This is a genomic window from Roseobacter sp. HKCC-CH-9351 (assembly GCF_037830295.1).
Lineage (GTDB): Bacteria > Pseudomonadota > Alphaproteobacteria > Rhodobacterales > Rhodobacteraceae > M30B80.
In genome coordinates, this window is record NZ_JBBLYM010000003.1 from 1 (window position 1) to 55,697 (window position 55,697).

At 57.0% G+C, this 55,697-nt stretch carries 56 protein-coding genes, 4 tRNA genes and 1 pseudogene (1 of these 61 running past the window's edge); 28 read left to right on the forward strand and 33 right to left on the reverse strand.

The window, feature by feature from the left end; translation table 11 throughout:
• The first annotated feature begins 170 nt into the window (after positions 1 to 170).
• The 6 genes from AAC632_RS11210 (at position 171) to AAC632_RS11235 (ending at position 6,616) form a co-directional block, all read left to right on the forward strand.
• A complete protein-coding gene (locus AAC632_RS11210; protein ID WP_340298945.1) occupies positions 171 to 1,364 on the forward strand; it encodes an FAD-binding domain-containing protein in 1,194 nt (397 codons plus the stop codon).
• Between the two features lie 76 nt (positions 1,365 to 1,440).
• A complete protein-coding gene (locus AAC632_RS11215; protein ID WP_340298946.1) occupies positions 1,441 to 2,505 on the forward strand; it encodes an Ldh family oxidoreductase in 1,065 nt (354 codons plus the stop codon).
• A gap of 20 nt (positions 2,506 to 2,525) precedes the next feature.
• On the forward strand, positions 2,526 to 3,680 hold the full coding sequence (locus AAC632_RS11220) for an NAD(P)/FAD-dependent oxidoreductase (protein WP_340298947.1): 1,155 nt from the start codon (positions 2,526 to 2,528) through the stop codon (positions 3,678 to 3,680).
• 27 nt (positions 3,681 to 3,707) lie between these two features.
• Positions 3,708 to 4,154: an OsmC family protein gene (locus tag AAC632_RS11225; protein WP_340298948.1), complete on the forward strand. Its 447-nt coding sequence runs from the start codon at positions 3,708 to 3,710 to the stop codon at positions 4,152 to 4,154.
• A gap of 24 nt (positions 4,155 to 4,178) precedes the next feature.
• Entirely contained in the window at positions 4,179 to 4,988 is an 810-nt protein-coding gene (locus AAC632_RS11230) for an enoyl-CoA hydratase (RefSeq protein WP_340298949.1), read from the forward strand.
• Positions 4,985 to 6,616: an acyl-CoA synthetase gene (locus AAC632_RS11235; protein WP_340298950.1), complete on the forward strand. Its 1,632-nt coding sequence runs from the start codon at positions 4,985 to 4,987 to the stop codon at positions 6,614 to 6,616. Before AAC632_RS11230 ends, AAC632_RS11235 begins: the two co-directional genes overlap by 4 nt.
• 5 nt (positions 6,617 to 6,621) lie before the next feature.
• On the opposite strand, the gene AAC632_RS11240 is transcribed toward AAC632_RS11235, so the two are convergent.
• From AAC632_RS11240 to AAC632_RS11300, 13 genes are all read right to left on the reverse strand, one after another.
• Positions 6,622 to 7,554, reverse strand: coding sequence for a 3-hydroxyacyl-CoA dehydrogenase (locus AAC632_RS11240; protein ID WP_340298951.1), 933 nt, complete (start codon positions 7,552 to 7,554; stop codon positions 6,622 to 6,624).
• A 77-nt stretch (positions 7,555 to 7,631) separates the two neighbouring features.
• Positions 7,632 to 7,708: transfer RNA gene (locus tag AAC632_RS11245), tRNA-Arg, on the reverse strand.
• A 56-nt stretch (positions 7,709 to 7,764) separates the two neighbouring features.
• Positions 7,765 to 8,985, reverse strand: a complete 1,221-nt coding sequence (locus tag AAC632_RS11250; RefSeq protein ID WP_340298952.1) for a cysteine desulfurase — start codon at positions 8,983 to 8,985, stop codon at positions 7,765 to 7,767.
• Between the two features lie 9 nt (positions 8,986 to 8,994).
• Entirely contained in the window at positions 8,995 to 9,591 is a 597-nt protein-coding gene (locus AAC632_RS11255; RefSeq protein ID WP_340298953.1) for a Yip1 family protein, read from the reverse strand.
• Positions 9,592 to 9,595: 4 nt separating this feature from the next.
• Positions 9,596 to 10,102: a YIP1 family protein gene (locus AAC632_RS11260; protein WP_340298954.1), complete on the reverse strand. Its 507-nt coding sequence runs from the start codon at positions 10,100 to 10,102 to the stop codon at positions 9,596 to 9,598.
• A 15-nt stretch (positions 10,103 to 10,117) separates the two neighbouring features.
• Complete coding sequence (locus AAC632_RS11265) at positions 10,118 to 11,416, reverse strand: SufB/SufD family protein (protein ID WP_340298955.1); 1,299 nt, start codon at positions 11,414 to 11,416, stop codon at positions 10,118 to 10,120.
• Positions 11,416 to 12,171 (reverse strand): Fe-S cluster assembly ATPase SufC, encoded by a 756-nt coding sequence (gene sufC / locus AAC632_RS11270; RefSeq protein ID WP_340298956.1) that lies wholly within the window; start codon positions 12,169 to 12,171, stop codon positions 11,416 to 11,418. Before sufC ends, AAC632_RS11265 begins: the two co-directional genes overlap by 1 nt.
• Before the next feature lie 33 nt (positions 12,172 to 12,204).
• On the reverse strand, positions 12,205 to 12,516 hold the full coding sequence (locus AAC632_RS11275) for a heavy metal-binding domain-containing protein (RefSeq protein WP_340298957.1): 312 nt from the start codon (positions 12,514 to 12,516) through the stop codon (positions 12,205 to 12,207).
• A 5-nt stretch (positions 12,517 to 12,521) separates the two neighbouring features.
• Positions 12,522 to 12,716 carry a hypothetical protein gene (locus AAC632_RS11280; protein WP_340298958.1) on the reverse strand — a complete coding sequence of 65 codons (195 nt, stop codon included), beginning with the start codon at positions 12,714 to 12,716 and terminating at the stop codon, positions 12,522 to 12,524.
• A 4-nt stretch (positions 12,717 to 12,720) separates the two neighbouring features.
• The gene (locus tag AAC632_RS11285) at positions 12,721 to 12,915 is read right to left on the reverse strand and encodes a hypothetical protein (protein WP_340256135.1); all 195 of its coding nucleotides are present in this window, start codon (positions 12,913 to 12,915) and stop codon (positions 12,721 to 12,723) included.
• Positions 12,915 to 14,432 (reverse strand): Fe-S cluster assembly protein SufB, encoded by a 1,518-nt coding sequence (gene sufB / locus AAC632_RS11290; protein WP_340298959.1) that lies wholly within the window; start codon positions 14,430 to 14,432, stop codon positions 12,915 to 12,917. The genes AAC632_RS11285 and sufB overlap by 1 nt, the downstream gene beginning before the upstream one ends.
• Before the next feature lie 120 nt (positions 14,433 to 14,552).
• Positions 14,553 to 15,605: a cysteine desulfurase family protein gene (locus AAC632_RS11295; protein WP_340298960.1), complete on the reverse strand. Its 1,053-nt coding sequence runs from the start codon at positions 15,603 to 15,605 to the stop codon at positions 14,553 to 14,555.
• The gene (locus tag AAC632_RS11300; RefSeq protein ID WP_317655800.1) at positions 15,605 to 16,066 is read right to left on the reverse strand and encodes an Rrf2 family transcriptional regulator; all 462 of its coding nucleotides are present in this window, start codon (positions 16,064 to 16,066) and stop codon (positions 15,605 to 15,607) included. Before AAC632_RS11300 ends, AAC632_RS11295 begins: the two co-directional genes overlap by 1 nt.
• A 253-nt stretch (positions 16,067 to 16,319) precedes the next feature.
• Between AAC632_RS11300 and AAC632_RS11305 the strand changes: the two genes are divergently transcribed.
• Together AAC632_RS11305 and AAC632_RS11310 are read left to right on the forward strand one after the other, a co-directional pair.
• Positions 16,320 to 16,979 carry an alpha/beta hydrolase gene (locus tag AAC632_RS11305; RefSeq protein ID WP_340298961.1) on the forward strand — a complete coding sequence of 220 codons (660 nt, stop codon included), beginning with the start codon at positions 16,320 to 16,322 and terminating at the stop codon, positions 16,977 to 16,979.
• A gap of 6 nt (positions 16,980 to 16,985) precedes the next feature.
• The gene (locus tag AAC632_RS11310) at positions 16,986 to 17,126 is read left to right on the forward strand and encodes a hypothetical protein (RefSeq protein ID WP_340298962.1); all 141 of its coding nucleotides are present in this window, start codon (positions 16,986 to 16,988) and stop codon (positions 17,124 to 17,126) included.
• A 25-nt stretch (positions 17,127 to 17,151) separates the two neighbouring features.
• Here the strand turns inward: AAC632_RS11310 and AAC632_RS11315 are convergent, their stop codons facing one another.
• On the reverse strand, positions 17,152 to 18,375 hold the full coding sequence (locus AAC632_RS11315; RefSeq protein WP_445322678.1) for a Ppx/GppA phosphatase family protein: 1,224 nt from the start codon (positions 18,373 to 18,375) through the stop codon (positions 17,152 to 17,154).
• 259 nt (positions 18,376 to 18,634) lie between these two features.
• Between AAC632_RS11315 and AAC632_RS11320 the strand changes: the two genes are divergently transcribed.
• The 5 genes from AAC632_RS11320 (at position 18,635) to AAC632_RS11340 (ending at position 23,285) form a co-directional block, all read left to right on the forward strand.
• Positions 18,635 to 18,937, forward strand: coding sequence for a virulence factor (locus AAC632_RS11320; RefSeq protein ID WP_340298963.1), 303 nt, complete (start codon positions 18,635 to 18,637; stop codon positions 18,935 to 18,937).
• Positions 18,938 to 18,966: 29 nt separating this feature from the next.
• Entirely contained in the window at positions 18,967 to 19,896 is a 930-nt protein-coding gene (locus AAC632_RS11325; RefSeq protein WP_340298964.1) for a methylenetetrahydrofolate reductase, read from the forward strand.
• Positions 19,897 to 19,902: 6 nt separating this feature from the next.
• Positions 19,903 to 20,979: a dihydropteroate synthase gene (locus AAC632_RS11330; RefSeq protein ID WP_340298965.1), complete on the forward strand. Its 1,077-nt coding sequence runs from the start codon at positions 19,903 to 19,905 to the stop codon at positions 20,977 to 20,979.
• Positions 20,980 to 21,080: 101 nt separating this feature from the next.
• The gene (locus AAC632_RS11335; protein WP_340298966.1) at positions 21,081 to 23,144 is read left to right on the forward strand and encodes an ASKHA domain-containing protein; all 2,064 of its coding nucleotides are present in this window, start codon (positions 21,081 to 21,083) and stop codon (positions 23,142 to 23,144) included.
• A 67-nt stretch (positions 23,145 to 23,211) separates the two neighbouring features.
• Positions 23,212 to 23,285: transfer RNA gene (locus tag AAC632_RS11340), tRNA-Gly, on the forward strand.
• Between the two features lie 15 nt (positions 23,286 to 23,300).
• Here AAC632_RS11340 and bhcD read toward each other — a convergent pair.
• The 4 genes from bhcD to bhcA are packed head-to-tail and all read right to left on the reverse strand — an operon-like array spanning position 23,301 to position 27,615.
• Entirely contained in the window at positions 23,301 to 24,260 is a 960-nt protein-coding gene (gene bhcD, locus AAC632_RS11345; RefSeq protein WP_340298967.1) for an iminosuccinate reductase BhcD, read from the reverse strand.
• Between the two features lie 12 nt (positions 24,261 to 24,272).
• Entirely contained in the window at positions 24,273 to 25,436 is a 1,164-nt protein-coding gene (gene bhcC / locus AAC632_RS11350) for a 3-hydroxy-D-aspartate aldolase BhcC (protein ID WP_340298968.1), read from the reverse strand.
• Between the two features lie 4 nt (positions 25,437 to 25,440).
• Positions 25,441 to 26,412 (reverse strand): beta-hydroxyaspartate dehydratase BhcB, encoded by a 972-nt coding sequence (gene bhcB, locus AAC632_RS11355; protein ID WP_340298969.1) that lies wholly within the window; start codon positions 26,410 to 26,412, stop codon positions 25,441 to 25,443.
• A 12-nt stretch (positions 26,413 to 26,424) separates the two neighbouring features.
• On the reverse strand, positions 26,425 to 27,615 hold the full coding sequence (bhcA, locus tag AAC632_RS11360; protein ID WP_340298970.1) for an L-aspartate--glyoxylate aminotransferase BhcA: 1,191 nt from the start codon (positions 27,613 to 27,615) through the stop codon (positions 26,425 to 26,427).
• A gap of 168 nt (positions 27,616 to 27,783) precedes the next feature.
• On the opposite strand from bhcA, the gene bhcR reads away from it, so the two are divergent.
• Positions 27,784 to 28,599, forward strand: coding sequence for an HTH-type transcriptional regulator BhcR (gene bhcR / locus AAC632_RS11365; RefSeq protein ID WP_340298971.1), 816 nt, complete (start codon positions 27,784 to 27,786; stop codon positions 28,597 to 28,599).
• Positions 28,600 to 28,605: 6 nt separating this feature from the next.
• Here bhcR and AAC632_RS11370 read toward each other — a convergent pair whose 3' ends face one another.
• Positions 28,606 to 29,832 (reverse strand): urate hydroxylase PuuD, encoded by a 1,227-nt coding sequence (locus AAC632_RS11370; RefSeq protein WP_340298973.1) that lies wholly within the window; start codon positions 29,830 to 29,832, stop codon positions 28,606 to 28,608.
• 104 nt (positions 29,833 to 29,936) lie between these two features.
• On the opposite strand from AAC632_RS11370, the gene AAC632_RS11375 reads away from it, so the two are divergent.
• Positions 29,937 to 30,854 (forward strand): LysR family transcriptional regulator, encoded by a 918-nt coding sequence (locus AAC632_RS11375; RefSeq protein WP_340298975.1) that lies wholly within the window; start codon positions 29,937 to 29,939, stop codon positions 30,852 to 30,854.
• On the opposite strand, the gene uraH is transcribed toward AAC632_RS11375, so the two are convergent.
• Entirely contained in the window at positions 30,851 to 31,204 is a 354-nt protein-coding gene (uraH, locus tag AAC632_RS11380) for a hydroxyisourate hydrolase (protein WP_340298977.1), read from the reverse strand. The two genes, AAC632_RS11375 and uraH, sit on opposite strands and share 4 nt — an antisense overlap.
• Positions 31,205 to 31,378: 174 nt before the next feature.
• Here uraH and puuE point away from each other — a divergent pair, with 174 nt between their 5' ends.
• Together puuE and AAC632_RS11390 are read left to right on the forward strand one after the other, a co-directional pair.
• Positions 31,379 to 32,791 carry an allantoinase PuuE gene (gene puuE / locus AAC632_RS11385; protein WP_340298979.1) on the forward strand — a complete coding sequence of 471 codons (1,413 nt, stop codon included), beginning with the start codon at positions 31,379 to 31,381 and terminating at the stop codon, positions 32,789 to 32,791.
• Complete coding sequence (locus tag AAC632_RS11390) at positions 32,788 to 33,270, forward strand: ureidoglycolate lyase (protein WP_340256087.1); 483 nt, start codon at positions 32,788 to 32,790, stop codon at positions 33,268 to 33,270. Before puuE ends, AAC632_RS11390 begins: the two co-directional genes overlap by 4 nt.
• On the opposite strand, the gene AAC632_RS11395 is transcribed toward AAC632_RS11390, so the two are convergent.
• Complete coding sequence (locus AAC632_RS11395) at positions 33,265 to 34,080, reverse strand: bifunctional allantoicase/(S)-ureidoglycine aminohydrolase (protein ID WP_340298981.1); 816 nt, start codon at positions 34,078 to 34,080, stop codon at positions 33,265 to 33,267. The genes AAC632_RS11390 and AAC632_RS11395 overlap by 6 nt on opposite strands.
• Before the next feature lie 112 nt (positions 34,081 to 34,192).
• Positions 34,193 to 34,555: pseudogene (locus tag AAC632_RS11400) on the reverse strand (GTP-binding protein); the annotation flags it as partial.
• 180 nt (positions 34,556 to 34,735) lie between these two features.
• Between AAC632_RS11400 and AAC632_RS11405 the strand changes: the two are divergent.
• Together AAC632_RS11405 and AAC632_RS11410 are read left to right on the forward strand one after the other, a co-directional pair.
• Entirely contained in the window at positions 34,736 to 35,425 is a 690-nt protein-coding gene (locus AAC632_RS11405) for a fumarylacetoacetate hydrolase family protein (RefSeq protein ID WP_445322679.1), read from the forward strand.
• Between the two features lie 25 nt (positions 35,426 to 35,450).
• Positions 35,451 to 35,927, forward strand: coding sequence for a DUF2938 domain-containing protein (locus AAC632_RS11410; RefSeq protein ID WP_340298983.1), 477 nt, complete (start codon positions 35,451 to 35,453; stop codon positions 35,925 to 35,927).
• Here AAC632_RS11410 and pgi read toward each other — a convergent pair.
• Genes pgi through zwf form a run of 3 tightly spaced genes read right to left on the reverse strand, consistent with a single transcriptional unit; the run spans position 35,924 to position 39,662 of the window.
• Positions 35,924 to 37,531 (reverse strand): glucose-6-phosphate isomerase, encoded by a 1,608-nt coding sequence (pgi, locus tag AAC632_RS11415; RefSeq protein ID WP_340298985.1) that lies wholly within the window; start codon positions 37,529 to 37,531, stop codon positions 35,924 to 35,926. The genes AAC632_RS11410 and pgi overlap by 4 nt on opposite strands.
• 3 nt (positions 37,532 to 37,534) lie before the next feature.
• A complete protein-coding gene (gene pgl / locus AAC632_RS11420; protein WP_340299148.1) occupies positions 37,535 to 38,206 on the reverse strand; it encodes a 6-phosphogluconolactonase in 672 nt (223 codons plus the stop codon).
• A gap of 4 nt (positions 38,207 to 38,210) precedes the next feature.
• Complete coding sequence (zwf, locus tag AAC632_RS11425; RefSeq protein ID WP_340298986.1) at positions 38,211 to 39,662, reverse strand: glucose-6-phosphate dehydrogenase; 1,452 nt, start codon at positions 39,660 to 39,662, stop codon at positions 38,211 to 38,213.
• Between the two features lie 412 nt (positions 39,663 to 40,074).
• On the opposite strand from zwf, the gene AAC632_RS11430 reads away from it, so the two are divergent.
• Both AAC632_RS11430 and AAC632_RS11435 read left to right on the forward strand, forming a co-directional pair.
• Positions 40,075 to 40,656 carry a YqaA family protein gene (locus tag AAC632_RS11430; RefSeq protein ID WP_340260435.1) on the forward strand — a complete coding sequence of 194 codons (582 nt, stop codon included), beginning with the start codon at positions 40,075 to 40,077 and terminating at the stop codon, positions 40,654 to 40,656.
• Entirely contained in the window at positions 40,653 to 41,150 is a 498-nt protein-coding gene (locus AAC632_RS11435; protein ID WP_340298987.1) for a disulfide bond formation protein B, read from the forward strand. Before AAC632_RS11430 ends, AAC632_RS11435 begins: the two co-directional genes overlap by 4 nt.
• Before the next feature lie 20 nt (positions 41,151 to 41,170).
• Here the strand turns inward: AAC632_RS11435 and AAC632_RS11440 are convergent, their stop codons facing one another.
• Positions 41,171 to 41,461, reverse strand: a complete 291-nt coding sequence (locus AAC632_RS11440; protein ID WP_340298988.1) for an usg protein — start codon at positions 41,459 to 41,461, stop codon at positions 41,171 to 41,173.
• Between the two features lie 253 nt (positions 41,462 to 41,714).
• On the opposite strand from AAC632_RS11440, the gene gyrA reads away from it, so the two are divergent.
• The 4 genes from gyrA (at position 41,715) to gluQRS (ending at position 47,676) form a co-directional block, all read left to right on the forward strand.
• The gene (gene gyrA, locus AAC632_RS11445) at positions 41,715 to 44,489 is read left to right on the forward strand and encodes a DNA gyrase subunit A (protein WP_340298989.1); all 2,775 of its coding nucleotides are present in this window, start codon (positions 41,715 to 41,717) and stop codon (positions 44,487 to 44,489) included.
• 179 nt (positions 44,490 to 44,668) lie between these two features.
• Positions 44,669 to 45,421: a hypothetical protein gene (locus AAC632_RS11450; RefSeq protein WP_340298991.1), complete on the forward strand. Its 753-nt coding sequence runs from the start codon at positions 44,669 to 44,671 to the stop codon at positions 45,419 to 45,421.
• 55 nt (positions 45,422 to 45,476) lie between these two features.
• A complete protein-coding gene (gene trmFO, locus AAC632_RS11455) occupies positions 45,477 to 46,826 on the forward strand; it encodes a methylenetetrahydrofolate--tRNA-(uracil(54)-C(5))-methyltransferase (FADH(2)-oxidizing) TrmFO (RefSeq protein ID WP_340298993.1) in 1,350 nt (449 codons plus the stop codon).
• Positions 46,810 to 47,676 carry a tRNA glutamyl-Q(34) synthetase GluQRS gene (gene gluQRS, locus AAC632_RS11460; protein WP_340299149.1) on the forward strand — a complete coding sequence of 289 codons (867 nt, stop codon included), beginning with the start codon at positions 46,810 to 46,812 and terminating at the stop codon, positions 47,674 to 47,676. The genes trmFO and gluQRS overlap by 17 nt, the downstream gene beginning before the upstream one ends.
• Here gluQRS and hisI read toward each other — a convergent pair.
• Positions 47,673 to 48,074, reverse strand: a complete 402-nt coding sequence (hisI, locus tag AAC632_RS11465) for a phosphoribosyl-AMP cyclohydrolase (protein WP_340298995.1) — start codon at positions 48,072 to 48,074, stop codon at positions 47,673 to 47,675. The genes gluQRS and hisI overlap by 4 nt on opposite strands.
• 57 nt (positions 48,075 to 48,131) lie before the next feature.
• Here hisI and AAC632_RS11470 point away from each other — a divergent pair, with 57 nt between their 5' ends.
• The gene (locus AAC632_RS11470) at positions 48,132 to 48,578 is read left to right on the forward strand and encodes an iron-sulfur cluster assembly scaffold protein (protein ID WP_340299150.1); all 447 of its coding nucleotides are present in this window, start codon (positions 48,132 to 48,134) and stop codon (positions 48,576 to 48,578) included.
• Positions 48,579 to 48,751: 173 nt separating this feature from the next.
• Here AAC632_RS11470 and AAC632_RS11475 read toward each other — a convergent pair whose 3' ends face one another.
• The 3 genes from AAC632_RS11475 to ligA all read right to left on the reverse strand — a co-directional run bounded on the left by AAC632_RS11475 (position 48,752) and on the right by ligA (position 53,257).
• Positions 48,752 to 48,874, reverse strand: coding sequence for a hypothetical protein (locus AAC632_RS11475; protein ID WP_317654970.1), 123 nt, complete (start codon positions 48,872 to 48,874; stop codon positions 48,752 to 48,754).
• A gap of 90 nt (positions 48,875 to 48,964) precedes the next feature.
• Positions 48,965 to 51,064, reverse strand: a complete 2,100-nt coding sequence (recG, locus tag AAC632_RS11480) for an ATP-dependent DNA helicase RecG (protein ID WP_340298997.1) — start codon at positions 51,062 to 51,064, stop codon at positions 48,965 to 48,967.
• Between the two features lie 3 nt (positions 51,065 to 51,067).
• Entirely contained in the window at positions 51,068 to 53,257 is a 2,190-nt protein-coding gene (gene ligA / locus AAC632_RS11485) for an NAD-dependent DNA ligase LigA (protein WP_340298999.1), read from the reverse strand.
• A 216-nt stretch (positions 53,258 to 53,473) separates the two neighbouring features.
• Here ligA and mnmA point away from each other — a divergent pair, with 216 nt between their 5' ends.
• On the forward strand, positions 53,474 to 54,619 hold the full coding sequence (mnmA, locus tag AAC632_RS11490; protein WP_340299001.1) for a tRNA 2-thiouridine(34) synthase MnmA: 1,146 nt from the start codon (positions 53,474 to 53,476) through the stop codon (positions 54,617 to 54,619).
• 36 nt (positions 54,620 to 54,655) lie between these two features.
• On the opposite strand, the gene AAC632_RS11495 is transcribed toward mnmA, so the two are convergent.
• From AAC632_RS11495 to AAC632_RS11505, 3 genes are all read right to left on the reverse strand, one after another.
• A tRNA-Asp gene (locus AAC632_RS11495) sits at positions 54,656 to 54,732 on the reverse strand.
• Between the two features lie 34 nt (positions 54,733 to 54,766).
• Positions 54,767 to 54,843, reverse strand: a tRNA-Asp gene (locus tag AAC632_RS11500).
• A gap of 149 nt (positions 54,844 to 54,992) precedes the next feature.
• The gene (locus AAC632_RS11505; RefSeq protein ID WP_340299003.1) at positions 54,993 to 55,208 is read right to left on the reverse strand and encodes a superinfection immunity protein; all 216 of its coding nucleotides are present in this window, start codon (positions 55,206 to 55,208) and stop codon (positions 54,993 to 54,995) included.
• A 154-nt stretch (positions 55,209 to 55,362) separates the two neighbouring features.
• Between AAC632_RS11505 and AAC632_RS11510 the strand changes: the two genes are divergently transcribed.
• Positions 55,363 to 55,697 carry the 5' portion of a hypothetical protein gene (locus AAC632_RS11510; RefSeq protein WP_340299006.1) on the forward strand. Its footprint extends 130 nt past the window's final position, so 335 of the gene's 465 nt are visible here — the first part of the coding sequence; it begins with the start codon at positions 55,363 to 55,365; its stop codon lies off the right edge, out of view.

The window sequence follows — 55,697 nt, forward strand, 5'->3', positions numbered from 1 at the left end:
GGGCTTTTACAGCACGCTTGGTTTTATCCTTAACTCCTTCCCCCCACCGCTGGATGAGGCGGTCGCGCGCGAGCTGCGCGAAACGCCGTTTGAGGGCGCTTAGGCGCAGTTGACCTCGCCCCCTGCTGCCTTAGCTAGATGCGCAAAGCACATCTAAGCGAGGCAAAAACATGCAGGCCACACGGGCAGAGGCAGAGGCGCGTCTGATCGAATTCACCCCCAAAATGGGCAAGGCCTATGCCAATGGGCGCAATTACGATCTGGGACATGGTGCACATAAATCTGTGTCGCGCCTGTCGCCTTATATCCGCCGCCGCCTGATCCGCGAAGCAGAGGTTGTCAAAACCGCGCTTGGCACACATGGTGCGGTTTCCGCTGAAAAATTCATTCAAGAGGTGATTTGGCGCAGCTATTTCAAGGGCTGGCTTGAGATGCGCCCCGCCATATGGCGCAGTTACGTGTCAGGTCTTGAAGCCGATATGGCCGCGCTCGACCAAGATCGCCCTTTGTCCCGCGCCTATACCCGCGCCATCGAAGGGCGCACGGGGCTAGACTGCTTTGACCATTGGGCACGCGAATTGGTTGAAACGGGCTATCTGCACAATCACGCGCGGATGTGGTTTGCCTCGATCTGGATATTCACGCTGCGATTGCCATGGCGGCTTGGCGCGGATTTCTTCCATCGTCATCTCTTAGATGGGGATGCAGCGTCTAACACCTTGGGCTGGCGATGGGTTGCGGGCCTACATACGCGGGGCAAATTCTATTCGGCCGAGGCGTGGAATATTGCAAAATTCACGCAAAACCGATTTACCCCGCGCGATGTAGATTTGGTCGTGGTGACAGAAGGCCTTGAAGCAACCGAGCCTGATGGCCTGCCCCCGACCCTGCCACTGCGCCGCCCCGTTGCGCCACAGACGGGGGCGAAAACCCTTTTGCTGATCACCGATGAAGACTGCGGGATCACAGGCGCCGATATTGCGGGCTTTGATGTTGGTGCCGTGGTGGGGTTGACCCAATCGCATTTGCGCCATGCAAGCCCAGATGTCGCCGCCTTCGAGGCGGAGGCCATTCGCGATTGTGCAAATCGGCTTGGCCTGACCGCTGAAATGGTCGAGGCGCGCGATCCAAAACTCTTGGCGCAAATGGCCACGCGGCTTGGGGCCGTGCAAATCGCCACCCCCTATATCCCGCAAGGGCCGTTATTCGATTGGATCACCGAGGCGCGCATGCCCCTTGAGGCTGCAAATATCACCTTCGCCGAATGGTGCGACCCTTGGGATGAAAGGATATGGCCCCATGCCACGGCGGGTTTCTTCAAGGTAAAACAGAAAATCCCCCAGCTGATTGCCGCATTGGATTAAGAGATAAATTCTTAACTGGCATCGCCCGTGGCGCTGAGGCAACATGCGCGAAATTGTAAGCTGGCGGGAGTATAAAATGACAGCGCAAGGGCAGGATGATAATCAAATTTGGGTCAGTGCCGAGGCAATAACAAATTTCAGCCACGCCATATTGCGCGCTGCGGGCGCAGATGAGGCCACGGCCACCACCACTACAGATGCCATGATGCATGCCAGCCTGCATGGCGTAGACAGCCACGGCTTCCGCCTTTTGCCGCATTATCAGGCGGTGATGCGAGGCGGGCGTGTCAACCCGCACCCCAATCTCAAATTCACCAAAACCCGTGCAGGCACGGGCATGTTGGACGCGGATGATGCGCATGGTGCGCGCGCACTTTATGCTGCAGCGGATCATGCCGCCGATTTGGCCCGTGAGGCGGGCATTGGTGCGGTTGGGGTGATGAACAGCTCGCATTACGGCGCTGCGGGGGCCTATACCATGGCCTTGGCCAAGCGCGGGATGGGTGGGATGGTCTTTGGAAATTCAGACAGTCTTGTGCGCCTGCATGACGGGGCCGAACGGTTTCACGGCACCAATCCGATCTCCATCGCCTTTCCCACCGCAGGCAACCCTTGGCTTCTGGATATGGCGACCAGTTCCGTGCCCTATAACCGCGTGCAACTTTATGCCTCCCTTGGCGTGGCCTTGCCCGAAGATGTCGCATCTGACGCCGCAGGTGTGAACACAACCGACCCTAATAAAGCTGAAATGTTGGCCCCGCTCGGGGGCGAATTCGGGTTTAAGGGGGCCGCATTGGGGGGCGTTGCAGAAATCTTTTCGGCGGTTTTCACGGGCATGAAAATCTCGCCTGATCTCGATGCGATGGTGGGCGGTGACATGACCCGTCCGCGGGGCGTGGGGGGATTTGTGATTGCGATTGACCCTGAGGCCTTTTTGACAGGCCCGATGTTCATTGCGGGCATGGAGCATTACCTGACCAAGCTGCGCACCAGCACGCCCCGCACAGGCGCGCGCGTCATGGCGCCTGGGGATCGCGAATGGGATGTGGCAGCCTTACGCGCTCAAAAGGGCATCCCCCTTGACCCTGTTACCCAAGCAAGCTTTGCCGAACTGACCAAGACAACAGGATTGTCGCTCTGACGGGGCGCTTTGATATCGCGGTGGTCGGTCGTGGCCTGATGGGCACAGCCGCCGCGCGGTATCTGGCGCAAATGGGTCATCGCGTGGCCCTAATCGGCCCCTCCGAGCCGCAAAACCGTGCAACCCATGATGGCCCCTTTGGCAGCCACCATGACGCAGGCAGGATCACGCGCGGCCTTGCTGAAAAGGCGGATTGGTCCCGCCTCGCCTTGCGTTCAATGGCGCGATACCGTGAACTTGAGGCGGCATTAGGGCAAAGGTTTTACACCCCATGCGGGGTGATGATGGCAGGGCCAATCGCAGGGCCCGCTGCGGATTTTACGCGCGCCTTTCTGCAGGCTGCTGAGGCCTTGGCCATTCCCCATGAGCGGCTTGATGATGCAGGGCTTGCCGCGCGCTTTCCCTTTATGCGGTTTCCCGTAGGAACAGCCGCCGCATGGGAGGCCGCAGGCGGTTGGATCAACCCCCGCTTATTGCGCGCCGCAGAGGAACGCGCGATGGAACAGGCGGGGGGCATAGTGATTGACGCCACCGCCGTGGCGCAGGATCAGGGCACAGTCACCCTTACAAGGGGCGAAACAGTGGATGCGGGGCATGTCGTCATCGCCACGGGGGGCTATGCGCGCACCGACAGGCTTTTGCCCGCCTGCCCCGATATGAACGTGATGGCACGCACCGTGCTTTTGGCCGAAATCGCGCCTAATGACGTGGCGCGCTTGGCCGAGATGCCCACGCTGATTTCCATGCCCGAAGATGGGCGCATGGATGAAGACCTGTATCTGCTGCCCCCGATCCAATATCCCGATGGGAAATATTATCTGAAAATCGGGGGCGAACCTGCCTCGCCAAGCCTGACCACTCAGGCTGAGATGACCGCATGGTTCCGCACTCAGGGCAGCGCAGAGGCCGCTGCGCGTTTGCAAGGCTATTTGACCGCAATTTTACCTGATCTGCCAGTGCAATCCTATCACACCGATACATGCGTCATCAGTTTCACCGCCACAGGATACCCCTATATCGAGCGGCTTGATGATCACCTGACCATTCTGACAGGGGGCAATGGGGCCGCCGCGAAAAGCTGTGATGAAATCGGTCGCCTGGGGGCTTTGGCGGCCACTGGCCAACCCCTCGCCCCTGAGGGGTATGATACCGATTTCAAAACCAAATTTATCTGATTGTAACGAAAGAAAGGTTGCCGCGTTATGAGCCTATCCATCACCCTAAACTGGCAGCGCCAAGAGGCCACGCTGACCCCACAGAAATACAGCAACGCCCATCAGATCACCTATACTGATGACATCAAGGTCATGGGGGATGCCGCGCCCGATTGGGGCGGGAATGCCGCCTATACCAATCCAGAACAGGCCTTGGCCGCTGCGATGTCGAGTTGCCATATGATGACCTTTCTGGCCCTTGCCGCGAAAGCAGGTTGGCCTGTGGCAAGCTATAGCGACCATGCCGTGGCCCATTTGGGCAAAAGCCCACAAGGCCGCATTGCCGTGACCCGTATTGATCTGCACCCCAAAGTGACATTTGATACGGGCTTTTCGGTGGATCAGGAAACGCTTGACGAGATGCAGCACCGCGCCCATCTTTATTGCTTTGTTGCAAATTCCATCGCCGACTATGTTGAGGTGACGATCAGCTAAGCCCCTAATCTGGGAGAGGATGCCATGACCATAGCCAGCCAAACCAATATCCTAGACAGCGCGCTTGATGCGCGGGGGATTTTACGTCTGACCCTGAATGACGAAAAACGCCGCAATGCGCTGTCTGAGGCGATGCTGAACCGCCTTTTTGAGGCGATCCATGCGGCAGGCGATGATCCTGAGGTGCGGGTGGTCATTCTTGCCTCTCGTGGCCCCGCTTTTTGTGCGGGTCATGATCTAAAGGAATTGACCGCCGCCCGCGCTGAGGGCGATGGGGGGCGCGCCTATTTCACCAAGATCGTGGCGCTTTGCGCATCCGTAATGCAGGCGATTGTGGCCTGCCCCAAGCCCGTTATTGCCGAGGTGCGGGGCGTGGCCACGGCGGCGGGGTGCCAATTGGTTGCGACCTGTGATTTGGCGGTGGCCGAAGACGGCGCGCGCTTTGGCACACCAGGGGTGCATATTGGACTATTTTGCTCGACCCCCATGGTCGCTTTGTCGCGCAATGTCAGCCATAAACACGCGATGGAGATGCTGTTGACAGGCGATATGATCGCGGCCCCGCATGCGGTTGAGATGGGATTGGTGAACAAGACTGTCCCTGAGGCAGAACTCAGCGCCACAACCGAGGAGATGGCCGCCAAAATCGCCGCCAAATCCACAATGACCCTCGCCATTGGAAAATCGGCCTTCTATCGCCAAGCCGAAATGGGGCTGGCCGAAGCCTATAATTATGCCGCGCAGGTTATGGTGGATAATATGCTCACCCATGATGCCGAAGAAGGGATAGGGGCCTTTATCGAAAAACGTCATCCACAATGGCAGGACAAATGAGCCAGATTTATCACGATGACCCAAGCCTTGCGCGGCGCGCGGCCAATCATCAACCCCTCAGCCCGCTGAGTTTTCTTGAGCGCGCTGCAGGCACCTACCCTGATCATGTGGCGATCATTCATGGCCCCCTGCGCCGCAGTTACCGCGATTTCTATGCGCGCGCGCGGCAATTAGCGTCTCGCCTGACACAAGACGGGGTGCGCAAGGGATTTAATGTCTCTGTGATCCTTGCCAATACACCCGCCATGTTGGAATGCCATTACGGCGTGCCAATGTGCGGCGCTGTTCTGCATTCTATTAACACGCGGCTTGATGCGGCCATCATCGCCTTTCAGATCGACCATGCCGAAAGCAAAATCCTGATCGTAGATGCGGAATTCATGCCACTGGCCCAAGAGGCGCTGCAACTGGCGAAATCAAAGCCGCAGTTGGTGCAATATGATGACCCCGAATATGACGGCCCGCGCAGCGATGTAATAGCCGAAGATTACGAGGCCTATCTGGCCAAAGGCGATCCTGACTATCAATGGGCCCTGCCCGATGATGAATGGGATGCGATTGCGCTTAATTACACCTCCGGCACCACGGGCGATCCCAAAGGTGTGGTTTATCACCATCGTGGGGCTTATTTGCTGGCACAGGGCAATGCGCTGATCACTTCGATGCAGAAACACGCGGTCTATCTGTGGACCTTGCCGATGTTTCACTGCAACGGTTGGTGCTTTCCTTGGACAATTTCCGCCATTATCGGCACTCATGTCTGCCTGCGCCAAGTGCGCAGCGCGCCGATTTGGCGCGCCCTGACCGAGGATGGCGTAACCCATCTATGCGGCGCGCCAATTGTGATGTCGGTGATCTTGGATGCGCCCGAGCGAGAGCAACTGCCATCACAGGTGAATTTCTTTACCGCCGCAGCCCCGCCGCCTGAGCGGGTCTTGGCCGATATGCAACAGGCGGGGTTTGATGTGACCCATCTTTACGGCCTGACCGAAACCTATGGCCCCGCCGTGGTCAATGAATGGCATCAGGAATGGTCGGATTTGCCCCTGCCCGAACAAGCGCGGCTTAAATCGCGTCAGGGCGTGAAATACACGCCGCTGGAACAGTTGGATGTGCTTAATCCAGATACGTTGCAGCCCGTCCCGCGCGATGGGGAAACTTTGGGCGAGGTCATGTTCCGCGGCAATGTCGTGATGAAAGGATATTTCCGCAACCCAAGCGCCACCGAAAAAACCTTTGCGGGCGGTTGGTTCCATTCGGGCGATTTGGCGGTGATCCACCCAGATGGATATATTCAGCTGAAAGACCGCTCAAAGGATATCATCATCTCGGGCGGCGAGAATATTTCCTCCATCGAGGTGGAGGAAGTGCTTTATGCACACCCTGCCGTGGCTGTCGTGGCCGTGGTGGCCAAGCCAGACGAGAAATGGGGCGAGACGCCTTGTGCCTTTATCGAATTGAAATCAGGGGAAAGCGCAAGCACCGATGATCTGCGCGAATGGTGCCGCGACCGCCTTGCCCATTACAAATGCCCGCGTGATTTTATTTTCAAGGAGATCCCGCGCACAAGCACGGGTAAAATCCAGAAATTCCAACTGCGCGACATGGCAAAGGCAGGGGCAAGCTAACAGGCTTATCCCCTGCGCCCCCCCGCACGCCGCGCGCGCAAAAGATCCATAAGCTTTAGATCGCGCGCGCGGTGCGCCTCGGGCAGGCTGTCTTGAGGGTGCAGATCATCCAAATAGGACGTCAGTCCTTGGTCTAAGGCAGCCGACCAATCGCTGATCTTTGTGTCGCCCTCAAACATGGTCTGATACATGCCCGCAAAGCGCGTGACATAATCCGACACGCCCCCTGGTGCATTCAGGTGGATCGTTTCAAACGGCCCCATAAACGACCATCGCATCCCCAAACCATCGCAAATGGCGCGGTCAATATCCTCGGGCGCGGCCACATCATTTTGCAGCAGCTTAAACGCCTCAATCAGCAGCGCACCTTGCAATCGGTTAACCACAAACCCGTCAATCTCGCGCTTCAATGTAATGGGAATTTGCCCTGTCTGTGCAATCAAATCGCGCACTTTTTGGGTGACCTCAGCTGCGGTAAAAGGGGCAGGCACAATCTCAACGGCGGGTACCAGATGGGGGGGATTGATCGGATGCACGACCAAGCAGCGCGCGCGCCCAGCGACATCAGCCGCATAGGACGAGGCAGGAATGCCCGAGGTTGAACTACCAATCGGCACATCGGGCGGCAGAATTGCATCCATCTCCGCAGTCAGGGCCGCCTTTACATCGCGATCTTCTGGGCCACTTTCTTGGACATATATCACCCCCTCAAGCGCCATGGCCAAGCTCGCAGCCACGCTGACTTGACTGCGATACTCTTGTGCGGCAATCAGGCCGTGATCGGCCAAATCCTGCAACCGCGCCAAAACTTTTGGCGCCGCGCCATCGGCAACACCCACGATAGGATCATAAAGCACAACACTATGGCCCGCTGCCACAAACACAGCCCCCCATGCCTGACCAATCAGCCCTGCCCCCACAATCGCAATCTTGCCCATATCTCGCGCCCTCCACAATTATATCTGCCGATATGCTATAGGATCGGTGGGGCGGCATTCCAGATGAAAAAGAAAACTGGCGCACCCGAGAGGATTCGAACCTCTGGCCTCTGCCTTCGGAGGGCAGCGCTCTATCCAGCTGAGCTACGGGTGCCTGAGCCCGCTTTTAGCGGCGCGGGCGCGGTTTCGCAATCATCAATCCGTGCGAGCTTAGGCGAAAAGATCGTGGCACAGCTCCAAGGCTTCGACCAAGGCATCCACCTCGGAACGGGTGTTATACATTGCGAAGGACGCGCGGCAGGTGGCCGTCACACCCATATGTTCCATCAAAGGCTGTGCACAATGATGGCCCGCGCGCACGGCCACACCTTTTTTATCAAGGACAGTGGAAATATCATGGGCATGCGCAGCCCCATCTATCGTGAAGGAAAAGATCGCGCCTTTATGCGCAGAATTCCCCTGAACATTCAGCCAATTCAGCCCCGCAAGGCGGGTGCGTGCATATTGGGTTAGATCGGCCTCATGGGCGGCAATTGCCTCCATCCCCACGGCGCTCATGTAATCCAGTGCAACGCCAAGACCGATTTGCTGCACGATGCCCGGTGTGCCCGCCTCGAATTTCATCGGGGGGTCATTCCATGTGATCTCATCGCGATGCACTTCGCGGATCATGTCGCCCCCGCCCAAGAAAGGTTGCATCTCGGCCATGCGCGCCGATTTGATATAAATCGCACCTGATCCTGACGGGCCATAGAGTTTGTGTCCTGTGATTGCGTAAAAATCCGCGCCAAGCGCATCAAGGTTCAGCGGCATATGCACAGCCGCCTGCGACCCATCCACCAATACGGGAATATCGCGGGCATGAGCGGCATCAATCACCGTTTTGACGTCAAACACAGTGCCAAGCACATTTGACATATGCGACATCGCAATTAGCCGCGTGCGCGGGGTGATCGCATCAATCATCGCTTGCGGGTCCAAATCCCCGTTCATATCTGTCTCGACCCAGACCAATTTCACGCCAAGACGCTCTCGCAGAAAATGCCACGGCACGATATTGGCGTGATGTTCGGCAATGGTGAGGATGATCTCATCCCCCGCCTGCAGGCGCGGCGCGGCCCAACCATAGGAAACAAGATTGATCCCTTCCGTTGCCCCTGAGGTAAAGACAATCTCGCGCTCGTCCGCCACGCCGAGGAAGCGCGCAATCTTGCCGCGCACCCCCTCATAGGCCTCGGTCGCGACCATAGAGAGATGATGCAGACCACGGTGCACATTGGCGTATTCCGCCTCATAGGCATGGGTCATCGCATCAATCACCGCGCGCGGCTTTTGCGAACTCGCCCCATTGTCGAGATAGACCAATGGCTTTCCGTTCACCTCACGTGAGAGGATCGGAAAATCAGCGCGGATTTTATCTACATTAAACATGGAAACCCTTTACGGCATCATTGGGACAAGGCCGAAACTTGTCACGACTAGCGAAAGAAGAAAAGCAAAGGCGATGAGAAACATGATAATCGCCCAAAAGGTTTTCCAAACGGACGAAAACCCATGCAAAACAGTGACAAACTGCGCCATGAGCCAAAAGAATAGTGGGATAGAGGCAAGACTGACAATATCGGCAAGAACCGACAAACCGATGGCAATGGCTACGATTTGAAAGGCCTGCACGACCAGAAACACGGCCTGCAACCAGACCATCAACGCAAGCGCACCGTCAAAATCGCCCTTGCCCCCAAAGCGCCCACCAATCACCGCGATGCCAAAGGACACCAAGACAAGGAAAACCGCCTGAACAAGCCCCATCACGACAGGCATCGGCACGCCTGCGCCCGCCTCTGGCATCGGCACCATCAACAAGACCGCACTTGCCAACAGGGTTGATAGGGTAATGACCAAGGCCAAGGCCAACCACAAAACATTGCGCGGCAGATTGAGGGCCAGAACCGCCTGCGCCGCCTCTTGCGGGGCGCGGATCGTGTCACGCGTATGACGCCACAGACCGGATAGGGTGAGAATCTCTGACAGGTTCACGTGCCTAAACCCCCTCTGTTACGGCCTCTGGTGCGCGTTCTGCCTCAATCAGGCACGCCAGCCAAATCACCAAAAAGCCAAGCAATGTCGCCAAACCCGTGGCATCGGATGCAGGCCCCTGCCCGATGAACCCCGCCACAAGCCCGTTCAGCAAAAATAGCGGTGCCGTCACCACAAGCGACCAAAACAGCGCCAACCGCGCAGAATAAAACGTGCCCCGCCCGCGAAACAATTTCGCCACCAAATGCGAAATACCTGCTAAGACATAGAGCATCAAAGGCATTACCATCATCATTGAGAAAAATGTGATGGCAAGACGCGCCTGCAGTGGCACCGATGGATCCAGAAACGCCTCACGGCTAAGTTTGGGCCATTGCCCCACAAACATCAGGAAACACGCGATCATGACAAAGGCAATCGCCCGATCCTCGCGGCGGCCATGGTTCAGCATAGACCGCAGAACCTGTCGCGGGCGACGCCAAGAGGCGACAATATCGCGGCTGACTGACATTGCAGACCCTACTCTTTAGCCGCGCCGCCGTGCCAACCACAGCTCTAGTTGGGCCAATATATCTGCCCGCAGCGTATCATCTTCGATCTCGTCAATCGCCTCGGCCAAAAAGGCCAGAACCAAAAGATTGGTGGCTGTTGAGTGATCCACCCCGCGCGAGCGCAGATAGAACAACGCCTCCTCATCAATCGCGCCAGTGGTCGAGCCGTGGCTGCATTTAACATCATCGGCGTAAATCTCAAGCTCGGGCTTGGCCAAGAACGTGCTGTCATCATCCAAAAGCAAGGCTTGGCTGATTTGATAGCCATCGGTCTTTTGCGCACCAGACGTCACAAGGATTTTCCCCTGAAACACGCCAGAGGCCCCGTTGCGCAACACCTTTTTGAACACCTGACGGCTTTCGCAATCCTCACCCCGATGGGTCACAAAGACCGTGTCGTCATGATGGAATTCGGCCCTCTTGCCATCGCCAAGTGCTGCACCCGCCACATGGGCAACTGCATTATCCCCAACGATATCAATCACATGCTCGTTGCGGGTCAGAACGCCGTTGCAGGTGAGGGTAAAGCTTTTGTAATGCGCCGCCTCGGCCACGCGCACAAAGCTATGGGTCACCGCGCGGCGGGCGTGATCGCGCCCCTGTGCTCGGATGTGATGAAAGCGTGCGGTCGGGGCCAGATCAACCTCAGTACATTTATTGAACCGCGCCGCCGCAGGGCCCTGTTCAAGCAAGGTCATCTCTGCGCCTTCCTCAACGCGGATCACATGGTGCAGCACGGCATCGGAGGTTTCAGACTGATGCAGATAGATGAGGCTGACGGGCTTGGACACCCGCCCCGTGGCGCGGATCACAATGCCATCCGTGGCAAAGGCCGTGTTCAGCGCGGCCAAGGGGCGTGCAACGGGGTCTTGGCCATGGGTTTCGAGATGACCATAAAGCTCCATCGCCCAGTGGATGTCGGTTTTCAAGACATCCGTCAGGCGCGAGATTTCCAGCCCCTCTAGGCTGAGATCATCTGATTGAGCCGCATCAAAAATACCATCCACAAAGACAATCTTGAGGCGGTCAACGTCTTCAAAGACGCGGCGATCTTGGCCCGGATCAAACAGCGCCGCTGCCGGCGCATCGGCCACGGTCAACTCGGCGGGGTTCGTGTATTTCCAATATTCATCCCGCGCGGTCGGCAAACCCATGGCGCGCAGCCGTGTGAGGGCTGTGTGGCGCGCCTCAATGGCCCAATTGGCCCCGTGCGGCAACTCAAGCGCCGCAATCCGCGCCTCGGTCAAGTCAATGCGTGCCTGCGCCAAAGCCATCACGCAACCTCCGCCAACAGATCCGCGTAGCCGTTTTTCTCAACTTCCAAGGCCAATTCTGGCCCGCCCGTTTTGATGATACGGCCATCCGACATGATATGCACAACATCAGGTTTGATATGGTCAAGCAGGCGTTGATAGTGAGTGATCACAAGGAACCCGCGCCCCGCATCCCGCAGCGCGTTTACGCCATCCGAGACCAGTTTCATCGCATCCACATCAAGGCCACTATCGGTTTCGTCCAAGATGCACATCTTGGGCTCTAGCATCGCCATTTGCAGGATTTCATTGCGCTTCTTCTCACCGCCCGAGAAGCCCACATTGACGGGACGCTTGAGCATTTCTGCATCAATCTTGAGGGTCTTGGCCTTTTCGCGCACCAGTTTCAGAAACTCTGCCGCGCTCACCTCATCCTCGCCGCGCAGTTTACGCTGCGCATTCAGTGCTGTGCGCAGGAAGGTCATATTGCCAACACCGGGGATCTCAACAGGATATTGGAATGCCAAGAACAGGCCTGCAGCGGCGCGCTCTTCGGGTTCCATCTCAAGGATGTCTTCGCCCAGCAAAGTGGCAGAACCATCCGTGACGCTATACCCATCGCGCCCCGACAGCACATAGGACAAGGTCGATTTGCCCGAGCCATTTGGCCCCATGATCGCATGAACCTTGCCCGCCTCTACGGTCAGATCGACACCGTTGAGGATTTGCTTTCCTTCTTCCTCAAGTTCGACATGTAAGTTCTTGATCTCAAGCATTATTTTCTCCTTCAAGGGCGTAGACCCTTTCCCTTATTCCACCGTGACAGCCGTGCCTGAGGCACTGACCATCAGCATATTGTTGATAACTTCGTAATCCAGATCGACCCCGACCACCGCATTTGCACCCTGCTCGCGCGCGCGATCTTGCATTTCGGCCAGCGCGGTTTCGCGCGCACGGACCAATTCGCCCTCATAGGTCCCTGAGCGCCCGCCGATAATATCGGTGATGCTTGCGAAAATATCGCGAAACACATTTGCGCCCAAAATCGCCTCACCCACCACGATACCGCGATAGTCCGTGATTTTTCGGCCTTCGATAGATTGTGTTGTTGTAACGATCATCCGCCTCACCCCATAACGCCGCGAAGCACGGCCATTGCAACCCAAGCCGCCATGCCCACCAGAACCGAGGTCAAAAAGACCGATCCGCGCACCAATCCACCGCGCTTGCCTTGGCGCGCCCGCACGGACAGGCCGATCAGCGCCCCAAGAAAGGTGCCAACACCGATCCCCACGGTTTGATGCAACAGCTCTGGCAACATGGGCTTATTTCCGCATGATCATTTTTGCCGACACATGGCTGATAATGGTGGCCGCCACGGCGGCGAAGGCCGCCAGACCTGGCCCACCTGGATGCCAGATGGAATAGGTCAAGGCCATCATCACAACCACACCAATGGCAACCAACAGCGCATAACGCGGGCGTGGCTCCCCTGCTGAGAGCCAATATTTCCAGTTCATCAGCCGACACTCCCCTCTAGACTGATTGCAACCAATTGCTGCGCTTCCATGGCAAATTCCATTGGCAGCGCCTGCAACACCTCGCGGCAGAAGCCGTTGACGACCAAGGCCACCGCCTCTTCCTCATCCATCCCGCGGGAGCGGCAATAGAACAGCTGATCATCATCCACTTTCGAAGTGGTGGCCTCATGCTCAACCCGCGAAGAGTTATTCTTGACCTCAATATAAGGCACGGTATGCGCGCCGCATTTATCGCCAATCAGCAAACTGTCGCATTGGGTGTAATTGCGGCTATTTTTCGCCTTTGGATGCATCGACACTTGACCGCGATAGGTATTTTGCGCGCGCCCTGCGCTGATGCCTTTGGAGACAATCCGCGATTTGGTGTTCTTGCCCAAATGGATCATCTTGGTGCCTGTATCGGCCTGCTGTGCATTATTGGCGATGGCGATGGAGTAGAATTCCCCCTGACTGTCATCACCGCGCAGGATGCAAGACGGGTATTTCCATGTAATGGCCGACCCCGTTTCCACTTGGGTCCACATCACCTTAGAGCGATCCCCACGACAATCGGCACGCTTGGTCACGAAATTGTAGATCCCACCCTTGCCATTTTCATCGCCCGGATACCAGTTTTGCACTGTGGAATATTTAATCTCGGCATCATCATGGACGACCAATTCCACAACTGCGGCGTGCAATTGGTGGGTGTCGCGCATCGGCGCGGTGCAGCCCTCAAGGTAGGACACATAAGCGTCTTTATCCGCAATGATCAATGTGCGCTCAAATTGGCCCGTATTTTCCGCATTGATGCGGAAATAGGTGGACAATTCCATAGGGCAGCGCACGCCAGGTGGCACATAGACGAAGGAGCCATCCGAAAACACGGCAGAGTTCAAAGTGGCAAAGAAATTATCCGAAATCGGCACAACCGAGCCAAGATATTTCTTCACCAGATCCGGGTGCTTTTGAATCGCCTCGGAGATGGAGCAGAAGATGACACCTGCCTTTTCCAATTCATCCTTGAATGTCGTGCCGACCGAGACACTGTCAAACACCGCATCAACCGCCACTTTGCGCGGCGCGGCCTCGGCATCTGCGCCCTCTACCCCTGAGAGCAACATCTGCTCCTTCAGGGGGATACCCAGTTTCTCATAAGTCGCCAAAAGCTTTGGGTCGACCTCGTCCAAACTTTTGGGCTTTTCGGTCATGCTTTTGGGTTTGGCGTAGTAATATTGATCTTGGTAATCAATCGCCGTGTAATTCAGCATGGCCCAATCAGGTTCAGCCATATGCTTCCAGCGTTTGAAAGCCTGTAGGCGCCAATCAAGCATCCATTTGGGCTCGCTATTCTTTTCCGAGATGAGGCGCACAATATCCTCGTTCAGGCCTTTTGGGGCGAACTCCATCTCAATATCGGTTTCCCAACCGTATTTATACGCGCCACCCATCGCCTTGACGGTTTCAACGGTTTCGCGATCGACACCTTCGCGGATATCGCTGTCGAATGCGGTCATGGGATCAACTCCTGTTTCTTCCTGATGGGTGCGTATAGGCCACCCACCCCCTGGTGCATCTATTCGATCGCAAGGGGTGCGGCGCGGTGGCCCTGCCACATCATTTAATGATGCGGCCCCCTAGCGGTTTAACCCTGCCCGCGCCTTGCGCCTGTCATAGGCATCGGCCCAAGCCTCTGAGAAGGCCATTACATCGGCCTCCTGCGTTTGTGGCCCAAGAGAGACACGGATCGCGCATCCTGCCATCTCTGGCGTCAGCCCCATCGCCTGCAAAACGGCGCTGGATTTGACCTTGCCACTGGAACAAGCAGAGCCTGCGGAAATCGCAAATCCTGCTAGATCCATTGCCATCACTTGGCTTTCCCCTTTCCACCCCTCCGTGACCATCAGGCTGGTATTGGGAAGCCGCGCGACATCTTTCCCAACAAAAATAGTATCTTTGGCGCGATGTTCCAGTGTCTTTTCTAGAATATTTCTAAGTTTTTCCAGCTTTTTCGACAGGCTATTTTCAATATCTTGTATTGCGGCCTGCGCTGCACCACCAAATCCTGCAATGCCGATTAAATTCTCGGTTCCAGATCGGCGCCCCATTTCTTGACCGCCACCACGAATTTGCGCCGCCACATCAAGGCCACGCCGCAAGATCAGCGCGCCGATTCCCTTTGGCCCGCCAATTTTATGCGCCGAGATAAACGCCATATCGACCCCCGACCAATCAAAGGCAAGCGGCAGCTTGCCAAAGCCTTGCGTCCAATCAGATACGGCCAAACCTTCGGGCAGGGATTGGATGATCCCCGTTTCGGAATTCGCAAGTTGGAGGGTCGCTTCTGCAGGATCTGTGACATGCACCTGACCTTGCGCATCGACCTTTAATTCCTCACGGATCCACGCGCGCACAGCGTCATGTTCAATTGCGGCCCCTTTAAGATTGCGCCCAGACAGGGCCAATGCGGCGGCCTCGGTCGCGCCAGACACGAACACGATATCGGCAGCCTCTGCGCCGATGGCACTGGCAATTTGACCGCGCGCGCGCTCCATCAACGCCTTGGCCGCGCGCCCCTCTTGATGAACGGAGGACGGGTTACCCACCACATCCATTGCAGCGATCATTGCCGCGCGCGCCTCGGGCCGAAGCGGCATTGTGGCGTTGTGATCCAGATAGACGCGTGCCATCAGGCCCCATCCACCACTGTAAAGAGGGTTGGAACGGCCGGGCATGGCGTCAGATCATTGCGGATCACATCCGAAAGCCGTGTTTGATGCAGGTAGACATAGACATGGGCGCTGAGACTTTCCCAAAGGCGATTGGTCATGCTTTGAGCGCGACTGCCCGACATGCCGCCAGAGGCGCCCGCCCCCTTATGCATCGCTGAAACCGTTTCCTCGACCGCCGAGAAAATATCGACCACGCGAATTTCTGCGGGCGCTTTGGCCAGTTTATACCCCCCGCCAGGACCGCGCACAGACACCACCAAACCCTCGCGGCGCAGTTTCACAAACAGCTGCTCAAGATAGGGCAGCGAAATATCCTGCCGCTTGGCAATATCAGCAAGCGAGGTCAACGCGCCATCCGCTTGCAAGGCAAGATCGGCCATAGCCACCATCGCGTATCGGCCTTTTGTGCTGAGCTTCATCTTGCCCCCCGAATTGTGCCATTTTGGCAGCCCTGCTTCGCAGAAACTTTGCCGCGCGCCCTTATTCACACCAAGCCCGTGATTGACCTTTTGATCCGTCACGCTTAACTGCAATGCGTGGTGCAAACCGCACGCATACGCGCTCCGCGTTTAGGGGCAAAACCGCAGCATTGCGGTGACACAGGTTCTAGGTAGGGCGATTGCGCAGGTCAAGCATGACGCGCATGCGCCAGAAAGCGACAAGGGGAACGACATGCCCGAGGTGATATTCCAAGGCCCAGAAGGGCGGCTTGAGGGCCGTTATCATCCACAAAAGGCAAAGGATGCCCCGATTGCCATCGTTCTGCATCCGCATCCGCAATTTGGCGGCACGATGAACAACCGTGTGGTCTATAATTTGCATTACGCCTTCTACAACATGGGCTTCACCGTTCTGCGCTTTAATTTCCGCGGTGTCGGGCGCAGTCAGGGCGAATATGACCAAGGCCAGGGCGAATTGTCTGATGCGGCATCGGCCTTGGATTATCTGCAAACGATGAACCCCAACTCGAAACATTGTTGGGTTGCGGGGTTTTCTTTTGGTGCATGGATCGGGATGCAACTTCTGATGCGGCGCCCTGAGATCACGGGCTTTATCTCGGTCGCACCGCCCGCGAATATGTATGATTTCAGCTTCCTTGCGCCCTGCCCCGCGTCAGGTTTGGTCGTGAACGGCACCGCCGACCGCGTGGCCAAACCCCAAGACACCCGTATTTTGGTCGATAAGCTGCACGAGCAAAAAGGCATCACCATCACCCATGAGGAGATGGAGGGGGCGGGTCACTTCTTTGAAGATGAAGAGACACAGATGAACCCCATGATCGACATGGTTAAGGCCTATGTGAAGCGGCGCCTGACGGAAAACACGCGGTAATCCACGATGAGCACCCGTCTTGCCGAAGAAATCGCAGATGCCTTGGCCCAAGAGGCCCTGCGTGTCGCGCAAGAAACGGGGGATGAACGCCTGACCGATGAGCTGTGCCAAACCGTTGTTCGGCTTGAACTGCAAAAGGCCGCGTAACGGCCGTTTTCAATACGGGCGGTTGTTACAGCAGCCCGTCTTCCATCACCCCATCGCGGCACATCTGCGCATAGAGCAAGCCCTCGCGCAGGCCACGATCTGCCACAGATAACCGATCCGTTGGCCATGCGCGCAACAACGCCTGCAAAATCGCAGAGCCCGACATAATCAGACTGTGCCGATCCCGCCCGATCCGCGGGTCATTGCGCCGCCCCTCTGGCCCCAAGACAAGATAGGTTTGGATCACAGTGTCAATCTGATCCGATGTCATCCGCAGACCATCGACCTTGTTGCGGTCATAGCGCTTGAGGCCCAAATGACTGGCCGCAACGGTTGTGACAGTGCCAGAAGTGCCGATGATCTGGAACCCTTCGCGCGCTTGATCTGCCGCATCGACATAGGGTGAGAATTTGGCAAGCTGTTCTTCGAAATACCATGACATCAGCGCGAACCGCGCCCCGTCATCTTCGACATCGTGATAAAGGTCTTTCAGCGTTGCCACGCCCAAAGGCACAGAAATCCAATCCACGACTTTCGCGCGGGGAAAAATGGTTTCCTGATGCCCAAACCCTTGATGCAGGCGCATGATCGCGCGGGCGCGTTCCGAGGGCGCAACCCGAGACAGGTCGATCCAAACCAATTCGGTTGATCCCCCCCCGATATCGACCACCAAAAGCTGTTCGGTTTTCGCTGACACCAATGGCGCGCAGGAGATCACCGCCAGTTGCGCCTCTTCTTCGGGCTTGATGATTTCCATCTGCAAGCCCGTTTCGCGCTTCACAAGGTTGAGGAACTCGCCCCCGTTGGTGGCACGGCGGCAGGCCTCGGTGGCTACGATACGCATATGGCGCACTTGGTGTTGGGCCAGTTTGCGCTGACAGATTTTCAACGCCCCAACCGCCCGCGCCATCGAGGCGCGCGACAAGCGCCCCGAGGCCTCTAGCCCCTGCCCCAGTTGCACCGATTTCGAGAAACTATCAACGATATGCAGATGCGTGCCTTTCGGCTGTGCAATCAACATTCGGCAGGAATTCGTGCCCAAATCAAGGGCGGCGTAAAGATCGGCCGGGTCTGCTTTTTCGATCTGTGCGGGGGCGGCACGTTTGGGTTTGCTATAGAATCTGCGCTGCCCCTGCCCCATATTCGGATCAAGGCCGCTTGGATCAGAGATATGCGCCACAGGCGCAGGGTTCACCCCGCCCTCTTTTGCGTCTTTCGGTCGGTTTGGGTTGCGCCGTTTGCGGGCCATTTCTGCCCCTCCTTCGTGGGCATGGTAGCGCCCCCATGAAAAAGCGACAACTGCTTTCGCGTGGCATTCGGAGGCAGTTGGGCGCTTTGGCACATGATCATCATGAAAATTTTGGGATGTTCGGCCACTCGCAATGTGCGTACGCGCGGGCTATGTGCCTCATACAAGGTCGGTTGCGCCGATTTTAGTGTCGAAATTAGTCCCATTGCGCGGGGGTTGCGCCCATATGGTGCGCCTTACGAGAAAGGAATCGCATCCAATGCCATCTGTGACCATCGTTTACTGGCGCGACATCCCTGCCCAAGTGATTGTGGGCAAAGGCCGCGCTGCAGCCAAATTGCCTCTGCCCGAACGGTTCGAGCAGGCAATCGACCGCTGCGCGATGAAGGTTGGGGCACAAGATGACGAAGCCTATCTCGCCGAGTGGCGCCGCGTGGTAGAGGCTGAGGTCGAAGGTGACCCATCCGACATCGCGCGCGTCTATGCAGATCGTTTGGATGCCGACTATGACACCGACCGCCTCAAGCGTTTGATCGCGGGCGATGGGGTTGAGGCAGCCTGATGAGGCTTGAGCGCGTGAGGGATCAGATTATGGCCTTGTTAAACTTTAAAAAACCAAGCGCGCCAGTCGCGCCCCATTCCCCTCAGGTTGAGGCCTTTCTTCAAGGCTATTCGATTGAGGTGATGCCGCGCACCGCCGAAAAGGTGGAAGATTTCCGCGCCCTTGTGCCCGCGGGCACCCGCGTCTATATCGCCCATATTCATGGCACCGAGATTGATGACATGGTCGCGACCGCAGCGCGCCTTGCCCGTGACGGGTTCGAGGTGATGCCGCATTTCCCCGCCCGCTCGATCAAAGACAAGGCCAGGCTTGGCGATTGGATCGCGCGCTATCAAGGCGAGGCAGGTGTCACCTCTGGCCTCATCTTGGCGGGCGGCATCCCACAGGCCCATGGTGAATTTGAAAGCTCGATGCAGCTGTTGGAAACGGGGCTGTTTGATCAGGCAGGTTTCAAACGCTTGCATGTGGCAGGCCACCCCGAAGGCAACCGCGACATCGACCCAGATGGCAGCGATGCCAATGTGATGGAGGCGTTGCGTTGGAAACAGGCCTTTAGCGCGCGCACAGATGCAAAAATGGCTCTTGCCACGCAGTTCTGCTTTGAAGCCAAGCCCGTGATTGCATGGGTGAATGCCTTGCAGGCCGCGGGGATTGATCTGCCCGTCCATATCGGTATCGCAGGCCCCGCCAAGCTGCAAACCTTGATCAAATTCGCCATTGCCTGCGGCGTTGGACCATCTCTGTCGGTTTTGCAAAAACGCGCCAAGGATGTCTCGAAACTTCTTTTGCCGTTTGAGCCTGACGAGATCATCGCAGAACTCGCCGCGCATAAGGCCGCAAATCCTGATTTCGGAATTGAATCCGTCCATTTCTTCCCGCTTGGCGGGATCAAGACAAATGCCCAATGGGCCATCGACCATGGCGGCGCATCCACGCGTCCAGCCGTTGAAGGAGTATAAGCCAGCATGACCCGCACCATCATTGAATCCCAAACCAAAACCACCGTGATCGGTTTTGACGAACCGTTTTGCGTGATTGGCGAACGGATCAACCCCACAGGGCGCAAAATCTTGAACGAGGAGCTAGAACGCGGTGACTTCTCACGCGTGCAAGCGGATGCCATTGCACAGGCGGCGGCGGGTGCGACCGTGTTGGACATCAACTCTGGCGCGGTGTTCTCGAACAAAATGGCCGAAGACCCCCGCTATGCCGACAATAACTTTGTTGAGCCTGCCTTGATGAAGGCCTTGGTCGAATGCGTGCAGGAAGTGACCGATTGCCCCTTGTGCATCGACAGCTCGGTTCCGGGTGCGTTGGAAAATGGTTTGGCCGCTGCTAAGGGTCGCCCACTTTTGAACTCGGTCACAGGCGAAGAAGAACGCCTTGAGATGGTTTTGCCCTTGGTCAAGAAATACAATGTGCCCGTTGTTGCGATTTCTAACGATGACACAGGTATTTCTGAAGACCCCGAAGTGCGCTTTGCCGTTGCCAAGAAGATTGTAGAACGCGCGGCTGATTATGGCATTCCCGCCCATGATATCGTGGTTGATCCATTGGTCATGCCCATTGGCGCAATGGCCACAGCGGGCCATCAGGTCTTTACCCTTGTGCGCCGCTTGCGCGAGGAATTGGGCGTGAACACCACCTGCGGCGCATCCAATATCAGCTTTGGCTTGCCCAACCGCCACGGCGTGAATAACGCGTTTTTGCCCATGGCCTATGCAGCAGGCATGACCAGTGCGATCATGAACCCAGTCGCCCTGCCCGTTGGCCCCAAAGCGATTGCCGAAAAGAAAGCCGCGATTGAAGCTGCAGGAATTATCCTGCCCGCAGATCTGGACGATGAAACCTTCGTCAAATTGTTCGGCATGGGCTCGACCAAGCCGCGCGCGGGCAAGGAGATGGAGGCGATCCGCGCCGCCAACCTGCTGCTTAACCAAGATGACGGCGGGGCTGCTTGGATCAATTTCAACAAAGATCCAGATGCCGCCGTGCAAGGGGGCCGCGCCAACCGCCGCGCAGGGGGTCGCCGCCGCGGCTAAGGCACCATTTTTTGAAAATCGCAGGCCAGAGCATATTTAACCTTATGCTCTGGCTTTTACGCCAATAAAAGCAATGAAAGACCAAAACAGGATCCTTCCCGATGGGCAGCGCAAGCACAGATGACAAAGACCCTTTGGTGATTTTTACCCCTTCTGGCAAACGCGGTCGCTTTGCCAAAGGCACGCCCGTGCTGCAGGCGGCGCGCGCGCTTGGGGTGGATTTGGATAGTGTCTGTGGCGGGCGCGGCATTTGTTCAAAATGCCAGATCACCCCCAGTTTTGGTGAATTTGCCAAACATGGCGTCACAGTGCGCGAAGATGCCCTTTCCGAATGGAACGAGGTTGAAGCCCGCTATGACCGCGTGAAAGGTCTAATTTCAGGCCGCCGTTTGGGCTGTCAGGCCAAGGTATTGGGCGATGTTGTGATTGATGTGCCTGAAACCAGTCAGGTGCATCGTCAGGTCGTGCGCAAAGAGGCCTCAACCAAGCCTATTACCATGGACCCTGCCACGCGGATTGTCATGGTCGAGGTGGCCGAGCCTGATATGCATGAACCCTCGGGCGATTTTGAACGCTTGAAGGATGCCCTCGCACAACAATGGGATGTGCATCAGGTCAGCGCCGCCCTGCCCGTTTTGGCCAAGCTTCAAACCGTTTTGCGGAAGGGCAAATGGCAAATTTCAGTCGCTCTCTTTCAACCCGATGAGGGCGGCGTGGCGCAAATTCTTGAGATTTGGCCAAATCTTCATGAGGGCGGAATTTACGGCCTTGCGATTGATCTTGGCTCGACCACAATCGCGGCGCATTTGTGCGATTTGACCACGGGTGCAGTGATAGGCTCTGCGGGGATCATGAATCCACAAATCCGTTTTGGTGAGGATCTGATGAGCCGCGTCTCCTATGCCATGATGCAAGAAGGCGGTGCCACTGAGATGACCCGCGCGGTGCGCGAGGCCATGAACACATTAGCGGGGCAAATTGCCGAGGATGCGGGCATTGACCCCAAGCTGATCTTGGAAACCGTAGCCGTCTGCAACCCTGTGATGCACCATTTGCTCTTGGGGATTGATCCTGTGGAATTGGGCCAAGCGCCCTTTGCGCTGGCAACTTCGGATGCCTTGCGTCTCAGTGCGCCTGACTTGGGCCTGTTTACATTGAACCCACAAGCGCAGATTTATCTGCTGCCCTGTATCGCGGGCCATGTTGGGGCCGATGCCGCCGCCGTGGCCCTATCTGAGGCCCCAGAACAATCTGAGGATTTGGTGCTGATCGTGGATGTCGGAACCAATGCTGAAATCCTGCTTGGGAATAAGACTAAGGTTCTCGCCTGCTCCTCGCCCACGGGGCCTGCCTTTGAGGGAGCGCAAATCTCGTCAGGGCAACGGGCCGCGCCTGGTGCGATTGAGCATATCGAAATCGACCCCGCCACCAAAGAACCGCGGTTCCGCGTCATTGGCTGTGATCTGTGGTCTGACGAGGCAGGGTTTGCCGAGGCCACCGCGCAGACAGGCATTACGGGCATTTGCGGCTCTGGCATCATCGAGGCTGTGGCGGAAATGCGCGCCGCGGGCCTATTGGACGGGTCAGGTCTGATTGGCAGTGCCGAGCAGACAGGAACCCCGCGGTCTATCCCCACAGGGCGCACCCATGAATATCTGATCTTTGACGGCACCGCCACGGGTGGGCCACGCGTCACGGTCACTCAAGGCGATATTCGCGCCATTCAATTGGCGAAATCCGCGCTTTATGCAGGCGCGCGTTTGTTGATGGATCAGATGGATGTAGACGCGGTCGACCGCGTGGTTTTGGCGGGGGCCTTCGGCGCACATATCAGCCCAAAACACGCTATGATTTTGGGAATGATCCCCGATGCCCCGCTTGAGAAAGTCACAAGCGCAGGCAATGCCGCAGGCCATGGCGCGCGCATTGCGCTGTGCAACCGTGCAGCGCGCAAGCGCATTGAGGGGGGCGTGCGCGTTATCCAAAAGGTTGAAACCGCGATTGAGCCAAGGTTTCAGGAACATTTCGTGGCCGCAAACGCGATCCCGCATAAAACCGCCTCCATGCCCAATCTGGCCACTGTGGTCAGCCTGCCCGATGTGAATTTCGGCGCCTCTGGCGGTGGGGGCAATGATGACGGGCGGCGGCGCAGACGGCGGGGCTGACGGAGCGAAAGGCAGAGGTTGACGAAACCCCTGCCTTATCGTATCGACTGGCGCATCAAGGCCATGCGCGGGTATGGTGAAATGGTATCACACGAGCTTCCCAAGCTCTTGGCGCGGGTTCGATTCCCGCTACCCGCTCCAGCCTTATGTCTTTCCCTAAAACATTACCTCTGCCTCAAGACCCTGCGCGCGGGCACGGCTGAGGGCAGTTTGGGCTACGGCCAAATCCTGAAGCCCGACACCCGTGCCATCGAAAATTGTGATCTGATCGGGCGAGACACGGCCCTCGGCCGCCCCTCTGACCACCGCCCCCAAGGGGGTGATATCCTCGCGCCCAATCAAGCCTTGCGCCACGGCGTGTTGCGCCTCGCCGATGGTGACAGATTGTGCCACCTCATCGGTAAAGACCGCAGCGCGCGCAAAGAGTGCAGGATCAATCTCCTGCTTGCCGATTGTATCGGTTCCCATCGCAGAGATATGGCAGCCTGCACTAACATGATCCGCAAGCAGGCTTGCGGCATTGGATGAGGTGATGGTGATGATCACATCGGCCTCCTGCATCGCGGCCAAATCAACGGGGGTGAACTCAACCCCCGCTTCGGCACAGACCTCCGCCAAGCGGGACAGGCGGTCAGGATTGCGGTTCCATCCCAAAACGCGGGTGAATTTGCGCACCCGCAAGGCCGCGCGCAATTGAAACGCCGACTGATGCCCCGCGCCCACCATGCCCAAGACTTGGGCATCGGGACGCGCCAATTGATCAATCGACAGGGCCGATGCGGCGGCGGTGCGCAGGGCCGTCAACAGGTTCCCCCCCACCATCGCGGTGGGGCGGCCTGTTTCAGGATCAAATAACAGCACGCAGGATTGATGATTGATCAAACCGCGCGCGGCATTTCCGGGGAAATACCCGCCCGATTTCACACCCATCACCGCGCCCGCACGATCAAAGCCCGACTTGAACCCGTATTGACGCCCCTCGCCCAAGGCCTCGCGGATCACGGGGAAATTATAGGCATCCCCATCGGCCATCGCGGCGAAACACCCGCGCATCGCATCAAACGCATCTTCGGCACTGACAAGATCGGCAATTAAACGTTCTGGAATGATATACATCGTCCCGCCGCCTCAATAGGCCTTGCCACGGGCCGAGATGGGCCAAACCACCTCAACCTTGCCGCCCCGCACGCCGACATACCAATCATGGACATTGCAGGTCGGGTCACAGTGACCTGGCACAAGGCGCAGCTTTTCATTGATGGCCAAAACACCTTTAGGGTCGGCCACCACGCCATGTTCATCGCTGCATTTGACATATTCGACATCATCGCGCCCATAAATCACGGGCAGGCCACTATCGACTGATTGCGCCTTGAGCCCTGCATCGACAATCGCCTTATCGGCCTTGGCATGGCTCATCACTGAGGTCAGGATGAACAGGGCATTTTCCCATTCGCCGCGGTCAATGCGGTTGCCGCTTTCATCTAGAATGCGGCCATAATCCGCATCCATAAAGGCGTAAGAGCCACATTGAAGCTCGTTATAGACGCCTGATGTGCTTTCGAAATAATAGCTGCCTGTGCCGCCACCGCCCACGATATCGCAGGTGATCCCTTCTGCGGCCAATGTATCGACCGCGTCCTTGACCATGGCCACGGCAACTGCAATTTTCGCTTTGCGGTCTTCATATTGATCAAGATGCTGCATTGCGCCCTGATAGGCCTGAATGCCCGCAAATTTCAGCCCCTCGGCCGCATCAATGGCGCGGGCTAAAGCCACAACTTCGGGGGTGGTGGTGACACCACAGCGCCCTGCCCCGCAGTCAATCTCAACCAGACATTCGATGACCGTGCCATGACGCATGGCAGCCGCAGAAAGATCGGCGATGTTGCTCAGATCATCGACACAGCAAGTCGCGCGCGCGCTCAAAAGCGGGATACGGGCCAAGCGATCAATTTTTTGCGGGTCGCGCACCTGATTGCTGACCAAGACATCCCGAATACCGCCGCGGGCAAAGACCTCGGCCTCGCTCACCTTTTGGCAACAGACACCACAGGCCCCGCCCAGGCTTTCTTGCAACTTCGCCACATCGACCGATTTATGCATCTTGCCATGCACGCGGTGACGCATGCCATGGGCGGCAGCATAGTCGCCCATTTTCTTGATGTTGCGCTCAAGCGCATCGAGATCAAGGATCAAGCACGGGGTCTGGATATCCGCCTCCACCATGCCAGGCAGCGCGGGAATGTCATAGCCAACTTCCAGATTTTCAAAACTTGTATGGGTGTTCATGCTCTTAGCCTTTCATCGATGGCAAGCGGTCTAAATCGACATTGCCGCCTGTAATAATCACCCCAGTACGCTTGCCCGCAAAGAGATGTTTGTTCTTCAAAATCACCGCCAAAGGCACAGCACAGCTTGGCTCGATCACAATTTTCATTCGGGCCCAAGTCAGTTTCATCGCATCCACGATTTCATCTTCGCTTGCGGTAAGAATATCGGTGACATAGGATTTGACAAAATGCCAAGTCAGGTCTTTCAGCGGCACTTTCAAACCATCCGCGATGGTCTGGGGCGCGTCATCCGCGATGATATGGCCTGCCCGAAAACTGCGCGCGGCATCATCCGCTTGGTCTGGTTCGGCGGCATATATTTTGATCTCAGGGGCGATATTTGACAGCGTCAAACAGGTGCCAGAGATCATACCACCCCCGCCAATTGGGGCCACCACAGCGTCAAGATTGGGCACATCTTCGATCAATTCGCGCGAACAGGTGGCTTGGCCTGCAATCACGCGCGGATCATTATAGGGATGCACAAAATTGCCGCCCGTTTTGGCCTGCACCTCGGCAAAGACCGCCTCGCGCGAGGTTGTCGAAGGTTCGCATTCCGTGATGATCCCTCCATAGCCCCGCACTGCATCTTTTTTAGCCTGCGGCGCGCTATGCGGCATCACCACATGGCACGGGATGCCCCGCCGCCCTGCAGCGTAGGACAAAGACAAGGCGTGATTGCCGCTCGAATGGGTGCAAACACCGCGCGCGGCCTCGGCATCGGACAGGCCAAACACCGCATTACACGCACCGCGCACCTTGAAGGCGCCTGCCTTCTGAAAGTTCTCACATTTAAAGAACATCTCACCCCCGACCAACTCGTTCAAGAAGCGCGAGGTCAGAATGGGCGTGCGGTGGATATGGGGCCTGATCCGTGCGTAGGCATCAAGGCTTTCTTGATAACTTGGCACGGAAATTGGGCCAAGGTCGTTCATATTTTTACCCTTTCATTCAGCAGCTTGGCGAAGGGCGGTCTGATCCGCGCGGAAATAATCCTGCGCAGAGGCAACCCCCGACCCAAGCGGAATGTCCCATCCCAGATCGGCCATGCACATTTCGGCAGTGGCCAGACCAGAAAGAACCATAACATCGGTCAGCATCCCCAAATGGCCTATGCGAAACACCTTGCCTGCGACCTCGCCCAGACCCACACCAAAGGCCACACCGTATTTGGTGGCGGCAAGCTGCGCGAGTTCGGTGCCACATTTCCCCGCAGGCACCATCACCGCCGTCACTGTGTCAGAGGCCGAGGCAGGATCGGTTGCACAAATCTGCAACCCCCATGCCGCAACAGCCCGGCGCACCCCTTCGGCCAGTCGATGATGGCGGGCATAAACAGCCTCTAACCCCTCGCCCTCAAGAAGTGCGATAGAGTGAGACAGGCCCGCGATCAGACCAACAGAAGGGGTATAGGGGTATCCCCCCGCCGCGTAGGATTTCAGCATATCGCGGAAATCAAAAAAGCAACGCGGCAAGGTGGCACTGTCCATTGCCGCCAAGGCCTTGGGGCTGACACCCAAAATCGCAAGACCTGCAGGCAGCATGAAGCCTTTCTGGCTACCTGCCACGGCTATATCGACCCCCCATGCGTCAAACTCAAACGGCATAGACGCAATGGACGACACGCCATCGACAAACAGCATCGCATCATGACCTGCGGCATCAAGGGCCGCGCGTATCCCCGCAATATCGGAGCGCACCCCTGTCGCGGTTTCGTTATGGGTGGCAAGAACGACTTTGATCTTACCCTGAACATCCGCACGCAATGCCGCCTCAATCTGCGCAATCGGGGCCGCCTGCCCCCATGGCACATCAATGATCTGGACGTTCAGACCGTGGCGTTGGCACATATCAATCCAGCGATGGCTGAACATGCCAAACCGCGCGGCAAGGACAGTGTCACCCGCACTCAATGTATTGGTGATGGCCGCCTCCCACCCGCCTGTGCCTGTCGAGGGCAGTAAGATCACTTCGCCCTCGGTCATCTTCAACACGCCGCGCACCCCCGCCACGGCAGGCTTGAACATCGCGCCGAAGGCGGGACTGCGGTGATCAAGCGTGGGCATATCACAGGCTTTGCGAACGCTCTCTGGGATATTGGTTGGCCCAGGAATGAAAACTGGATTTTGAAACGACATTTTGTTCGGCCCTCCCTTCAAAGGTTGGATGCAGATTAGCAGGGGGGCTTTACAGCTCGCAATTTTTTCGAAATAATTTTTTAATAGGTGAAAAAATACTTTTTCATCATAAAATTCAGATTGTTGCAGTTTTTCAATTCTCTCTTTGCAGATGAAAGGGCCGCAAATATGACACCAACCACGCGTCAAAGGGGCCGTCCGAAGGCCTTTCATGATAAGACCGAACAAAACACGGTGCAGGCTCTAGATCGCGCGCTGGCGGTGATGGAGGTGGTGGCACAAAAACCTGGTTTGCGGCTTTCTGAACTGGCCGAGGAAACAGGTCAGGCCACCGCAACGCTCTATCGTGCGCTGACCACATTGCAGACGCGCGGGATGGTCGAATGCGATGAGATGCAGCAGGTCTGGCATATCGGCGCAGGCGCCTTTCAAATCGGGTCTGCTTTTTTGCGCCGCACCAATGTTGTGGAACGATCCCGCGCAGGCATGACGCGGCTGATGCGCGAAACGGGCGAAACTGCAAATTTGGGTGTCGAAATGCAGGATGAGGTTTTATTCCTGACCCAAGTCGAAACCCACGAGGCGATCCGCGCCTTTTTTCCACCTGGAACCCGCGCGCCAATGCATGTCTCTGGAATTGGCAAGGCGCTATTGGCATGGCTTCCGCCCGCCCATGTGCAGTCAATCATCCTCAAACGGGGCTTGTCGGCCTTTACCCCGAATAGCCTAACAGATGAGGCAGCCTTGCGCGCCGATCTTGATCAGGCCCGCGCGCGCGGATTTGCCATTGATGACCAAGAGCGCGCCGAGGGAATGCGCTGCATTGCAGCCCCGATCTTCAATGTGCATGGCGAACCTGTGGCGGGCATCTCAATCTCTGGCCCCGCATTTCGACTGTCCCTGACCCGTTCAATGGATTTTGGCAGCCTGGTGCGCGAAGCCGCCGATCAGGTCACCGCCGCCATTGGGGGGCGCTGCCCCTAAAGCGCCCTAGCGCGCGGCTTGCACCCATGCCACGATGGCGCGGCGCGCCTCCTCATCCATTGCAAAGGCATTTGGGGGCGGCATCGCATGGGAAACGCCCGCCTGCGTATAAATCTGGCTGGCATGACGGGCCACATCCGCCTCGGTTTCGAGATAGACATTTTTTGGTGCCCAACGGATACCATCCCATGCGGGTTGGCGGGCATGGCACATCGAGCAATTGCCAATCACGGCATAATAGGCCTCTTCAAACCCGTCTGCCGCAACCATCTCGGCCTCATAGGGCGTTAAGGCGCGGCTTGCGGCGGCCTCGTAGGTTTCCGCCATGCGCGGGATTGATAGCCAAGCGATGATAATCATCAGCAAGACCGTAACCGCCCATGTCCAATGCGGCCCCTTGCCCGTGGCGTGCATCGTGTTGAAATAATGGCGAATGGTCACACCCGTCAGGAAGATCAAGCTTGCAATGATCCACGAATATTCGGTCGCAAAGGCGAGCGGATAATGATTGGACAGCATCAGAAAAATAACGGGCAGCGTGAGGTAATTGTTATGGGTCGAGCGCAGCTTGGCGATCTTGCCATATTTCGCATCAGGCGTGCGCCCCGCCTTGAGATCTGCCACCACAATGCGTTGGTTTGGCATGATCTGGAAAAACACGTTCCCCGTCATAATGGTCGCGGTAAAGGCCCCCACATGCAGCAGCGCCGCCCGCCCCGTAAAGACCTGATGATACCCCCAAGACATCACCACAAGGATTACAAACAGGATCAACATCAAGGTCGTGGGGTTCTCACCCAAAAGCGATTTGCACAATTGGTCATATAGAAACCACCCCAAGGCCAGCGAGCCGCCCGAGATCAAAATCCCCTGCCACAGCGCCAGATTGGCCTTTGTCGGGTCAAGCAAGAACAACTCGCCCCCGACCCAATAGACAATCATCAACAAAGCTGCACCTGAGACCCAAGTCATATAGCTTTGCCATTTGTGCCAGATCAGATGCTCGGGCATGTTTTCAGGGGCGACCAGATATTTCTGAATGTGGTAAAAGCCGCCGCCATGCACCTGCCATTCTTCGCCATAGGCCCCTTTGGGCATATTTGGCACAGGCCGCAGCCCCAAATCCATGGCAATGAAAAACAAGGATGCGCCAATCCACGCCATCGCCGTGATGACATGCAGCCACCTGACGGAAAACGCGATCCAATCCCAAATGATGGCCAGATCATACATACCGGCATCTCCCTGTTGTTACTTGTATTTCCTGCATACTAGGCGGCTGAGGTTTATTCTGCTATTACGAGCAAACGCCAAGCAGTATCAAAAAAAGCAAAACAATGTCCTATTTTAATAATATCCGAACCTTTGTCCGTGTCTACGAGCTTGGGTCGATGTCGGCGGCAGGGCGCGATTTGCGCATCTCACCTGCCGTGACATCTTCGCGGATTTCACAGCTTGAGGAACATTTGGGCGTGCGTCTGTTTCAGCGCACAACCCGCAACCTCACCCCCACCGAGCAGGGCCAAGCCTTTTATCGCGGGGCAACGCGGATTTTGGAGTCGGTCGAGGACGCCGAAGCGCAGATCGTCAACATCACAGAGAACCTCAAAGGCAGTCTCTACGTGGCCGCACCTTTGGGGGTGGGTCGGCGCTTGATCGCGCCCCATGTGCCAGATTTCATTGCGCAATACCCTGAAATTCATGTGCGTCTGCGCCTGTCAGATCGCAAGATTGATCTGACCACCGAAGGGCTTGATCTGGCGTTTTTCCTTGGGGAACCTGAGGATAGCAATCTGCGCATCCGCAAGATTGCGGATGTCGCGCGGGTGCTGTGTGCAGCGCCTGCCTATATCGCCGCGCGGGGCATGCCCAAATCAGGGGCTGATCTCGTGACCGAGCGGCATGAATGCCTCAACCTGCGCTTTCCAGGGGCCAAGGAATTTCAATGGCGGTTGCAAACCAAAGCAGGGTTTGAGCGGTTCCGCGTGGCAGGGCGTTACGAATCCGATGATGGCGATGTCCTGACAGACTGGGCTTTGGCGGGGCATGGGGTTGTGATGAAACCCATCTTTGAGGTGGCCGAGCATCTCAGCTCAGGCGCGCTTGTGCCTGTGGCCAGCGAAACCCCGCCCGCCCCTATTCAAATGGCCTGTCTGTTCACCCATCGGCGCAGACAAGACCCCAAAACGCGGCTTTTCATGGAATTCATGATTGACCGCGTGGGGGATGTGATCCGCAGCAGCGCGCGCGATTAACTGCCGCGATAGGTGGAATAGCCAAAAGGCGACAGCAAAAGCGGCACGTGGTAATGGGTGTCTTCTGACATGCCAAAGCGGATCGGGATCATATCCAAGAAACGGGGGCTTTCTTTTGGCACGCCTTGCGCGTCAAGATAGGCGCCTGCGTGAAAGCAGAGCTCATAAACCCCGCGCGCAAATTCCGCGCTTGGCAAAATCTGCGCATCGGTGCGCCCGTCTGCGTTGGTTTCAACAGTTTTGATCAACTCCGCCCCTGCATCGCTGATGCAATAAAGATCAATTGTCATGCCTGCCGCAGGGTGGCCTGTTGCCGTATCCAAAACATGGGTGGTCAAATATCCCGCCATAGCGCGCGTCCTTTTGCCTGTAAATGAACCCTAGAAAATCTCAAAACTTGCGCCCATGATAGGCGAGATTATGCGCCTGATACAGTGCAGAGCAATCAAAAGAGTGCTTATAGATTTTTTTTAAAATCATCTGTGATTATCTGCATTATGCCATAGAAAAAAAACGAGGCTGATATGACACTCTACCCCCGAGATTTACGCGGCCACGGGCCAGACGCGCCCCATGCCGCTTGGCCAAATGGCGCGAAAATCGCTGTGCAGATTGTGCTGAATTACGAGGAAGGTGGCGAGAACAATATCCTGCACGGCGATGCCGCATCCGAGGCCTTTTTATCCGAGATCACAGGCGCGCAACCATGGGTTGGGATGCGTCATTGGAATATGGAGTCGATCTACGAATATGGCGCGCGTGCAGGGTTTTGGCGGCTTTATTCCATGATGTCCGACCTGCCCGTGACAGTTTATGGTGTGGCCACAGCCCTTGCCCGCAGCCCCGAACAGGTGGCGGCAATGAAACAGGCGGGTTGGGAAATTGCCAGCCATGGCCTGAAATGGGTGGAACACAAAGATATGCCCCCCGAAGAGGAGCGCGCGCAAATCCGCGAGGCCATCCGCCTGCATACCGAGGTGACCGGAACCCCGCCACGCGGGTGGTATACGGGGCGCTGTTCCATGAACACTGTGGATCTTGCCGCGCAAGAGGGGGATCTGGCCTATATCGCAGACAGCTATGCCGATGACCTGCCCTATTGGGTCAAGGCGGGCGGCAAGGATCAGTTGATCGTGCCCTATACGATGGATTGCAACGATATGCGCTTTGCAATCCAAGCAGGTTTCACCGAAGGCGCGCAATTCGAGCGCAGCTTGATCGACACCTTTGATCAGCTTTACGCCGAAGGGGCGGCAGGCGCGCCCAAGATGATGTCGATCGGTCTGCATTGCCGCCTTGCAGGGCGCCCTGCCCGTGCGCTGGCGCTGAAACGCGCGCTTGCGCATTTCCAAGCACATGAGGGCGTTTGGTTCGCCACCCGCGCGGAGATTGCCGATCATTGGGCCGCGACCCACCCCGTGATCGCGCGCATGACCCCCTCGCAAATGACACGGGAGGAATTTGTCGCCGAATTTGGGGGCATGTTCGAGCATAGCCCGTGGATTGCTGAACGTGCCTTTGAGATGGAGCTTGGTGCCGCACATGATTGCGCGGCGGGGGTTCATTCGGTTCTTGCGCGCGCCTTTCGCAGCGCCAGCGTGGCGGAACAGCTTGAGGTGTTGCAAGCCCACCCTGATCTAGCGGGAAAACTGGCCGCGGCCAAGCGTCTGACGGCAGACTCCACCGACGAGCAGGCCTCAGTCGGGCTTGATAGCCTGACAGATGCAGAACGCGCCGAATTCACCGCTTTGAATGACCGCTACACCGAGGCCTTCGGATTTCCCTTTATTATCGCCGTGCGCGACAACACCAAGGCCAGTATCTTGGAGGCCTTCAAGCGCCGTGTGACGCAATCGCGCGATGTGGAATTCACCGAAGCCTGCCGTCAGGTCGAGCGTATCGCAGAACTGCGTCTGATAGATCGGTTCGCACAATGAAAATCATCATCGAACCCATGACCGCCGATGCCTTCGCCCCGTTTGGCGATCTGCTTGAGGCGAAGGGCACGCCAGATAAGATCATAAATCAAGGCCTATGTGGCCGTTTCCACGACCGCGCGCGGATGGATTTTTCGGATGGGCGTGCAGGGATCAGTATCTTTCACGCAGAAAAGCGCGATTTGCCCTTAAAGCTTGATCTGGTCGAGCGGCACCCTGACGGATCTCAGGCCTTTGTTCCGATGAGCCACCAGCCGTTTTTGGTGGTCGTGGCAGAAGATCAAAACGGCACACCGCAGAACATCCGCGCCTTCCTGACCGAGGCAGGGCAAGCGATCAACATTCATCGCGGCGTCTGGCACGGGGTGCTGACGCCGCTTTATGACCCTGGTCTTTTCGCGGTCATCGACCGCATCGGCGAAGGCCCCAATTTAGAAGAATATTGGCTGCCTTATGAGGTGATTATCGCCACCTCATAAGGGCATGTGGCGGTTCACATCTTTGTAAAGCAGATAACGGAACTTGCCCGGCCCCCCTGCATAGCAGGCTTGCGGGCAAAAGGCGCGCAGCCACATATAATCGCCCGCCTCAACCTCGACCCAATCCGTGTTGAGGCGATAGACGGCCTTGCCCTCTAGCACATAAAGACCATGCTCCATCACATGGGTTTCCAGAAACGGGATCACCGCGCCAGGCTCAAATGTCACAATGGTCACATGCATATCATGGCGCATGTCAGCCGGGTCAACAAAGCGCGTGGTGGCCCATTTCCCTTCTGTGCCCGCCATTGGCGTGGGCGCGATATCGCGCTCGTTCAAGATTAGAACATCAGGGTGATCAAGACCTTCAACCTCTTGATAGGCCTTTCTGATCCAATGAAACCGCAAAGGCGACTGCCCGCGATTATATAATTCCCATGCACGGGCAGGCGGCAGATAGGCGTAACCGCCTTCCTCCAACAGATGGGTTTGACCATCCACTGTCAGGCTTGCTTCGCCCTCCACCACAAAAAAAACCGCTTCGGCCTCCTCATCGGTTTCAGGGCGCGCGCTGCCACCTTCGGGCGCGACTTCCATGATGTAATGCGAAAAGGTTTCAGCGAAGCCCGACAGGGGCCGCGCAATCACCCAAAGGCGGGTTTTCTCCCAAAAGGGCAGGAAACTGGTGGTAATATCGCGCATCGTGCCGCGTGGGATCACGGCATAGGCCTCGGTAAAGACCGCGCGATCTGTCAAAAGCTGTTCCTGCGGGGGATGGCCGCCTGTGGGGGCGAAATATTTGGGGCTCATAAAGGCAACTCACATTGAAAACTGAGGGTATGATAGGCGCTTGTTGCGGCGCTGTCGCACCCAAAAAGCACGAAGGCAGTTTTCGGGTTTCTTTGATAATCACAGCACTCTATTAGGCAATTTTTGCAGAGTGCACCTTAGGCAAGCCGCCCATCTCAAGGATCAGATCAACGATCTTCTCCACGCCCTGCTCATTGCGCAATTGCGCCATCACGAAGGGCCGCCCTGCGCGTGCGCGGGTGGCGTCAGCCTCCATCACCTCAAGCCGCGCCCCGACATAAGGCGCGAGATCAGTTTTGTTGATCACCAAGATATCCGAGCGTGTCAGTGCAGGCCCGCCTTTGCGCGGAATATCCTCGCCCGATGCCGTATCAATCACATAAATCGTCAAATCCGCCAATTCAGGGCTGAAGGTCGCCGATAGGTTATCGCCGCCGCTTTCGATCAACACGATTTCAAGGTCAGGGTGGCGCGCCATGACGAAGGCCTGTTAAAGATTAGGCAGTTCCAGAAATTTTGCCTAGAAAAAAAGCAAACCGCGAAGCTGATAGATGAAGAATTTGTAAAATTCCCTTAAATTTTTATCCAATTGCCAAGCGAACCCCAAGCCCCTAGCGTGGCAGTCGCGTGAGAACTGAAAAAGAAAATAGCCCAAATGAACCAAGATAATTTTGTGATCCCTGCCCCCCCGCACCCAATGATTCCCGTGGAGGGGGGCGGCGTATTTCCTGTTCGCCGCGTGTATTGCATCGGGCGCAATTATGCCGCCCATGCGATTGAAATGGGTCATGATCCCGACCGCGAGCCGCCGTTCTTCTTTCAGAAAAATCCAGATAGTTTGGATGCGTCAGGCGAGATGCCCTACCCTGTTGGCACGTCTGACTTGCATCATGAGATCGAAATGATGGTGGCGCTGAAATCAGGCGGGCGCGATATCGCACTTGAAGACGCGCTGTCCCATGTGTGGGGCTATGGCGTGGCGCTTGATATGACACGGCGCGATTTGCAGGGCGAGGCCAAGAAATTAGGCCGCCCTTGGGAGATCGGTAAATCCTTTGAGCACTCCGCCCCGATAAGCCCGCTTTTGCCAGTGGCCCAAGTGGGCCATCCCAGCACAGGAGAGATCACGCTGCTTGTGAATGGGGCGCTGCGCCAAGAGGGGGATTTGGCGCAAATGATTTGGAAAACGCCCGAAATCATTCGCTATCTGTCGCAATATTTTGCATTGGCAGCAGGGGATGTGATCCTGACGGGCACGCCTGCGGGGGTTGGCCCCGTGGCGCGCGGCGATGTGATGGAAGGAAAGGTTGCAGGTCTGGGCACATTGAGCGTCCGCGTGACCTGAACCTGCAAGCAGGGGAGAAGATAAAATGAGCGTCATCACACTGGGACTCATCATGGGCATCTGTGGCACTGTTGCGATGGATATCTGGGCGGTGATCCTGACACGGATTGCGGGCATCCCTACGCCCAATTGGGGCAATGTGGGCCGTTGGGTTGCCCATTTGGGGCGCGGGACAGTGTTTCACGCTGATATCAATACCAGCGCCCCTGTGACCCGCGAACGAATGATTGGTTGGGTTTTCCACTATGCGGTCGGTGCGGTCTATGGCGCTCTGTTTTTGGGGATCATGGGCCAAGCGTGGTTAAGCGCGCCCAATTTCCTACCGCTTTGGATTTTCGCGATCCTGACCATCGGGGCGGGATGGTTTTTGTTGCACCCGGGCCTCGGGCTTGGATGGGCGCTTGCGAAAACCGCCGCCCCATGGAAGGGGCGGGTTTTGGGCCTTATGGCCCACACTGTCTTTGGCCTTGGAATGTGGGTGGGCGCGGTGGCGCTTGGTTAACGATGCGCGTGGATATAGCGCAACAGGCTTGCGGTAGAGGGGTCTAACCCCTCTGCCCCCGCCGCGCCCTCAACGGCGGGTTGCAGGGCCAAAGCCAGTTCTTTGCCCAATTCCACACCCCATTGGTCATAGGAATTGATCCCCAAGATCACCCCTTCCACAAAAACCCGATGCTCATAAAGGGCGATGATCTGCCCCAATGTGAACGGGGTCAGGCGCGGATAGATCAGCGTGGTTGACGGACGATTGCCCGTGAAAACGCGATGCCGCGCTTGGCGTTCCAATTCCGCACCAGACAGGCCTTTTGCAGCCATCATGCCGCGCGCCACCTCAAGGCTACGGCCCTGCATCAAGGCCTGAGATTGCGCCAAGCAATTCGACAAGAGCAGGGTATGGTGATGCGCCAATTCAGGCTCATGCCCTGCGGCAGCCACCATAAATTCGCACGGAACGACACGCGTGCCCTGATGGATCAGCTGATAAAACGCGTGTTGCCCATTCGTGCCCGGCTCCCCCCAAACAATCGGGCCTGAATGATAGGGCAAATCCTGCCCGTCCATATACACGCCCTTGCCGTTCGATTCCATTTCCAATTGCTGCAAATAGGCGGGCAGACGCGACAGGCGTTGGTCATAGGGCAACACCGCGCGGGTCGCATGACCGCAAACCTGATTGTGCCACAGCCCGATCAAGGCCAATAATACCGGCATATTCTCGGGAAGATCAGCCTCGCGGAAATGGGCATCCATGGCCGCCGCACCCGCTAGGAATGCCTCAAACTGTTTTGGCCCAATGGCCAGCATCACCCCAAGGCCAATTGGCCCCCAGAGGGAATAGCGCCCACCGACCCAATCCTCGAACCCAAACACGCGGGACGGATCAATACCATAGGCCGCTGTTTTATCCGTTGCAGAGGACAAGGCCACGAATTGCGCGGCAGGCTCACTGACCGCATAGGCCATCCAATCGCGCGCTGTTTGCGCATTGGTCATGGTTTCAATCGTGGTAAAGGTTTTCGAGGCAACAATGACCAAAGTTGTTGTTGGATCAAGCCCTTGCAGCGTGTCGTTGATATGTGCCCCATCCACGTTTGACACATAATGCACCCGCGGCCCATCGTGATAAGGTGCCAGCGCAAGCGTGGCCATCGCGGGGCCCAGATCAGACCCGCCAATCCCGATATTGATCACATCCGTGATCTTGCCGCCCTGCCCCTGATAGCGGCCTGCGCGCAGATCATCGGCGAACAGTGCCATACGGGCGCGGGTTTCTTGAACGGCAGGCAGAACATCCACCCCATCCACCATGATCGGGCCAGAGGGCGCACGCAAGGCGGTATGCAGCACCGCGCGACCTTCGGTTTCATTGATCTTTTCGCCCGCGAACATCGCCGTGCGTTTTTCTTCGACATTCGCCTTGCGGGCCAATTCCACCAAGAGTGACAGCACCTCATTGGTGATATGTGTCTTAGAAAAATCAAACATCATATCGCCCGTCTTGGCCGAAAACCGCGTAGCGCGGGCAGGATCATTATCAAAAAGCTGCGACATAGGGGTGCTGCGCAGGTGATCCCACGCGGTGGAAAGCTCTGTCCAGATGGTCATGATTTACTCAGCCCAATGAATGGTGGCGGTCTTTAAAACAGTGGCAATTGGTGCTTGATCTTCAGGCAAGTCTGCGGCCCGCTCAAGTGCCGCGCGCTTTTCACGCCCTGTGATCAAGATATGGCAATGCAGCGCGGCTTTCAGCACAGGGGCGGTCAAGGTGATCCGCGGCTCGCCCGCGTTTGCGGCCCGCATCGCCATCAGGGGCGGCGCATCTGCGCTGAGGGCTGCGTTGAGATTATCCCCATCGGGAAAAAGGCTTGCGGTATGCATATCTGCGCCCATCCCCAACAGCAAAACCGTGATCGGCAAATGCGGCAACAGCCCGTCTGTCAGATCGGGGATGCCCTCCTCTGGCGTGTTGGCGCCGTTAAATAGGGGTATTAACTTTGCCTCCGATGCCTTTGATTGTAATAGTTTTTCTTTCAAAATCCTTGTGTTAGAGCGCGGGCTATCCTCGCCAAGCCAGCGTTCATCATTGAGAAAGACTGCAATATCACGCCATGCCAAATCCACTTCGGCCAAGGTTTTGAACACAGGGCCCGGTGTCGTGCCGCCCGGAACGCAGAGCGAGGCGCGCCCCGCCACGCGCAAGGCCTGCCCTAATTCCGAGGCGGTACGATCCGCCAAGGACATCATCAATAAATCGCGGTCGGGATAGGTGATCAATTCCATGGGATCAGCCCACCTCACGCCAACGGCGCCCATCGCGATGCAACAACATCAGCGCATCTTCTGGCCCTGTGCTAAAGGCCTGATAGGGCACGGGGCGTTCATTGCGCGATTGCCACCCTTGGATGATTGGATCCGTCCAACGCCAAGCTGCCTCAACCTCATCGCCGCGCATGAACAGCGTTTGATTACCACGGATCACATCCATGATCAGCCGCTCATAGGCATCGGGTGCATCGGCCGCATCCGCCCCAAGCGCCTCGGCAAAGGTCATATCAAGCGGCACATCGACCAAACGCATCCCCCCTGGGCCTGGCTCTTTGATCGTGACGCTGAGATCAATGCCCTCATCAGGTTGCAGGCGAATAGACAAAACATTGGGCTTCGTCCCTGCATCCTCATCAAAAATGGAATGGGGCGGCTCTTTGAAATGGATCACAATCTCGGACATCCGCGCGCGCATCCGTTTGCCTGTGCGCAAATAGAATGGCGTGCCATTCCAACGCCAATTGGCGATATGCACCTTCATGGCCACAAAACTTTCTGTGCGGCTTTTGGGGTCTTCGACATCGTCCAAATAAGACGCGGTCTTATCGCCTGCTTTATACTGGCCGCGCACAATATCCTCGGGGCGCACAGGATCAAGCGCGCGGATCACCTTAAGCTTTTCATCGCGCACGGCGTCAGGGTCAAAATGATTGGGCGGCTCCATCGCGGTCAAACACAGAAGCTGCATCAAATGGTTTTGCACCATATCACGCATCGCGCCTGATTTATCGTAATAGGCCCCCCGCCCGCCAACACCGACCTCTTCGGCCACGGTGATTTGCACATTGTCGATATATTGGGCGTTCCACAGCGGCTCGAACAGGATATTCGCAAAGCGGATCGCCATCAGATTTTGCACCGTTTCTTTACCCAAATAATGGTCGATGCGGTAAATCTGGCTTTCGTCAAAATGCTCGGCCAGTGTTGCGTTCAAGGCCTTGGCGGTGGCCAGATCATGACCAAAGGGCTTTTCCACCACAATCCGCGCATCAGAGCGCGCAACTTTATGGGTGTGCAGACGTTCGGCCAGATCGCCAAACAAGGCGGGCGCGACCGAGAAATAAAAGGCCTGCACGACACCATCGCGCATTGTGCCCGCGAGATCGGCCCATCCATCCGTGCCGCGCGCATCAATGGCAACATAGCTCAAACGCTGTAAAAACGCGGCAAGGCTGGTTTCATCGCGTCTGGCTTCGGGGGTAAATTCGGCAATAGCCGCGCGGACAAAATCACGAAAGGCAGCATCATCTTGGGATGTGCGCGCCGCGCCGATGATCCGCGCCTCGGGCGGCATTTGCCCGTCATGAAAGCGCCGATAAAGTCCAGGCAGGATTTTGCGCCGCGCCAGATCCCCTGTCGCCCCAAAAATTACCAGATCAAAATCTTCAACTGGAATGACGCGCGAAACCATTTTCTCTCCTTTGCCCTGCATCTGACCCAAATTCTTTGGGAAATTCACAGGTTATTGCCGCCTTTGGCCGCGATTTACGTTAGCGCTAACGAAAGCTGAGGCGGGCTTAGCCAATCTCGAACCCAAAGTCTAGCAGAGCCTGACGATTTGGCAAAGCGGCGGGGCAGATTTTCACGTGCGGTGGCACGGCGTAAAATGAAAAAGGCTCAAGCGGCCTCCCCTCCGCTTGAGCCTCAACGCGACGTGAAACTCCCTTTCGGGGCTCGCGCGTATTCAATGTGCCTGCGACATTTTATCATTTGCAACGATCCGTCAAGAGTTTTGTCACACTCATGTCACCTGGCTTTGGCTTGACCTTTTCCGCCCTGTCGGGCATCGCCTCTGGCATTGGGGCGTTATTAGGATAAATGCGATGCTGCGCGGGCTCTATAATTGGACAATGGGTTTGGCGGGTCATCGACACGCCCTGTGGGCCTTGGCGATTGTGTCCTTTGCGGAAAGTTCAATCTTTCCCATTCCCCCAGATATTTTGATGATCCCAATGCTCCTTGCGCGGCCCAATCGGGCTTTTTTAATTGCCTCTGTCTGCTTAATCGCCTCAGTTTTGGGGGGGATTGCAGGCTATGCGATTGGGGCGCTGTTCTATGACCAAATCGGCGCGCCGATTTTGGCGGCCCTTGGCAAGGCCGATGCAATGGCCGAGTTTAACGCGCGCTTCAATGATCTTGGCTTTTGGCCCGTATTGATCGCGGGGCTAACCCCCTTCCCCTATAAGGTCATCACCATCATGTCGGGGTGGACAGGCCTGCCTTTGGGGACATTCATTGTCACCTCGATCATCGCGCGGGGGATTCGCTTCTTTGTCATCGCGGCATTGCTGCGCCAATTCGGTGCCCCTTTACGCGATTTCATCGAGCGCCGTCTGGGGCTGATGTTTACATTGTTCATCGTCATCTTGCTTGGCGGGTTTTATGCTGTGAGGTTCATGGGATGATGCGGGATCTGGATTTGCCAAAATTATCGGCCCTCGCGGGTCTTGGGTCTGCCGCGACATTGGCGGGCGCTTTTGGGTTTCAGTATCTTGGCGGGCTTGCGCCCTGCGCCATGTGCCTGTGGCAACGATGGCCCCATGCGGGCGCTGCACTGGGTGCGCTGTTCATCGTAATCATTGCCGCCATTGCCCCCAAATTGGCGCGCGGTTTGACCCTGATCGGGGCGGGCGCGATGGTGATGAATGCAGGAATCGCGCTGTATCACACAGGGGTTGAGCGCGGGTGGTGGCAAGGCCCCACCTCCTGCACGGGGGGCGCAGAAGATATTCTGTCGCTTTCGGCGAATGAGCTGCTGTCAACAGACACCGCGCCTGCGATTGTTATGTGTGACGAGGTGGCATGGGCCTTTGCGGGCCTGTCGATGGCCTCATGGAATGGCCTGATTTGCTTGGCCCTATTCCTAATCTGGGCCAAGGCCGCAGCGGCCAAACTGTAGCCCCACGCCTGTCCCGCGGGCTAGGGATAGGAAATCTCCTCAACGGCATTGCGCCATGACCCGTCAGAAATCAGCCGCCGATGTGCAAAACGCACAGAATGCAACGGCGCCTCAATCTCGCGCTTCCAGAAATCAATAAAGCCGAAAATGCGCGGATAATCTGGTGCGAGATCGTAATCCTGCCAGATGAACACGTTGATAACATTACAAAAATCAGGCATCTGATAGTAAAATTCTGCCGTGGTCAGCCCATACCCCTCAAGCATCAGCCCCGTTGCGGTTTCATCATTGTTGCGAGACCCCCAAGTCATCTGCACCTACCCTTGCTTGGCTCATGGTGCCTGATGATTGCAAATGCAAATTAAAAGTCAACAAAAACAATGCATTAGCAGCATATTGCTGCGGCTGATAACAGGCGGCAGGCGGTAAGCGCCCAATTCACCTGACAGGAGCATTGCGCCCTATATCGCGGGGGTCTATAGTGTTGAATAACAAAATATAGCTGTGCCAAGGGGTGCAGTATATCATCGCAGAACAAGATCGAAAAGACAGCAGGCCCGCACAGTGACAGATACGCCCGAAACCCCCGAGAATGACCCCGCCACGCCCCCCGCGCGGCACCCGCATTCTGGCCCTTCGATTGATATCGCCGATGAGATGAAAACATCCTTTATCGATTATGCGATGTCGGTGATCATCAGCCGCGCGATCCCCGATTTGCGCGATGGGCTCAAACCCGTGCATCGCCGCATTTTGTTTGCGATGCATGAAACGGGCAATACGCATGAAAAGGCCTATCGGAAATCTGCGCGCCCCGTGGGCGATGTGATGGGCCAATATCACCCGCATGGCGACAGCGCGATCTATGACGCACTTGTGCGAATGGCGCAGCCCTTTTCGATGTCGCTGCCCCTGCTCGATGGTCAGGGGAATTTCGGCTCTATGGACGGCGATAACCCCGCCGCCATGCGCTACACAGAAGTGCGCATGGACAAACCCGCCGCCTATCTTTTGGCCGATATCGACAAGGATACGGTCAATTTCCAAGACAATTATGATGGCAAGCAAAAAGAACCCACCGTTCTGCCTGCGCGCTTTCCAAATATGTTGGTCAATGGTGCGGGCGGCATTGCTGTTGGCATGGCCACCAACATACCACCCCATAATTTGGGCGAGGTGATTGATGCTTGTCAGGCCTTGATCCAAGATCCCGACCTCAGTTCGGAACAGTTAATCGAGTTTATCCCTGCCCCCGATTTCCCCACAGGCGGGATCATCTTGGGCCGCTCTGGCGCAAGGCGGGCCTATACCGAGGGACGCGGCAGCGTGGTCATTCGCGCGCGCACCCATGTTGAGGAAATTCGCAAAGACCGCTTTGCCATCATTATTGATGAGATCCCCTATCAGGTGAACAAGGCCTCGATGATCGAACGCATTGCTGAATTGGTGCGCGAGAAAAAGGTCGAAGGCATCTCAGGCGTGGCGGACGAATCTGATCGCAACGGCGTGCGCGTTGTGATCGAGTTGAAACGCGATGCCACCCCTGATGTGGTGCTGAACCAATTGTTCCGCTTTAGCCAGATGCAGACCTCCTTTGGCTGCAATATGTTGGCGCTGAATGGCGGGCGGCCTGAGCAGTTGGATTTGCGGGGCTTTCTGACCGCCTTTATCGCCTTCCGTGAGGAGGTCGTGGCGCGCCGCACCGCGTTTGAGTTGAACAAAGCGCGCGAACGCAGTCACATTCTATGTGGTTTGGCGGTTGCCGTCTCCAATGTCGATGAGGTTGTGGCCACGATCCGCGCCTCCGCAGATGCGGCCGCAGCGCGCGAAGCCTTGATGACACGGCGCTGGCCTGCGGCGGATATTGCCGCCTATATCCGTCTGATTGACGACCCGACCCATACGATGAACGATGACGGCACCTATAACCTCTCTGAGGCGCAGGCGCGCGCGATTTTGGAACTGCGCCTGCAACGCCTGACCCAAATTGGTGTCAAGGAAGTGACGGATGAGTTGGAGGAACTCGCAGGTAAGATCAAAGAATATCTTGCCATCCTCGCCAGCCGTGATCGGATCATGGCGATCATCTCGGAAGAATTGGCCGAGGTGAAAACGGCCTTCGCCGTGCCGCGCCGCACCGAGATTGTCGATTGGTCTGGCGACATGGATGACGAAGACCTGATCGAACGCGAAGACATGGTCGTGACCGTCACCGCAGGTGGGTATATCAAACGCACGGCCTTGGCTGAATTCCGCGCACAAAAACGTGGCGGCAAAGGGCTGTCGGGCGGCAGCCTCAAGGAAGATGATGTTGTGACATCGCTTTTCGTGGCCAATACCCACACCCAGCTTTTGTTCTTCACCACCGATGGGATGGTCTACAAGCTGAAAACATGGCGTTTGCCGCTTGGCAGCCGCACATCAAAAGGCAAGGCCATTGTGAATATCCTGCCCATTCCTGTGGGGGTTACGATTGCCGCGATCATGCCCGTTGACCGCCCCGAGGAAGATTGGGGCGATCTGCAAATCATCTTTGCCACATCCGCAGGCGATGTGCGCCGCAACCAATTGTCGGATTTCACCAATGTGAAATCAAACGGCAAGATTGCCATGAAATTGCCCGAAGATGGGTCAGTCAGCCTTGTGAATGCGCGCATCTGCACCGAGGAAGACGATGTGATGTTGGTCACCGAAGGGGGGCGCGCGATCCGCTTCTCTTGCACCGATGTCCGCGTCTTTAAGGGCCGCGACAGCACAGGCGTGCGCGGTATCCGTTTGGGTGATGGGGAATCTGTGGTTTCCATGGCCGTGATCCGCCATTTCACCGCTGACCCTGCTGAGCGCGCCGCCTATCTCAAACAGCGCCGCGCCTTGGCGGGTGCGCCCGAGGATGAGGTCGAAACGGACGAGGATGAGGGCGTGGTGGCCGAAGGCACCCTTAGCCCTGAACGCTTTGCCGAAATGCGCGCCTCAGAGGATTTGATCCTGACCATCACAGAAAGCGGGTCTGGAAAATTATCTTCAAGCCATGATTACCCTGTCAGGGGCCGTGGCGGCATGGGGGTTATGGCTATCGACAAGGCCATGCGCGGCGGGCCATTGGTTGCGGCCTTCCCTGTTGAGATGACCGACCAGATCATGCTCGCCTCATCAACGGGCCAATCGATTCGCGTGCCTGTTGAGGGCATCTCATTCCGCTCACGCTCGGCAGGTGGGGTGAAGGTGTTTAACACCAAGGCAGGCGAAACCGTTGTGTCAGTCGCGCGCATCGTTGAAGGTGATGACGGGGACACCGCCACGGCGGATGCGGATGCGGCCGAGGCCAGCGCAGACACCTAAATCTCGAGCCCGCTCAAACCCAAGAGTTACGACCCATATCAAGGGCCGCACCGCCAAGGCGCGTGCGGCCCTTAAGATTTTAGATAAATTGCGGCCATTAACCATATGATATAATTCATATATATTTTTTATTCGCCATGCGCCATTTGCAAAGGAAACTTTGTTGAAAGCGCGTTCTGATGGCTGCACCAATCTCGCAATTTTGCCTTTGCCTCGGCCTGGCCTCTTTGGCTGCGGATATGGCGCATGCCGATAATTTGGGCCTGCGCGCCGCAACGCTTGGCCTTAACAGCACGGGTGCTGACCAAAATGGGGCGCATCTCAATCTTGATTACACGATTACCCCGCATCACGGATTTGAGCTGAATTTTGATCTGGCCGATACCGAAATCGGCACCATTGGCGGCGTTCGGGCAGGCCTATACCTCATCCCTGCCGCTGATCGGCGCTATGGTCTTTTTGCCTATTTGGCCGACCTCAACAATGAAAGCAGCCGCTGGGTTGGGCTTGGCATTCAAGGGCGCCGTCAAATTGCAGGGCTTGGATTGGGGGCTTATGGCGGGTTTGGCCTGCGCGACAGCGCCATGGCAACACGCCCCCTTGGGGATGCCGATGTGCTTTTTGCAGGTGGTGAGGTCCGTCTTGGTCTAGGCCCCGCATGGCAGGGCTTTGCGCAAATCGGACTTGCCGAATTTGACGAATTGCGCCTGTCCACAACGCAGATCACTGGCGAAATTGGTGTGCAATGGCTGGATCACGGCGGTGCAGTTGCGGTGACGGCAAGCTATGGTTTTGAAGACTTCTCAAACCCCGCCTTGCGCGATAGAGGCCAGTTCCGTCTTGGGGTCGAGATCGCCTTGGGAAAACGCCCTGTTTACACGCCCCTGCCCTTTGCAGACCCATTCCTTCCTGTGGTGGTTCGCGGGCTCTAACGCCCCCCCAAAAAACCCGTTTCACCCTACCCCGCTTTTGATCTAAGAAGCGCTCATGTCAGATAACGCGCTTCATATCATTGGCGGCGGCATGGCGGGCTCTGAGGCCGCTTGGCAAGCCGCAGAGCTTGGTCAACAGGTCGTCATCCATGAGATGCGCCCAAAGATTGGTACATTTGCCCATCAAACTGGGCATTTGGCGGAAATGGTATGTTCCAATTCCTTCCGCTCGGATGATCACGAACAAAACGCGGTCGGCCTTTTGCATTGGGAAATGCGCGCGGCGGGTGGCCTCATTATGGAAATGGCCTATCACCACCGCCTCCCCGCAGGGGGCGCATTGGCGGTGGATCGCGATGCTTTCGCCCAAGCCGTCACAGCGCGTCTGCGCGCGCATCCCAATATTACGATTGAGGACGGGGAAATCAGCGCCCTGCCCGAAACAGGCCATTGGATCATCGCAACAGGCCCGTTGACATCAGGCGCGCTGGCACAGGCCATTGCCCAAGAGGCAGGTCAAGACAGCCTTGCCTTTTTCGATGCGATTGCCCCCATCGTTTATGCCGAAAGTATCGACATGTCGCGGGCGTGGATGCAGTCGCGCTACGACAAGGGCGAAACCGAAGAAGAGCAGCGCGCTTATCTCAACTGCCCCATGACGCGCGAGCAGTATGAGGCCTTTATCGATGCCCTGCTGGCTGCCGAAAAAACCGAATTTCACGAAGGCGAAACGGCGGGCTATTTCGATGGATGCCTGCCGATTGAGGTTATGGCAGAACGGGGCCGCGAAACCCTGCGCCACGGGCCGATGAAACCTGTGGGCTTAACCAACCCGCATCAGCCCGATGTGAAACCTTGGGCCGTGGTGCAGCTGCGCCGCGACAATAAACTGGGCACGCTTTACAATATCGTGGGCTTTCAAACCAAAATGAAATACGGCGCACAGACCGAAGTGTTGCGTATGATCCCCGGTTTGGAGGAGGCACGATTTGCACGTCTTGGCGGCATTCATCGTAACACCTTCATCAATTCCCCCACGCTTCTCGATGCGCAAATGCGGTTGAAATCTATGCCGCATATCCGCTGTGCGGGCCAAATCACGGGGGTTGAGGGCTATGTTGAATCGGCTGCAATGGGGCTGCTTGCGGGGCGCTACGCGGTGGCAGAATTGCGCGGCCTCACCCCGCCCGATTTGCCCAATACCACCGCGATGGGGGCCTTGATCCATCACATCACAGGCGGGGCGGAGGCGAAAACCTTTCAGCCGATGAACGTGAATTTCGGTCTTTTTCCCCTGGTCGAAGGCTTAAAATCGGGGCGGCGTGGACGCAAAGACCGCTATAAGGCCTATACGGATCGCGCCAAGACCGATTGGCGCGCATGGCTTGATGCCTTCCCTGCCTAAGGGCTGTGTCACCCGATTTGCCCCGTCCCCCACGGGGCCTTTGCATTTGGGCCATGCCTATAGTGCATGTCTGGCCCATGACATGGCGCGAAAGGCGCAGGGGCAATTTCTGCTCAGGATTGAGGATATCGACCAATCCCGCGCCCGCCCGCAATGGGAGGCGCAAATTTATGATGATCTGACATGGTTGGGGCTGTCTTGGCCCCTGCCCGTGATGCGGCAATCCGAGCAAATGGCCCGATATCGCGCCGCTTTGGATCAATTGGCGCAACAGGGCCTGATTTATCGCTGCACCTGCCGCAGGCGGGATATAGAGGCGGCCAGTGCCGCCCCGCAGGAAGGGGCCCCCACATTCGGGCCAGATGGGCGCATCTATCCTGGCACCTGTCGCGGCCAGACTGTGACCAGTGCCGCCGAGGCCAAAGGGTCCGCCTTACGCCTTGATCTGGCGCGCGCGTTTGAGCGCCTTGCGCAAATGCGTTTCACAGAAACAGGGCCACGCCATCAGGGGCCTCATGAGATCACGCGCGAGAGCGCGCTGGCCCATATTGGCGACCCTGTATTGGCGCGGCCAGACATGGGCAGCTCTTACCATCTCAGCGTGGTGGTTGATGACGCGGCACAAAGCGTAACCCATGTCATTCGCGGCGAAGATTTATTTGAGGCAACCGCAATCCATGTGATTTTGCAAAATCTGTTGGCCTACCCTGTGCCGCAATATCATCATCACGCTTTGATCCGTGATGAGCAGGGCAAACGTCTGGCCAAGCGCGATGATGCGCGCGCCATTGCCCTTTATCGGGATGCAGGAAAAACCCCTGCTGATATTCGTAGAATGGTCGGGCTTTAGCCCTCGGGTTGCATCAATTCGACCTCGCCCCCCTCTCGGATCGCAGTGTAAAAGCAGCTGCGGCGATTGGTGTGGCAGGCAGGCCCCGTTTGCCGAACCACGAGCAAAAGACAATCGCGGTCACAATCCACACGCAGATCAACCAAATCCTGCACATGGCCCGAGCTTTCACCCTTGACCCAAAAGGCCGCGCGCGAGCGGCTCCAATAGGTGACTTTGCCTGTTTCTAGGGTTTTTTCGAGGGAGGCGCGGTTCAGCCATGCCATCATCAGCACATCGCCCGTCTCGGCGCATTGCGCAATCGCAGGGATCAGACCCGCCTCATTATAGCGTAGTCTATCTGGGTCAAATTCCACAGCACCCGTCATTTCCACATCTCGCCCTTTCCAAATGGTCATATTCACACTAGCTCTTGGGGGGAGATCATGGAAGGGGCCTAGACGCGCATGGCTGAGATGAGCGACACAAAATCCGATTTGGTGCAGCTATATTCGCAGCGAATTCTGGCATTGGCGGCGGATATTCCGCATCACGGGCGGCTTGAGGCGCCTCAGGCCAGTGTAAAGCGGCGCGCCCCGCTCTGCGGGTCAACCGTTACAGTGGATTTGGATGTCGCCGAGGGGCGGATCAGCCGCTTTGCCCAAGATGTAAAGGCCTGCGCGCTCGGTCAGGCCTCCGCGGCATTGATGGGTACCCATATTCTGGGCCGCAGCCGTGCCGAAATTGCCGCCGCCCGAGACGCGCTTGCCGCCATGCTCAAAGGTGAGGGGAACGGGCCAGAGGCCCCATTTGAGGGTTATGAGGTGCTGACCCCCGCCCGCGATTATCGCAATCGTCACGCCTCTATCATGCTGTCACTCGAAGCGACCCTTGAGGCGATAGAGCGCACCGAAGAGCCCTAAAAAAACCGCCCCTGTAGGGCAATGCAAAGGGGCGGTCATAGTGATGCGGTGTATCGTTTCAACCGTGCGATTGGGGGATCGCGCGGCCTATCGGCATTGGGGACAGATCCGAGGCAAGGATCATGATGCCAAGGGGGCGCATACCCCCGAAACCTGAACCGCAGGCAGAAAACTTAGAAAAATTGCGGCAGATGCAGCAGCCCCATCGCCAAAACAACAAGGGACATTGCCCCGCACAGATCGGCCAAAAGCGTGGTGGATGAACGCGTGATAATCGTTTTTACATCTGACAACATGGGTCATCTCCCGTTAATGTTGCCTGATTGTTCTCATACCCTGACGCGAGTCGTCAAGAACTTTTTAAGAACATTTGTGAACAAAGCGGGTCAGCCCGCCGAAATCAGGCGAATAGCCTTATCTTGCTCGAGCAACCATAAGAGGGTGCGTGCGGCCTGACCGCGCGGCCCCTCTAGCGATGGATCAAGCGCCAAAAGCGCGCGCGCATCGCTTTGCGCCATCACCATCAAGCCGCCATGTTGTTCCAGATCGGCCACGCGAAACCGCGGCAGACCAGATTGCGCCGTGCCAATCACATCGCCTGCGCCGCGAATGGCCAAATCTTCTTCTGCGATGACAAAGCCATCATCCGTATCGCGCAGGACATGCAAACGGCGCTTGGCCGTTTCTGTCAGGCCATTGCGATAAAGCAGCACACAAGTCGATGCACGGCTGCCGCGCCCCACCCGCCCCCGCAATTGATGGAGCTGCGCCATGCCAAAAAGATCAGCCTGTTCAATCACCATAATGCTGGCATTTGGCACATCCACCCCCACCTCAACCACCGTGGTGGCCACCAGAACCTTGGTGCGGTTTTCATTGAATTCGGTCATGGTCGCATCTTTTTCAGAGCTGCTCATTTGCCCATGGACAAGGCCCACCACCCCCTCGCCCATTCGTGCGCGCAAGGATTTAAAGCGTTCTTCAGCGGCAGTGGCCTCGTAAACTTCGGATTCCTCAACCAATGGGCAAATCCAATAGGCTTGCTGGCCCTCTGCCACCGCCTTTTGCAGATGTGCCACCACCTCATCCATCCGCGCCTCGGACACCAAGGCCGTGGTGATCTTTTGACGATTGGCGGGTTTTTCATCCAAGATCGACAGATCCATATCGCCATATTGCGCAAGGCTCAGCGTGCGGGGAATGGGCGTGGCCGTCATCACCAACATATCAGCCAAAGCGCCCTTTTCCCCCAATCTCAGGCGTTCGCGCACGCCAAAGCGGTGCTGCTCGTCCACAATCGCCAAACGCAGATCGGCAAATTCAACATCCTCTTGAAACACGGCATGAGTGCCGACCAAGATCGCGATATTGCCGCGCGCAAGGGCGGCCAGTTTTGCGGCCCGCTCGCGCCCCTTATCCGCTCCAGTGAGAACCTCAAGCACGACACCTGCCGCTTCGGCCAAGGGGCGCAGATTGGCGGCGTGCTGTTGCGCAAGGATCGAGGTGGGTGCCATCATCACCCCCTGCCCACCCGCCTCGACCGCAGCCAAAAGCGCCATCAAGGCAACAAGGGTTTTGCCCGCCCCAACATCGCCCTGCAACAGGCGGCTCATCCGTTCAGGCGCGGCCATATCGGCCACGATTTCCGCAATCGCGCGGGTCTGTGCGCCCGTGGGGCTGTAGGGCAAGCTTTGCAGAACCTTGGCCCGCAGCGCACCATCACCATGGCTGATCCGCCCTTTGCGCCGCTTGGCCCGCGCCCGCGCAAGGGCAAGGGTCAATTGATGAGCAAACAATTCGTCATAGGCCAGACGCAGCCGCGGCTTGGCATTGGGGGCGACCTCACTGGGCGATTGCACATGGTGCTGTGCCCACATCGCAGTGGCCCAATCGGGCCACCCCTCGCGCGCCTTGAGGGCGGGATCAATCCATTCGGGCAGGTCAGGCACGGCTTGCAAGGCATCGGCAATCGCGCGCGCCATGATCTTTTGCGTCAACCCTTGCCCAAGCGGATAAATCGCCTCGAATTTAGGGAGGGTTTCCGCCTCTTCAACAGGCAGGATGTGATCGGGATGCACGATTTGCGCAATCCCATCGAAAAGCTCTACCTTGCCCGAGATCAGACGCCGCGCGCCTATGGGCAAGAGCTTTTCCAGATAGGGCGCGCGCGCGTGAAAAAATACCAGATCAAAGGCAGTTTGACTGTCGGTGACCGTGACCCGATAGGGCCCACGCCCGCGGGACGGGGGCGGCCGGTGACGGATCACCTCAACCTCTAACGTGGCAATGCGCGGTGGGGTGATTTCGGCAAGGCGCGTTACGGGGCGGCGATCCACCACCCCCACGGGCAAGGTATAAATCAGATCTTTCGGGGTTTCGATATGAAGATGCCCTAAGGCCTGCTCAGCTTTGGGGCCGATACCAGATAGGCCCTCAAGGCGCGAAAAGAGCCCGAACAAAACCTCTGGTCGGCCCTGCGCGGCCATGGGTTAAAGATCCCCAATAAGGGCCAACCACGCATCTTCGTCAATGGTTTCAATGCCCAATTCTGCGGCCTTTTTAGCCTTTGATCCTGCCCCAGGCCCTGCAACCAAAAGGTCGGTTTTGGCAGAAACCGAACCTGCGACCTTAGCCCCCAAACTTTCAGCACGCGATTTGGCCTCTGCGCGGGTCATCTTTTCGAGACTGCCCGTGAATACCACTGTCTTGCCCATCACGGGGCTGCCCGACACATCACGAATAGCGGGTGATTGGATCTCAAGATGGGCCACAAGCCGTTCGATTGACGCATATTCACGCGGCTGCGCCCATGCCTCGCAGAGCGCTGTGGCAACCGTATCCCCGATGCCATCAATCCCCGTGATTTCGGCCCATGCGGGACTGTTCTCAAGCAATTTTTTGCGCGATTTGGCGTCAGGCGCCGTTGCGGCAGGCTCAAGGCGGGCGGCATGAATGGCCGCATCCAAGGCGGCCCAACTGCGGAAATGTTCGGCCAAATCCTTGGCCGCCACTTCGCCCACATGGCGGATGCCCAAGGCAAAGATCAGACGGCCAAGGGGGATTTTACGTTTCTCTGCAATCGCCGCGAAAAGATTTTGCGCAGATTTATCCCCCCACCCCTCGCGGTTTTTCAGCTGCTGGATACCGCTGCCATAGCGTGCCTCAAGCGTGAAAATATCGGCAGGCTCGGTGATCCATCCGTCTTTGTTGAATTGTTCGACTTGCTTTGCCCCTAAACCCTCGATGTCAAAGGCCGCGCGCGAGACGAAATGCTTGAGGCGCTCGACCGCTTGGGCAGGGCAGATCAGCCCGCCAGTGCAGCGGCGCACGGAATCGCCCTCCTCACGATGCGCCTCTGATCCGCATTCGGGGCATGTGGTGGGAAAGATATAGGGCTGCGCATCCGCGGGGCGTTGCGTGACATCCACATCTGCGATTTTGGGGATTACATCACCCGCGCGATAGACCTGAACCAAATCACCCACGCGAATATCGCGCCCAGCACGGATCGCCTCGCCTGTGCTGTTGCGGCCTGCGATGTAGTCCTCATTATGCAGCGTTGCATTCGAGACAACCACACCGCCCACTGTCACGGGGGCAAGCCGCGCTACGGGCGACAACGCGCCTGTGCGCCCCACTTGGATGTCAATCGCCTCGATCCGCGTCCATGCTAGTTCAGCGGGGAATTTATGCGCAATGGCCCAACGCGGGGTGGTGGCGCGCAACCCCAAGCGGCGTTGCAAGGCCAGATCATCGAGTTTGTAGACCACCCCATCAATATCATAGCCCAGACCCGCGCGATCATGGGCAATTGCCTGATAATGGGCGATAATCGCCTCAAGGCTCTCGCAGCGAATGGTCAAGGGATTGGTCTGAAATCCAAAATCACGCAATTTCGCAATCAGTCCAGATTGCGTGTCTGCAAGCGGAGCGGAGACAACCCCAAGCGCATAGGCAAAAAACCGCAGCGGGCGGGCGCGGGTGATCTCAGCATCCAATTGGCGCAGCGATCCTGCGGCCGCATTGCGTGGATTGGCAAAGGTTTTACCCCCTGCCTGCTCGGCGCGCGCGTTGAGCGCGGCGAAATCTGCGTGGCTCATGTAAACTTCACCGCGCACTTCGAGAATATCGGGACAATCGCGGTGGTGGATGGCCTGCGGAATATCGGCAATCGTGCGGGCGTTGGCGGTGACGTTTTCACCCGTCTCCCCATCGCCGCGCGTGGCGGCATGCACCAAAACGCCGTTTTCATAGCGCAAAGACAGGGACAGCCCATCGATTTTTGGCTCGGCGGTAAAGACCAAGGGCGTGGTATCAGACAGGCCCAAATAGCGCTGAATGCCCACGATAAATTCCGCGACATCGGTCTCGTCAAAGGCATTGGCCAAGGACATCATACGTTCGGCATGGGTGATTTTGCCAAAGCCCTCGGCAGGGCTGGCACCGATTTGCGCGCTTGGACTATCGCCGCGGATCAGATCGGGAAACCGCGCCTCAAGATCCGCGTTTTCGCGTTTCAGGCGGTCATATTCCGCATCGCTGAGGGTGGGCGCGTCTTCTTGGAAATAATCCTTATTGGCGCGCGCCAAAATATCAGCCAATTCAGCCAAACGCTGTGCCGCCTGATCGCGCCCTAAGAGGGATACCCCTGCGCCCGTGTTTTGATCTTCTTCTGACATAGACCGCCTCGCCTGACTGCTGCCCTATAGATATGGGCAGCAGCGGCAGAGGTCTAGCGCAGATCAAGCCGTAGCAGCCAAAGCGGCCTTTTGATGCGGGTCACGCAGCACGTAACCACGCCCCCAAGCCTTAAGGCAAGGTAAGCGTCCAAGCCTTCAGCCCCTTGTGAATAGATAAGATTTTCCTATATTCTGCCCTATCATCTGGAGATCGATATGCCCCTTGACCGCCCCAATGCGCCGCTCAACTCGCTTGGCTTTGCCAAACCCCCGCAGGAGACGCGGGTTGTTGTGGCTATGTCTGGGGGGGTGGATAGCTCGGTTGTGGCGGCCCAATTAGCCGAAGAAGGCTATGATGTGGTGGGCGTCACCCTGCAACTTTATGATCACGGTGCGGCTTTGGCAAAAAAAGGGGCCTGCTGTGCAGGGCGCGATATTCACGATGCGCGCCGTGTGGCTGAAAATATGGGCTTTCCTCATTATGTCCTTGATTACGAGAATATCTTTAAGGATGCGGTGATTGACGAATTCGCCGATGCCTATCTCGCAGGGGCCACGCCTGTGCCCTGCATCCGCTGCAACGAGCGCGTGAAATTCAAAGATCTGCTTGCCACCGCCCAAGAACTCGAGGCCGATTGCATGGCCACAGGGCATTATATTCAGCGCAAAATGGGGGCTGAGAAAGCAGAGCTTCATTGCGCCGCGGATGCAACGCGCGATCAGTCCTATTTCTTGTTTTCGACCACGCAAGCGCAATTAGATTTCCTGCGCTTTCCGCTTGGTCATCTGTCATCTAAGGAAGAAACCCGCAAACTGGCCCATAAATACGGCCTGCCCGTGGCTGATAAGCCAGACAGCCAAGATATCTGCTTTGTGCCAAATGGCGACTATGCCAGTGTGATTGAAAAATTGCGCCCCGGCGCAGCGGATCCGGGAGATATCGTGGATATGGAAGGCCGTGTTTTGGGCCGACATAATGGCGTGATCCATTACACAATCGGCCAACGCCGCGGCCTTGGTATTGGGGGGCTGGCTGACCCGTTATATGTGGTCAAACTTGATCCAGAGGCGCGTCATGTCGTGGTCGGCCCCAAGGAGGCCTTGGCGACCCGCCATATCCCCGTGCGCGAAATCAACTGGTTGGGTGATACGCCCTTTGACAGCGAAAAAACCCGCGAGGTTGCTGTCAAAATCCGCTCAACCCGCCCGCCACGCGCGGCCCTGATCCATCCGACATCCCCGACAACCGCGATGGTGGAATTGCTGACCGCCGAGGAAGGTGTCAGCCCTGGTCAAGCCTGTGTCTTTTATGATGAGAACAGCAGCCGAATCTTTGGCGGTGGATGGATCCACAAAGGGTAAACAGCCCGCGCATTTTTCGTGGATCTAGGTAAGAAGTGGCGCGGTTGACGGGGCTCGAACCCGCGACCCCCGGCGTGACAGGCCGGTACTCTAACCAACTGAGCTACAACCGCGCAGACGAACAGGAGCTTTGGGGCGCGATGGTGGTGGCGCGGTTGACGGGGCTCGAACCCGCGACCCCCGGCGTGACAGGCCGGTACTCTAACCAACTGAGCTACAACCGCTCACCATCGGCCACAGGCAAGCCTGTAACGTGCAGGGTGTCTATGCTGCGCGCCCTGCCCCGTCAAGGCCTCCTTTGGCGCGATTGACGCAAAAAATGCGCAAAAGCAAATTTGCGTTTGACCGCATATGCGCAGGGAAAGTTCAGACCTTACCTTGGCTGCGCTTTTGCCTCGCTCAATAACGCGTAAGCCAGCAGTAAAATCCAGCCCAATCCCGTCCATCCCACCACGACGTTCAGAATGAAGACACCAATGGTGCGCTTATGGCCACGGAGGATCGCAACGAGGGTTGGAAAGAAGAACGCTGCGATAATCACAATCGCATAGGTCGCCAGAAACCCGTCCAAACTTGGATCACCTGTCATTCATCTGCCTCTCGCTCATCCCAGATTATCCTGCACCCGTTCCACTGCAATGTCGATATTCACTTTATCCGCAAAACATTAGAAAAATTTATATTTTGAGCTAGGTTCATTCCAATAAATAAAGGAAATAAGGGACAAACAGATACGAAAAATCTTGCTTTCAGCGGCGCTTGTCGCGGGGTCATTCTTCACTACATCAGCGGACGCGTGTCCAACTTGGAACTTTCAAGCAGCAGAGCAATATAGCGGCAGCGGAAGCTATTTTTACACGCCTCGCTATTATAACATTGTCGCTGGGGGTGATTATTCGCTCTCGAAATGCAGCCATATCCGACCGGCCACAGATGTCGGCCCGGGATTTTTTCCAGATCGACCAGATTTCCGATTCAACGTCTCGGGCATGGCGGCTTACGAGTTGCATATTCGCATGGTCAGCGAATGTGACGCGGCCCTTTTGATCAATACCGCATCGGCAACTTGGTATTATGA

Excerpts from the sequence above, each read along its gene's own strand:
- AAC632_RS11210 (WP_340298945.1), top strand. The coding sequence starts at position 171 with ATGCAGGCCACACGGGCAGAGGCAGAGGCGCGTCTGATCGAATTCACC.
- AAC632_RS11215 (WP_340298946.1), top strand. The coding sequence starts at position 1,441 with ATGACAGCGCAAGGGCAGGATGATAATCAAATTTGGGTCAGTGCCGAG.
- AAC632_RS11225 (WP_340298948.1), top strand. The coding sequence starts at position 3,708 with ATGAGCCTATCCATCACCCTAAACTGGCAGCGCCAAGAGGCCACGCTG.
- AAC632_RS11230 (WP_340298949.1), top strand. The coding sequence starts at position 4,179 with ATGACCATAGCCAGCCAAACCAATATCCTAGACAGCGCGCTTGATGCG.
- AAC632_RS11235 (WP_340298950.1), top strand. The coding sequence starts at position 4,985 with ATGAGCCAGATTTATCACGATGACCCAAGCCTTGCGCGGCGCGCGGCC.
- AAC632_RS11240 (WP_340298951.1), bottom strand. The coding sequence starts at position 7,554 with ATGGGCAAGATTGCGATTGTGGGGGCAGGGCTGATTGGTCAGGCATGG.
- AAC632_RS11250 (WP_340298952.1), bottom strand. The coding sequence starts at position 8,985 with ATGTTTAATGTAGATAAAATCCGCGCTGATTTTCCGATCCTCTCACGT.
- AAC632_RS11260 (WP_340298954.1), bottom strand. The coding sequence starts at position 10,102 with ATGTCAGTCAGCCGCGATATTGTCGCCTCTTGGCGTCGCCCGCGACAG.
- AAC632_RS11265 (WP_340298955.1), bottom strand. The coding sequence starts at position 11,416 with ATGGCTTTGGCGCAGGCACGCATTGACTTGACCGAGGCGCGGATTGCG.
- sufC (WP_340298956.1), bottom strand. The coding sequence starts at position 12,171 with ATGCTTGAGATCAAGAACTTACATGTCGAACTTGAGGAAGAAGGAAAG.
- AAC632_RS11275 (WP_340298957.1), bottom strand. The coding sequence starts at position 12,516 with ATGATCGTTACAACAACACAATCTATCGAAGGCCGAAAAATCACGGAC.
- AAC632_RS11280 (WP_340298958.1), bottom strand. The coding sequence starts at position 12,716 with ATGTTGCCAGAGCTGTTGCATCAAACCGTGGGGATCGGTGTTGGCACC.
- AAC632_RS11285 (WP_340256135.1), bottom strand. The coding sequence starts at position 12,915 with ATGAACTGGAAATATTGGCTCTCAGCAGGGGAGCCACGCCCGCGTTAT.
- sufB (WP_340298959.1), bottom strand. The coding sequence starts at position 14,432 with ATGACCGCATTCGACAGCGATATCCGCGAAGGTGTCGATCGCGAAACC.
- AAC632_RS11295 (WP_340298960.1), bottom strand. The coding sequence starts at position 15,605 with ATGGCACGCGTCTATCTGGATCACAACGCCACAATGCCGCTTCGGCCC.
- AAC632_RS11300 (WP_317655800.1), bottom strand. The coding sequence starts at position 16,066 with ATGAAGCTCAGCACAAAAGGCCGATACGCGATGGTGGCTATGGCCGAT.
- AAC632_RS11305 (WP_340298961.1), top strand. The coding sequence starts at position 16,320 with ATGCCCGAGGTGATATTCCAAGGCCCAGAAGGGCGGCTTGAGGGCCGT.
- AAC632_RS11310 (WP_340298962.1), top strand. The coding sequence starts at position 16,986 with ATGAGCACCCGTCTTGCCGAAGAAATCGCAGATGCCTTGGCCCAAGAG.
- AAC632_RS11315 (WP_445322678.1), bottom strand. The coding sequence starts at position 18,375 with ATGGCCCGCAAACGGCGCAACCCAAACCGACCGAAAGACGCAAAAGAG.
- AAC632_RS11320 (WP_340298963.1), top strand. The coding sequence starts at position 18,635 with ATGCCATCTGTGACCATCGTTTACTGGCGCGACATCCCTGCCCAAGTG.
- AAC632_RS11325 (WP_340298964.1), top strand. The coding sequence starts at position 18,967 with ATGGCCTTGTTAAACTTTAAAAAACCAAGCGCGCCAGTCGCGCCCCAT.
- AAC632_RS11330 (WP_340298965.1), top strand. The coding sequence starts at position 19,903 with ATGACCCGCACCATCATTGAATCCCAAACCAAAACCACCGTGATCGGT.
- AAC632_RS11335 (WP_340298966.1), top strand. The coding sequence starts at position 21,081 with ATGGGCAGCGCAAGCACAGATGACAAAGACCCTTTGGTGATTTTTACC.
- bhcD (WP_340298967.1), bottom strand. The coding sequence starts at position 24,260 with ATGTATATCATTCCAGAACGTTTAATTGCCGATCTTGTCAGTGCCGAA.
- bhcC (WP_340298968.1), bottom strand. The coding sequence starts at position 25,436 with ATGAACACCCATACAAGTTTTGAAAATCTGGAAGTTGGCTATGACATT.
- bhcB (WP_340298969.1), bottom strand. The coding sequence starts at position 26,412 with ATGAACGACCTTGGCCCAATTTCCGTGCCAAGTTATCAAGAAAGCCTT.
- bhcA (WP_340298970.1), bottom strand. The coding sequence starts at position 27,615 with ATGTCGTTTCAAAATCCAGTTTTCATTCCTGGGCCAACCAATATCCCA.
- bhcR (WP_340298971.1), top strand. The coding sequence starts at position 27,784 with ATGACACCAACCACGCGTCAAAGGGGCCGTCCGAAGGCCTTTCATGAT.
- AAC632_RS11370 (WP_340298973.1), bottom strand. The coding sequence starts at position 29,832 with ATGTATGATCTGGCCATCATTTGGGATTGGATCGCGTTTTCCGTCAGG.
- AAC632_RS11375 (WP_340298975.1), top strand. The coding sequence starts at position 29,937 with ATGTCCTATTTTAATAATATCCGAACCTTTGTCCGTGTCTACGAGCTT.
- uraH (WP_340298977.1), bottom strand. The coding sequence starts at position 31,204 with ATGGCGGGATATTTGACCACCCATGTTTTGGATACGGCAACAGGCCAC.
- puuE (WP_340298979.1), top strand. The coding sequence starts at position 31,379 with ATGACACTCTACCCCCGAGATTTACGCGGCCACGGGCCAGACGCGCCC.
- AAC632_RS11390 (WP_340256087.1), top strand. The coding sequence starts at position 32,788 with ATGAAAATCATCATCGAACCCATGACCGCCGATGCCTTCGCCCCGTTT.
- AAC632_RS11395 (WP_340298981.1), bottom strand. The coding sequence starts at position 34,080 with ATGAGCCCCAAATATTTCGCCCCCACAGGCGGCCATCCCCCGCAGGAA.
- AAC632_RS11405 (WP_445322679.1), top strand. The coding sequence starts at position 34,736 with ATGAACCAAGATAATTTTGTGATCCCTGCCCCCCCGCACCCAATGATT.
- AAC632_RS11410 (WP_340298983.1), top strand. The coding sequence starts at position 35,451 with ATGAGCGTCATCACACTGGGACTCATCATGGGCATCTGTGGCACTGTT.
- pgi (WP_340298985.1), bottom strand. The coding sequence starts at position 37,531 with ATGACCATCTGGACAGAGCTTTCCACCGCGTGGGATCACCTGCGCAGC.
- pgl (WP_340299148.1), bottom strand. The coding sequence starts at position 38,206 with ATGGAATTGATCACCTATCCCGACCGCGATTTATTGATGATGTCCTTG.
- zwf (WP_340298986.1), bottom strand. The coding sequence starts at position 39,662 with ATGGTTTCGCGCGTCATTCCAGTTGAAGATTTTGATCTGGTAATTTTT.
- AAC632_RS11430 (WP_340260435.1), top strand. The coding sequence starts at position 40,075 with ATGCTGCGCGGGCTCTATAATTGGACAATGGGTTTGGCGGGTCATCGA.
- AAC632_RS11435 (WP_340298987.1), top strand. The coding sequence starts at position 40,653 with ATGATGCGGGATCTGGATTTGCCAAAATTATCGGCCCTCGCGGGTCTT.
- AAC632_RS11440 (WP_340298988.1), bottom strand. The coding sequence starts at position 41,461 with ATGACTTGGGGGTCTCGCAACAATGATGAAACCGCAACGGGGCTGATG.
- AAC632_RS11450 (WP_340298991.1), top strand. The coding sequence starts at position 44,669 with ATGGCTGCACCAATCTCGCAATTTTGCCTTTGCCTCGGCCTGGCCTCT.
- trmFO (WP_340298993.1), top strand. The coding sequence starts at position 45,477 with ATGTCAGATAACGCGCTTCATATCATTGGCGGCGGCATGGCGGGCTCT.
- gluQRS (WP_340299149.1), top strand. The coding sequence starts at position 46,810 with ATGCCTTCCCTGCCTAAGGGCTGTGTCACCCGATTTGCCCCGTCCCCC.
- hisI (WP_340298995.1), bottom strand. The coding sequence starts at position 48,074 with ATGACCATTTGGAAAGGGCGAGATGTGGAAATGACGGGTGCTGTGGAA.
- AAC632_RS11470 (WP_340299150.1), top strand. The coding sequence starts at position 48,132 with ATGAGCGACACAAAATCCGATTTGGTGCAGCTATATTCGCAGCGAATT.
- AAC632_RS11475 (WP_317654970.1), bottom strand. The coding sequence starts at position 48,874 with ATGTTGTCAGATGTAAAAACGATTATCACGCGTTCATCCACCACGCTT.
- recG (WP_340298997.1), bottom strand. The coding sequence starts at position 51,064 with ATGGCCGCGCAGGGCCGACCAGAGGTTTTGTTCGGGCTCTTTTCGCGC.
- ligA (WP_340298999.1), bottom strand. The coding sequence starts at position 53,257 with ATGTCAGAAGAAGATCAAAACACGGGCGCAGGGGTATCCCTCTTAGGG.
- mnmA (WP_340299001.1), top strand. The coding sequence starts at position 53,474 with ATGCCCCTTGACCGCCCCAATGCGCCGCTCAACTCGCTTGGCTTTGCC.
- AAC632_RS11505 (WP_340299003.1), bottom strand. The coding sequence starts at position 55,208 with ATGACAGGTGATCCAAGTTTGGACGGGTTTCTGGCGACCTATGCGATT.